The sequence below is a fragment of the Bacteroides cutis genome (assembly GCF_900241005.1).
Classification (GTDB): Bacteria; Bacteroidota; Bacteroidia; order Bacteroidales; family Bacteroidaceae; genus Bacteroides; species Bacteroides cutis.
In genome coordinates this window covers 57,672-115,342 of record NZ_OEST01000004.1, presented here as the reverse complement: position 1 = coordinate 115,342, position 57,671 = coordinate 57,672, and the positions used below count along the sequence as shown (strand labels likewise).

The following is a 57,671-nucleotide window of genomic DNA, read 5'->3' as shown; positions in this document are numbered from 1 at the left end:
GCAATCTGCTTACTATCAGGACTCCATACCGGTGCTGTATCGTATGCCGGATTGGTAGTAATTTGCAGCGCTCGTCCGCCTGTGGTAGGGACGGTATAAATATCACCTTTATAAGTGAAAGCAATAGTAGTTCCATCAGGAGCAATGGCACAATTACGCAGCCAAAGTGGAGATTCTTGCGCATAAGTAGTAACAGTAAAAAAAAGAGCAGCAATAGATAATTGTATTTTCCTCATATTAATTTGATTTCGGTTTTCTTTTATAACAAGATAATGAAAAAACCTCACGACTTTCTATAAAGAAAGGTTCGTGAGGTCTACTTATTTTTCCAAGTTACCCTCAATTAGAGAGCACCTACTTCTTTCAATGCAGCATTTGTCTTATGAACGGCAGCGGCGCTGGCAGCAAATTTAGCTTTTTCATCAGCGGTCAGTTCCAATTCAACAATTTTCTCGATACCATTCTTACCAAGAATTACAGGTACACCGATACAGATATCTGATTCACCGTATTCCCCTTCCAAATATACAGAGCAAGGAATCATCTTCCTTTGGTTGTGAATGATAGATTCTACTACATATGCACCAGCAGCACCCGGAGCATACCAAGCAGATGTACCCAACAACTTAGTCAGAGTAGCCCCTCCCACCATAGTAGAAGCTACTACTTCGTTCAGTTTCTCTTCACCTAACAATGTGCTTACTGGTTGACCTTTGTAAGTAGCTAAACGAGCCAACGGAATCATAGTAGTATCACCATGACCACCAATAACTATACCTTCCACTTCGTTGGCGTTGCAGCCCAAAGCCTGAGACAAGAAATATTTGAAACGGGAGCTATCCAAAGCACCACCCATACCGATGATGCGATTCTTAGGAACACCCAAAGATTTCAGTGACAAATAAGTCATAGTATCCATCGGGTTAGAAATAACTACAAGAATAGCATTGGGAGAATATTTCAAAATGTTCTGCGCAACCGATTTAACGATACCTGCATTTACACCAATTAATTCTTCACGAGTCATACCCGGCTTACGGGGAATACCTGAAGTAATAACAACAACATCGGAGTTAGCAGTCTTTTCATAATCGTTGGTACAACCTACAATAGTGGTGTCGAAGCCCAACAGTTGAGCAGTCTGCATCATATCCATTGCTTTACCTTCCGAAACGCCTTCTTTCACATCCAGCATTACCACTTCGTCAGCCACTTCATTAAAGGCCAACACATTAGCGCATGTAGCACCTACGTTACCTGCACCTACTACGGTTACTTTTGACATAATTTCTAAAGTTTTTTTGTTTAATAAGTGTTCTTTTAAAGATGCTACAAAAGTACAACGACATTCCTAATTAAAGAAATTTTTCCGTAATAATTTTAGTTAAATGCACATTTAGTTACTGATTAGTGATTAATGATTAATGATTAATGATTAATTTTGCCAACGATTAGGATGGTGACCAATTATCTCCCATCATTAATTATTAAACATTAATCATTAAAAAAGATGGCGACTAATAAAAATACGCTCCAAATTGTTGTCGGGAGTCTTTTGATACTATTATTGATAGTAGTAACTGTACTATTTGTTTTCGAGAAACAGTCCAAGAATGAACTCGTTCAGGAATTCGAGTTAGAAAAGGAAGACTTGGAAAATCAATATACAGACTTTGCAAAACAATATGATGAATTGAAACTAACCGTTTCCAATGACTCTCTTTCCGCACTACTGGAACAAGAACAGTTGAAGACACAACGCTTGCTGGAAGAGTTGCGTACAGTAAAAAGCAGTAATGCAACCGAAATACGCCGCCTAAAAAAAGAATTGGCAACGTTACGTAAGGTTATGATTGGTTATATCAACCAGATAGACTCTCTGAGCCGCCTGACCACTCACCAAAAAGAAGTTATCGCAGACGTTACGCGGAAGTATAATGACGCTTCCCGGCAAATCAACAATCTTTCCGAAGAGAAAAACACCTTAAATAAGAAGGTAACTCTTGCCGCCCAATTAGATGCAACGAATATCAATATTCAAGCTATCAACAAGCGGGGCAAGATTGCCAAGAAGGTGAAAGATATCGTGAAATTCAAAATCAACTTTACCATCGTAAAGAATATTACTGCAGAAACCGGTGAACGCACGCTTTATATCCGTATCACAAAGCCCGATAACGATGTATTGACCAAAAGCGCTTCCAACACTTTCCAATACGAAAACCGGCATTTGGTATATTCCATTAAGAAATACATTGAATATAACGGTGAAGAACAAGATGTTACAGTCTATTGGGATGTAGAAGAATATCTATATGCAGGTGTCTACCGTGCAGATATTTTTGCCGATGGAACGCTTATCGGATCACAATCATTCAATTTAGATTAAAAAAGGTCTAAATTATTTTGCAATATCATTGAAAGCCTATACATTTGCATCGTTGTTTATGCAATTATTGTTGCTATACCAATAACAATTTTATCACCTTATTATAATGTATAGACCCAATGAAAAAGTTCTTCTGTTTCATCTGGTTGACTTGCCTGACGCTTCCCATGGTCGCACAGGAGGTTTTGAGTTTGGATAGTTGCCGTGCATTGGCAATTGCCAACAACAAAGAATTGTTGATTAGCCAGGAAAAAATCAATGCGGCACACTATCAGAAAAAAGCGGCATTCACCAATTATCTGCCCAATATTTCTGCATCGGGCGGATATATGCGTAATCAGAAAGAATTTTCTTTACTGAGCGATGCACAAAAAAGTGCACTCGGTTCTGTGGGGACACAGGTCGGTGGTGCTTTACAAAATGGTATCCAAGAAATGTTGACCCAACATCCTGAATTGATACAAAATCCTCAACTCATGGCAATCCTCCAGTCATTAGGAAGTACAGATATCGCTACGCCGCTCAATGGTTTGGGGCAATCTCTCGTTGATGCTTTTCGTACAGACACGCGCAATATATATACTGGAGCATTGACCCTGACACAACCTTTGTATATGGGTGGTAAAATACGGGCTTACAACAAAATCACCAAATATGCAGAGGAACTGGCACAGCAACAGCATAACACCGGTATACAGGAAGTCATTTTGAGTACAGACCAGGCATACTGGCAAGTGGTATCCCTCGCCAGCAAAAAAAAGTTGGCGGAAGGTTACCTCGAATTATTACAAAAGTTGGAAAGTGATATCGACAAGATGATTGTTGAGGGAGTAGCCACCAAAGCCGACGGCTTATCTGTCAAGGTAAAGGTGAATGAGGCTGAAATGACTTTGACTAAAGTTAACGATGGTTTGAGCCTTGCCAAAATGTTGCTTTGCCAACTGTGCGGACTTGATCTTAGTTCTTCCATTACGCTGGCTGATGAAAAGAAAAATGACTTGGGCATTGTTCCGGTAGTAGAAAAAAATATTGATATCAATAATGTTTATGCTACCCGCCCGGAAGTACGCAGTCTGAAACTTGCTACTCAAATTTACAAGCAGAAAGTCAACGTTACCCGTGCGGAATTTCTTCCGTCCGTTGCTTTGATAGGCAACTATATGGTAACCAATCCCTCCGTCTTCAACAGCTTTGAAAAGAAATTCAAAGGAATGTGGAATGTAGGCGTCATGGTTTCCCTTCCTATCTGGCATTGGGGTGAAGGTATTTATAAAGTAAAAGCCGCTAAATCGGAAGCGCGTATCACGCAATACCAATTGGACAATGCCAAAGAAAAGATAGAATTACAAGTTAACCAATCTGCTTTCAAAGTGAACGAAGCTGCCAAAACGCTCATCATGGCCGAAAAAAATCTGGAGAAAGCCAATGAGAACCTACGCTATGCTACCCTTGGATTTGAAGAGGGGGTAATACCGGCAAGCAATGTGCTTGAAGCGCATACTGCCTGGCTTTCTGCTCAATCGGAAAAGATAGATGCACAGATTGATGTGAAGTTGACGGAAATCTATCTGAAGAAGGCTACAGGGAATTTACAATTCGACAATTTACGATCAGGCGATTAATAAACGTCAGTTAATCGTGAGTTGGAAATTGTAAATAGTAAATCAACGTAGTTTCAATCGGAGCTATATATTCATAAAGAATGAAGTGATTTTTGAACGAAGCGAAATTGTAAATTGTAAAATCGTAAATAAAATGTTGGATACAAAATCACAAAACAGTAACATGCTACTGGCATTTCTCACACTGACGGGAGTGATTGCCATAGTTGCTCTTGTGGGCTTCTTCATGCTCCGCAAAGGGCCGGAGATTGTACAGGGACAAGCAGAAGTAACGGAGTATCGCGTATCAAGCAAAGTACCGGGACGTATTCTGGAATTTCGAGTGAAAGAAGGGCAGAATGTGCAAGCTGGAGATACCCTTGCCATTCTGGAGGCACCCGATGTGCAAGCCAAGCTTGAACAGGCACGTGCCGCCGAAGCTGCCGCACAGGCACAGAATGAAAAAGCTCTGAAAGGTGTCCGTCGGGAACAGATACAGGCTGCCTACGAAATGTGGCAGAAAGCACAGGCAGGACTTGTCATTGCAGAAAAATCTTATAAACGGATAAGAAATTTGCACGATCAAGGAGTGATGTCTGCACAAAAACTGGATGAAGTTACTGCCCAACGTGATGCAGCCATAGCTACCGAAAAAGCAGCTAAAGCACAATATAACATGGCCAAGAACGGTGCCGAACGTGAAGACAAAGCCGCCGCTGCCGCATTGGTGGAACGTGCTAAAGGAGTTGTTGCTGAAGTAGCATCGTATATCAAGGAAACTTACTTGATAGCACAAACCGCCGGAGAGGTATCCGAGATATTCCCCAAAGTAGGTGAATTGGTTGGGACAGGCGCCCCCATCATGAATATTGCTACATTGGATGATATATGGGTAACTTTCAATGTACGCGAAGATTTGTTGCAAGGACTAGGCATGGATACTGAATTTGAAGCATTCATCCCCGCCCTCGACAAGAGCATACGCTTGAAGGTATATTATATGAAAGACCTCGGCACATACGCTGCCTGGAAAGCAACTAAAACGACCGGGCAGTTCGACCTAAAAACATTTGAGGTAAAAGCTTCCCCGCTGGAAAAAATAGAGGGATTAAGACCGGGAATGAGTGTGATTTTGAAAAAGTGATAAAGTAGCAAAGTGGTAAAGTGGTAATGGAAAGAGATAAAAAACATATAGCCTTATGGAACGTGGCGAAACGTGAATGCCGCCGTCTCGTCTCCCGCCCACTCTACCTGTTCTGTATGGTTATTGCACCATTGTTCTGTTATATATTCTTCACTACACTTATGGACTCCGGTCTACCTACCGATATGCCTGTAGGTGTGGTAGATCAGGATATGACATCTACCACCCGCCAACTGGTGCGCAACCTGGACGCTTTTGAGCAGACAGCCGTCATAGCTCATTATCCTAATGTCAACGATGCACGTACCGCCATGCAACGAGGAGAAATCTACGGTTTTTTCTATATCCCCCAAGGTACTACCGCCCAAGTACAGGCACAACGCCAACCTAAGGTTTCTTTTTATACCAACAACACCTTGCTTATTGCCGGTTCACTCTTGTTTAAGGATATGAAGATGATGAGCGAGTTGGCATCAGGAGCAGCTGCACGCACCGCTTTGTACGCCAAAGGCGCCACCGAAGACCAAGCTATGGCATTTCTCCAACCCATCGTCATAGATACACACCCACTCAACAACCCGTGGTTGAATTATTCTGTATATCTGTGCAACACCTTTGCCCCCGGTGTGTTAATGTTACTTATTTTTATGATTACAGTTTACTCCATCGGTGTAGAGATTAAGCATCGTAGCGCCCGCGAGTGGCTGCGCATGGGTAACAATTCCATCTGGATTTCCCTTGCCGGAAAGTTGTTACCGCATACAGCGATATTCTTTTTAATGGGTATATTATATAATGTATATTTATATGGATATCTGCATTTCCCCTGCAACAGTGGCATCCTTCCGATGTTACTTGCTACGCTTTGCCTGGTATTGGCATCGCAAGGCATGGGCGTATTGATGATTGGTACTTTGCCTACCTTGAGATTGGGACTTAGTTTTGCCTCACTCTGGGGAGTACTTTCTTTTTCGATGTGCGGACTGTCATTCCCTGCCATGGCGATGCACCCCGTACTGCAAGGATTGGCAAATCTGTTCCCGTTGCGTCATTATTTCCTCATCTATGTAGACCAAGCACTCAATGGTTACCCGATGATTTACTCATGGGTGAACTATGTAGCTTTACTTATATTCATGATGCTTCCATTCCTTATAGCTCATCGGCTGAAAGAAGCATTAATTTACTATAAATACGTACCGTAATGAAGCATCTGACGTTCAAACAGAAAGTTGTTCAAGGTATCTATGATATGTTCTATATCTGGAAACAGGAATTTCGTACGACCTTTCGTGACCAGGGTGTGCTTATCTTCTTTGTACTTGTCCCTATAGTGTATCCGTTGATATACGCATTTATCTATACCAACGAAACCATCCGTGAAGTACCTGCTGTGGTAGTGGACAACTCACGTAGTGCATTAAGCCGCGAATACCTGCGAAAAGTGGATGCCAGTCCCGAAGTGAATATCGTGACTTATTGCGCCGACATGGAGGAAGCCAGACTGATGCTGAAAGATCGGAAGGCGTATGGCATCATCTATATTCCGACTCATTTTAGTGACGATATAGCGCGTGGTAAGCAGACTCAGGTCAGTCTTTTCTGTGATATGAGCGGATTGCTTTACTATAAAGCTTTACTGAACACTAATACAAACGTATCTTTAGAGATGAATGCGGATATCAAGATTGAACGTGCCGGAAACACTACCGACCGCCAGGATGAGATAACTGCCTATCCGATAGAATATGAGGATGTCACGCTATTCAATCCTACCAATGGCTTTGCCGCTTTCCTGATACCTGCCGTACTGGTATTGATTATCCAGCAAACTTTACTGTTGGGTATCGGATTGTCTGTAGGAACCGCCCGTGAACATAACCGTTTCAAAGATTTAGTACCTATCAACCGACATTACAACGGTACTCTACGAATTGTAATGGGAAAAGGCCTGAGCTACTTCATGGTATATTCACTTGTGGCAGTATACATCTTATGTGTAGTACCTCGCCTATTCAGCCTCAACCAAATACCTATCCCCGGAGTGCTGACTTTATTTACCTTACCCTATTTGGGTGCTTGTATTTTCTTTGCAATGACGGCCTCCATCGCCATCCGTAACCGGGAAACGTGTATGTTGTTATTTGTATTTACATCCGTACCTTTGCTTTTCCTTTCCGGTATTTCATGGCCAGAGACAGCCATGCCCGCATTCTGGAGATATTTTTCATATATCTTCCCTTCGACATTCGGAATCAACGGATATGTACGCATTAACAGTATGGGGACTACACTCAATGAAGTAGCTTTCGAATATCAAGCCTTGTGGCTACAAACAGGTTTCTATTTCATTACAACCTGTCTGGTTTATCGATGGCAGATACTCCGAAGCAGAAAACACGTGATTGAAGAGTATAAAAAATACAAAAGCGAAGAAAAAGCCGTTTCACTGTAAGTTCCTTTTTGATTTTGCATCAATTAACGTTGAAAGAAGCATGTTCATACGAAACTTTCGTACTTTTGAGAAAAAATCAAAATAGTATGAGACAAACACTTTCAATTATCATCGGCTTGTTGTTATGCTGTACTCTCCAAGCCAAAAACAGGGTTATAGAGCAACCCCCGTTCTGCGTAAGAAACAACACTTCTATCGAAGTTAGTAAGATTGTATTGAGCGACACCGCTACTATTCTTCATATTTATGCCAATTATCGGCCTAAATACTGGATAAAAATAGCTTCGAGCAGTTATTTGAAAGACAATAATGGAGAAACTTATCTCTTGCGTTCAGGGATAGGTATCACACCGGACAAAGAATTCTGGATGCCAGAATCGGGCGAAGCTGAATTTCAGTTGGTATTTCCTCCCTTACCTGATACAATTACCAGCATTGATTTCACGGAAGGCGAAAAGGTAGACAACGGATACAGTATTTGGGGTATACAACTTAAAGGTAAGAAGTTACCAACATTGGTATTACCCAAGAATGCGGTAGTACACAAAATCGACAAAAATCTCGGACTACCCGAACCTGTCATCCAATATGGGAAAGGAACTTTAAAAGGTAAGTTGCTGGAGTATCATACCGGAATGTTCTCACGTCCTATAAACATAATGTTGTTTGAAAGCGTCAAAGGAGATGTATCCCAAGTACCATTGACTATAGATGCTGAAGGCAACTTTAATCAGGAGATTATTTTAGCAGCAACCACTCAATGTAATATGTATCTGCCCGGTAGTAATAATAAGCTCGTATTCTTTATGGAACCCGGCAAGGAAACCGAAGTATACATCAACCTACGTGAACTTTCGCGCCAACAGTCCAAATTCCACAAACTGGAGAAAAACCGTGATAAGCTATTTTATATTAACGGTCCATTGGCTGCCACAGCACAAGAAATGAGTGAAAAGGTATATACTCCTGACCTACGGGAACTGAATTTCCGTAATTTAAAGGCTATAAACGGTATGAGTTTCACCGATTTTAAAGCATACACTCTACAACAAGTGGATAGCATTCAGCGGAAAACAGACAATTTACCTGTAAGTAAAGCCACTCACGAGTTACTGAGTATCAACAATAAAATGTCTATAGTAGCTGCACTACGAGGTGCTGCAAGTACAATGACTTCTGCTGCCATAGCCTCCGGAAACATTAAACGCGAAGAAGCAGAAATTTTTTTTCAGGAACTTATGAAGAAATATCCGGCAGACTATCTTGCAAACATCGACATAAACTATTTGAATGAACCGCAATCTATTTTGGCGGATATGTATTACTATCTGGTTATAATCTATTCTCGCGATATTGAAAAAATCGCCAAAGAATGCGGAACAGACAAAGGCATTTTCTTCGATGTAGCCCAAGTAACTCCCCTCTACCGTAAAATCAAAGAGTATAACCCTCTCACAGAAGAAGATAAAATAAGTATTTCCGCTTTACCACAAACTTATCAGGAAATGTTGACTGTAGCCAATGACAAACTGCTCGCCAAAATCGAAGCCAACAAGAAAAAGACCGGATTTACCATAAACGAAGCAGGTGAAGTGAGTAATGAAGATTTGTTTGCTTCTATCATCAGCAAGTTCAGAGGTAAAGTTCTTCTGGTAGATTTCTGGGCCACCTGGTGCGGTCCATGCCGTATGGCAAATAAAGCGATGATTCCCATGAAAGAGGAATTGAAAGACAAGGATATTGTTTACCTGTATATCACCGGCGAAACTTCCCCATTAGGAACATGGAACAATATGATTACTGACATCCACGGCGAACACTACCGCCTGACACAAACCCAATGGGACTATCTGAGCAAGAGTTTTGAGGTAAGAGGTGTGCCCACTTACCTGATTGTTGACCGTGAAGGAAACATCAAATACAAGCAAACAGGTTTTCCAGGAGTTGAAACAATGAAAAAAGAATTACTGAAAATAGTCAAATGATTGGAATTAATAAACAACTCATATTCTACGCTTTCTTATGCATTCTTCCATTAACGGGGAATGCACAAGAAGGTTCCAAAGAATATCTGAAAGAAGTACTTGCCAATTTAAATAAGATAAAATCGGCAATTTATCTCTGCCAATCCGAAAATTGGCAACCGGGAGATACACTTCCACTCTCTGTCTATCAAATACTTTGTCAGGAGATCGACAACCCAGAAGACACAACAGTAGGTTGTGTATATACATATGGCAATCCGGTACAATCTGGACAGATAGAGTTTGCATACGACGGTAATCAAAAGTTTGATTTCTTCCACGAGAATAAAGGGGTAATCGTAGACGATTTTACATTCAGACCTCTACCCTTCCGGCTTGTGAACCCTCCCTTTTTCAATTTCTGTAAAAATATACTAATATATACATTTAATACTACAGATCATATCCGATATGAACTGAAAGAAAAAAAAGATTACTACTATTTCAAGTTGACGATTGATGAAGAAGAACAAGTAGAGTTTTTTGGAAAGGCTTATCATATTCCTCCCCCCCCCCTTCTATGTTGACCCGCTTTCTATTTATGAACTTTGGATAAGTAAAAGTAATAACCTACCCTATAAACTCCGGCGATACATGTCGCATGACATTTCAGTCAAAGAATGTATAGAAGCAGAATTCAACACATTTTCTTTGAAAGATTTTGACGTAATGAAGTATATACCCAAAGATTACGAAATAAGAACAGTTGAAGAGAATAAGAATCAAAGTAAGGAAAAAATAAAGCAAGGTGATTTAACGGGAAAACCTGCACCGACATGGACATTGAACAATCCGGACTGCCAACCCGTATCACTGGACGATTTTAAAAGTGAAGTTCTTATCATTTGTTTTACAGGCATAGGTTGTGGACCTTGTCAAGCGGCAGTTCCTTTCTTGAAAGAAATAAAGACTCATTATTATGATGAGAAAGTAGATATTGTGGCTATTGAGAGCTGGAGCCGTCGAGAAAGTGCCGTCAAGGCTTATGCTGAAAGAAAGCAATTAAATTATACCATACTGACTGCCACTGATCAAATTATTCAAGATTATCAAACCGGTGGTAGCGCTCCCCAATTTTTTATACTGGATAAACAACGGATCATCCGGAAAACAATCAAAGGCTATGGAGGAGACCGGACTAATAAAGAAATCATAAGCACTATCGCTACATTGCTTGAGACAAAATAAAAAACAAGAAAAAAAAGGCTGAGCTCCAAAAAGTCTTTTGGGTTCAGCCTTTTTCTATTTATTTAAGTCTCGACTGCTTGTTACTTCTCAAGCATCCGTTTATTACTTCTTTGCTTCCTGTGCCCATTCCTTAGCACCTTGTTCCTTCAGTTTAGCAGTAAATGCTTTTGCCTTCTCCATGGAAGCTGCTTCATCTTCAGGACTTGCATATGCATGCTTATAGCCTTTCACTACATTCCATTCACCACGAGTAAAATCAGGGAATGCAACAGCAGCACAATTATTATCCATAGAAAGTTCACCAAGTTCAGCCAAGCAACACCATTCAGCCAAATCGTATACATCCATATCCAAAGGCAAACCGTTTTGCAAACAATACACCAAACGGCTATCCATGATGAAGTCCATACCACCATGACCTCCTACTTCTTTAGCCATTTCACCATATTTCTTTAAAATAGGATGTTGATATTTCGCTACCAAAGCTTCCATATCAGCCTTAGACATAAAGCTATGTGAATTCAAATCATCCACCTTAGGTTCTACTCCCGAAGCTGACATCTGATCAGCGTCCAAAGCATATCCTTGAATAGGATACTTGTTAGCAAACCCCTTGCTACCAGTCAACTGATACAAACGATTATAAGGTTGAGGAGTCATTACATTATGTTGAATTTCAATAACCTTACCATTAGCAGTACGGATCAAAGTAGTAGTATGATCACCATTACGGAAATTATTACAAGCAGTATCTGCTCTTTCTTCTACCAAAGCCTTACCTACTACAGATTTAGTATCCATTGCTACCAAAGTCTGCATACGGTCGCCACGGTGAATATCCAAAGCTTGTGCCACAGGACCAAGACCGTGAGTAGCATATACATCTCCACGATGTCTCATATTGAAGTCCAGACGCCAGCCTAATTTATCATTCTCACCATTCTTCCAATAATGATCCCAAAACGGACTCAGATTATGAATATAAGCTCCTTGCGCACGGATAACTTCACCGAATACACCTTGTTGTGCCATGTTCAAAGTATTCATTTCGAACCAGTCATAACAACAGTTTTCAAGGATCATACAGTGTTTACGGGTCTTTTCGCTCATGTTAACCAAATCCCAACACTCTTTGAGGTTCATGGCAGAAGGAACTTCAATAGCCACATTCTTACCATTTTCCATAGCACACATAGCTACCGGGAAGTGATGTAACCAATCTGTAGCAATATAAACTAAATCTATATCGTCACGCTTACACAACTCTTCATATCCTTTTTCGCCTGAATAAACAGCAGCCTTAGGAAGAGATGCCTTTTCCAAAAATTTCTGGCATCTTTCAGCACGAGCTTGTTCATAGTCACAAAGAGCAACAATCTGAGTTCCGGGGATATGAGTGAAACGTTCCACTGCTCCAGGGCCACGCATACCAAGACCAACAAATCCCACACGGACAACTTCCATTTTCGGAAGAGCCATTCCGATTACACTTTTTTGATCAGCAGGACGTTCAGGAGTCTGGACTACAATTGTTCCTTTGTCCCAAGTCCACTGAGTACCCTTGTCGTTTGTTTGCACAGTAGAGGTCTGAGCAGAACATGCGCACAGAGTAATGACGCACATACCTAACAGCAATGACTTAATACTTTTCATGCTTTTTTAAATTTAAAGTTAGAAATAAAATTAATAATAAAACTATTCATATTCAAAAGAGTATTACCAACCGGCGTGTTCCTTTTTGTTTTCAAAGGAATCCGTCTCCCGTTTGTGTTCCTCATTGTATACCCACTCTATTTCATCCGTATACTCCTTACCTTGATAAGAAACGGTTGTTTTCAGAATATTCTTCCCCTGGTTCAAAATTACTTTATCAAATATATAATGCACATCCGTATAACCTTTACGCACGCCAGTCAATTCTTTTCCATTGAGATAAACCGTAGGTGTACCAATATTGGAATACACTGTTACAGAGGTTTCCTTCTTCTCACGATTTACATTACGACGTTGTGTTAGATAAAGTACAGGGTCTTTACTCCAGTTCGCTTTGTACCAAAAATAAGAGTCTTTCTTTATTTTGCGGTCAAAGGTAACTAATCCTTTTAAATTTCGTGCAGGAACTCCCCCTCTTTCCCACATTGGAACTGCAAAATCGAACGTATTCCACAAATATGAGGCAATAATATAGGGATGTTGGGCTATAATACTCCATTGATATTCGTGCGTTTTAGTCTGGAAAGTTTCCGGATAGAACGGTTTTCCCCAGTTCAGCGCATCACCCAGATATTCTGTTTGATGCTCAATGTTTGCATCTGCACCATATTCCGTCAGCATCAGTTTTTGCCACGGATAGTCTTTCTCCATTTTTTCCACCCAAGGCTTGATGTCCTGAATTTTCTTCTCATACCAACCAAAATATCGATTCATCCCCTGTACATCGGTATTTTGATTAACCGGATGGTCAGCATGTCCATATCCATTAACCGATACCGTATAACGGTCAGGATCTTCCGTTTTGCAAAGGTCATGGAGAGACTGCGTCAAAGCGGCAGTATAGCCATGAGGATGATATACCTCGTTATGAGTACCCCAAATATAAATAGAAGGATGGTTAAAACTTTGTCTCACCAATTCACGCATTTGCTGATGGGCATTCTCCCATTCTTGTCCCGACACACGATTTACAAAAGGAATTTCCGCCCAAATAATCAAGCCCAACGTATCACAACGTGAGTAAAGATACTCTGACTGTTGATAATGAGCAAAACGTACAGTAGTGGCACCTACATCCATAATAGTTGCCAAATCAAAATCGTGGTTCTCATTCTTCAAAGCGCTACCAAGCCCCCACCAATCCTGATGGCGAGTGACGCCATACATCGGATATTTTTTACCATTTAGGAAGAAACCTTTTCCAGCTACTATCTCATAGTTACGTAACCCCAACGGCTGTACCACTTCATCGATCACCCGGTCATTCTGCAACAAACGCGATACCACCTTATACAGATAAGGATCTTCACGCCCCTGCCACAAATGCGGATTACTCATTTTAAATGTAGAGAAATAGGCCTGCATACCTTGCGGAGTCAATTCAAAAGCTTGTTTATGTGTTTTCACCAGCTTTCCTTTGGCATCATAAATAGTATTTTCCAATATTAACGGAACAGGAACCAATGCAGCATTGTCCAACTTAACCTTCACCGTCACCTCAGCAGATTTCCTTGAAACATTCTTCTGGGTTATATATACACCGCTGGAAGCATAATCAGTAACCGCAATATTACAAGGTTCAGTCACTATCAGCCACACAGGACGATAAATACCACCATAAACACCGAACAGACTATGATTGACCGGGATCACATCGGGACGTGCAGTGTTATCGGCTTTTACAATGATTTCATTCTCTTGGCCAAACTTCACCTGCCCCCCAATTTCGCATACAAAAGCCGAATAGCCACCCTTATGTGTACCTACCAGATAACCATTGACATAAACTTCTGAACAAGAGCCTACACCTTCAAAACGCAAGAAAACACGTTTCCCCTTCATGTCCTCGGGAAACAGATACTTTTTACGATAGTAGGCTTCACCTGCATAGAAGGCATTTGTTCGTATCTGCATATCTTTAGCATTCCAGGTATGGGGAATTTGTACCTTCTCCCATTTACTTTCCCATTGACGGGTAGCTTGCATAGTTTCTTTACTAAACGGTCCTTTCTTGAACTCCCAACCGTTATTAAAAGTTGTCACTTCACGTGCAGAAATGTTTGTACTACCTGATAACAAACAAACAATCAGACAAATCCAATAAATAACTCTCATAGTATTGTCAGTTTACCATTTTATAAATCTGGCAGCCTGCCAGCAAGAATGCACCCACTCCATAAACTTCCGTCATATCACGCGTCACTTTACGTGGATCTGCGCCAATAGGCTGTACATATCCCAGTTTGCCATCCGGTTCTACCGCATCGACCAATGCATTCCATCCTTTCTGAATGACGGGAAGGAATGTTGCTTTATCCAATAATCCCTCATTCACTCCGTACGCAAGTGCATAGACAATAAAACCTGTCGCACTGGTTTCCGGAGAAGGATAAGATACAGGATCAAGCAAACTGGCATGCCAATATCCATCCGGACTTTGCAAACCTGCAACACGGGTAGCCAAAGAGACAAACAGATTTTTATAAAACTCACGGGAAGGTTCATTTTCAGGAAGTACTTGCAAAATCTCCGACAATCCACCAAGTACCCAGCCGTTACCACGTCCCCAGAATACCTTCTTACCATTTGCTTCCTTCTTACCAAAATAGCGGCGGTCGCGATAGAACAATTGTTCTTCTTTATCGTATAAATACTCGTAAGTAGCTTTATATTCTTTGTTCAAGAAATCCAGATACTTTTTATCTTTGGTCAACGCATACAGTTTAGCATACACAGGGGGAGCCATAAACAATGCATCACACCAAGACCAGCGATCCAAAGTTTCCAATTTACTATAGTCCAGTTCCAAAGTTGTTTCAGCGGGATTTTCTACTACCCAGTTGGCGCGAGCCATCACAGGGGCTACCATCTTCTTATTGCCATATTTAATATAAAGGTCTATAAAAGGCTGTCCAACGGCAATAAAATCAGCATGATACATCCACTTTCCTACTTGAAAATGGTTACGTTGCCCTATCTTGAGCAACCACTTGTAATACGAATTATCATTATCTTCCTTCTCGGTGAGCTCAGCCCAATCTACCATGCCCATATACAGAGCGGCATGTGTCCAATCCAAATCGTCGTGTTCTGCACCTTTGTTAGGATTTGCGATTTGCCAGTCGGCAACGCGTTTCATTATTGCTTTTACCTCAGGTTTGCTAAAGTTTTGTTGTGCAAAAGCCCAAGCTGTAACCAAAAGGAAAAGAATCAGTAAAAAATTTTTCTTCATTATTATTATAATTACTTTAAGGTTAGTAATAGTTTCATCTCTGAACAAAGAACCCCAAATTAAGGAATTACCCTCATCTAATCAATCTTTTTTATATATTTTTTAGAATTAAGTCAGGGCATCTTTGTATTTATTCCCCTTATCTGCCTTTTCCGTTACTTTGAGTTTGACAACAAACGGCTCTCCGGGTTTCTGTGAGGGCAGGGAAACATTGTACTCGTTATTGGTAGTCTCTGCGACTTCCAACTCCCTGCCACCATCCATCATGATAGCATTCAGAAGCTGTAGTCCCTTCGTAGTTCGCACAACCAGTTTGCCTGAATAAGGAACATTGAATACAATCATATAGATTTCATCACCTTTACGGGTATAGTACCCCCAATCTTGTTTGGGTAGACCGGAATAACCGCAACCATAGATACTTTCACCATATTTCTTCATCCAGCTACCGACAGTTTCTGCCAATTCTTTCTCTTCCGGGCGGAAATCACCATCAGCTTGTGGCCCGAAGTTCACAACCATGTTTCCTCCCATAGATACTGCATGCACAATACGTTCCAGTACTTCCAAAGGAGTCTTGACATAACTTATGGACCAATCTTTATGATATCCCCACTGATTTTCGGGAATCGTCATACAAGCTTCCCAGTCCCAGCGAGTCACTTTCAAATCTTTCACCGGATCAGGTAAACGACGTTCGTAGGCCGACTCGTAATCTCCCATCAGATGTCCATTACTATCAAAGTGACGTTGACCATAATCATCGGCACGCAAACGGCTATTAATAGTAACACCAGGAAGCATTTCCTTCAACATTCGTTCCACATGGGCCGTCCACCAACCATTTTTCTTGATACTGGTATCCCAAGTACCATCGAACCAAAAGTCCTTTACTGTCGGATAACGGATAGCAAGTTCTTTCAACTGGTTATCGGTAAATGTGAGGAAACGATTGAAAGCTACACTGTCCTCCTCAGACCTTATATCATAACGATAATCAGGATTACTCCAGTCCATTACCGAGAAATAGAAATGTACATCTATCCCTTCATCATTATAAGCCTTTACCAGTTCACCTAATATATCTTTCTTATATGGAGTCTGTGCCACTGTGTATTGACTATATTTACTTGGCCATAGGCAAAATCCTTCGTGATGTTTCGTTGTAATTTTCACATACTTCACTCCCATTTTCTTTGCCATCTTAGCCCACTCTTTGGCATTAAATTTTGTCGGGTTCCACTGATCCATCAGTTTCAACCATTCATCTGCCGGAACTTTCGCCCATGCCTTCAACCATTCGGCAGCTCCGGAATATATCTTTCCATTCCACTCTCCACCGGGAATGGCATAGAGCCCCCAATGGATAAATGCTCCGAAACGGTTATCACGGAATTTCCGCATAGCTGCATCCTGACGTTTCCCAAGACGTTCAGCTCCATACCTCAAAGGAATTTCCAGATCAGCAGGTAATACCTGAGACTGTTTCTGAGCAACAACCCCTGTTGCACAAAGAGTCAAAAAAAAGAAAATACTCAAGAATTTGTTTTTCATGTTCAATATAAAAATTAATCCATAGCTACTTTTTTGATGATGCAAAGATAGTTACCTATAAAAATATTTAGTGGGTACTTTTATCCGTTATTACCTACACAAATCATCCGAACTTTACTCATAAATCATTTTCTAATAGTAAAATCAAGAAATTTGCATAGAATTCACACTTAAAATAACTATAAAATACAAATCTGTAGAGGTACAAATCACTAAAGATTTGAAATATATAAAGAAGGATATTCTTATTTAAACCATTTTATATTAATTAACTCACTGCACAATGTTTAATTACGAATATTTCGTAACTTTGTATTGGATTTAATTAAATACTTTATTCCATGGAAAAGTTAACATTACAAGAAGAAGAGGCAATGATTTACATTTGGGAACTGGGCAGTTGCTTCGTTAAAGACATTGTTGCCAAATATCCCAAGCCGACCCCGCCCTACACCACCGTAGCATCTATTGTGAAAAACTTGGAACGAAAACAATATGTCAGTTCCACACGTGTAGGAAATACATATCAATATACACCTGCTATTCGTGAAAGTGAATATAAACGAACTTTCATGAGTGGATTCGTGCGTAACTACTTTGAAAACTCTTATAAAGAGATGGTTTCTTTTTTCGCCAAAGAGCAAAAGGTTTCAACCAACGACCTGAAAGATATTATAGATATGATTGAAAAAGGAAAAGAATAAAGATTGATATACTATGTTAGCCTATTTTCTAAAAGTCAATGTAGCGATAGCGTTATTCTATGCGTTTTATCGGCTGTTCTTCTATAAAGATACATTCTTTGGATGGCGTAGAATGGCATTACTATGTTTCTTTGTACTCTCAGCTGCTGTACCTTTACTGAATATACAAACATGGATTGTTGCTCAGGAGCCTATGGTAGCCATAGCTGATCTTTACGCCAATACAGTCTTACCGGAATTTACAATCGCTCCCGAAATAGGTATCAACTGGACAAGTACAATGCTGAACAGTATCAGTATTCTCTATTGGGGAGGGGTAGGAATTCTGTTTATACATTTTCTCTCGCAGTTGATAGGTATTATCCGTCTGTCATGTCAATGCCGTACTTTGAAAATAGGAAATATAAATGTACATTTGTTACCCAACGCACAAGGACCATTCTCTTTCTTCCAATGGATTTTTATTAATCCCAGTATACATAACGAACAAGAATTGGACGAGATATTAACCCATGAATTTACACATGCTTCGCAATGGCATTCCTTGGATATCATTGTCAGCGAAATAGCTTGTATTTTATGTTGGTTCAACCCGTTTGCCTGGCTCATGAAACGGGAAATCCGTACTAATCTGGAATATATGGCAGATGCCAGTGTATTGGCAAACGGTTACGATTCCAAAGCCTACCAGTATCATCTGTTAGGCCTCTCACATCATAAGGCTGCAGCAACTATCTATAATAATTTCAATGTTTTACCATTAAAAAAGCGCATTAAAATGATGAATAAGAAAAGAACCAGAGAAATAGGAAGAACCAAGTATCTAATGTTTCTTCCTTTAGCAGCTTTACTTATGATTATCAGTAACATCGAAGCTGTGGCACGTACCACTAAAGAAATCGCCCTGGAAGTCATAGAAGCAGTAGATACCCCAATCGCAAAGTCCACTGTAGCAACAGAAACACTGGACATTCAGTCAGCGGAACTTTCCCTCACGATTACCAATCCTAAAGATACTATTATCCCAACCCCCGAAGATGTAGTCTTTGAAGTAGTGGAGGTGATGCCGGAATTTCCCAACGGAGGCATGCCGGGACTTATGAAGTACTTGGGTAAAAACGTCAAGTATCCGATAGAGGCCCATGCCAACAATATAGAAGGTAGAGTAGTCGTTCACTTTATTGTCAATAAAGACGGAAGTATTAGTAATGTCGGCTTGACCCGCAGTGTAGACCCTCTTCTGGACAAAGAAGCTATTCGCGTAATCAGTTCCATGCCTAAATGGAAACCGGGCATGCAACGTGGCAAGGCTGTACGAGTAAAATATACGGTACCCGTTATGTTCAGACTGCAGGGACCAAAGAACGCAGAACCATATCAAGCAGTAGTCGGAACAGCTAAAGACGGAAATCTGGAAGAAGTAGTTGCCGTAGCTAAAGCTACTACCCCTATCTCCAGAACTGAAGGAAAGGTATATGAAAAGGTAGAAAATATGCCAGAGTTTCCAGGTGGCGTACAAGGATTAATGCAATATATTTCCAGTAACTTGAAATATCCGGCAGCCGCTCAGAAAGCCGGAGTACAAGGGAAAGTCATAGTATCAATGATTGTAGACAAAGAAGGGAATATCACTGATCCTAAGATTATAAAAGGAATAACTCCGTTATTGGATGCCGAAGCTATCAGAATAATCAGTGACATGCCTCAATGGAAACCCGGAACCGACAAAGGGGAAAAAGTGAATGTACAATATACAATCCCATTGGTGTTCAAGTTACAATAGAAGAAAAATAAAGTGACAGGATGGTAGCCAACCGTATGATATCTATTTAATCATACCAAAGAGGATACTACCATCCTATCACTTTATCCATATCATCCTATTATTTATGCACTTCTACAATCCGTGTAGGAGCCATTTCTATATTACGGCGATCTACTTGACGAACCACTGCAGCAGCCAATTGCAAGAAAGCACGTCCTGTCACAGTATTCTCATCAAGTGCAACAGGAGTACCTTTATCTCCTCCTTCACAAATACTTTGAACAATAGGTATCTGTCCTAATAAAGGCACATTCAAATTTTCCGCCAACTGTTTACATCCTTCCTTTCCAAAAAGATAATATTTATTTTCAGGCAATTCAGCCGGTGTAAACCAAGCCATATTTTCTACTAAACCAAGTATAGGAACATTCACTTTATCATTGGTATACATATCCACACCCTTACGTGCATCTGCCAAAGCAACTTGTTGTGGAGTACTCACAATGACAGCCCCGGTTATGGCAAGAGTTTGCAATAAAGTAAGATGAATATCACTGGTACCCGGAGGCGTATCCAAAATAAAGTAATCCAGTTCTCCCCAATCCGCATCACCAACCAACTGCTTCAGAGCATTACTCGCCATGCCGCCACGCCACAGGGTAGCTTGTTCCGGATTTACAAAAAAGCCGATGGACAGCAATTTAATACCATATTTCTCAATTGGGACAATAAGATCACGACCGCCAACATTTTCAGCATATGGTTTGGCATCTTCCACCTGAAACATTTTCGGTACGGAAGGGCCAAAAATATCGGCATCAAGCAATCCCACTTTATAACCCAACTTTGCCAACGACACAGCCAGGTTGGCAGCCACAGTAGATTTTCCCACTCCACCTTTACCAGAAGACACAGCAATTACATTCTTCACCTGCGGCAATAACTTACCCACCTCAGGGCGTGCAGCCTGACGGCTTTCCGTAGTAATTTCTACTTCTACTTCTGGAGAGACATAAGTATGTATAGCCGTCTCAGCAGCCTTTATCATAGACTTCATAAACGGATCAGTCGGCTTCTCGAATGTCAGTGAGAAACTGACTTTCATTCCATCAATACGCATATTATCAGCAACCATCTCCGCTTCAACGAGATTTCTTCCGTTACCGGGATAACGCACCGTTGCCAGTGCATCAAGAATTAATTTCGGATATAATGTCATGATATTTATTTACAATTTAATAATTTACGATTTAAATTAGTTCTATTTGCTGGTTTTCAACCCGCTACGTTTACTACGGTTATAACTGCGATACTCATCTAATTCTATTTCCACATCAGGTTCCTGCAAATTTCCTGATTGTGGCAGCATGAACTTGATATACTTAATATTCAAACCACGATCCAACCATTGTTGTTCGTAATAAGTGCGGATACCAAGAATATCGTCCACCAAATCAGAATGATAAAGATCATCGGTAATGAACTCCAACGGTAACTGATTTTTTTCAATCATGTGCCTGGTATAAGTAAACATAAAATTACTATCTGTTTTCAGATGAACCAAACCGTTATCTTTCAGAAATCTACGGTATCGCTCCATAAAATAAGTCGAAGTGAGCCGCTTGGTAGCCTTCTTCATTTGCGGATCAGAAAAAGTAAGCCATATTTCGCTGACCTCACCGGATGCAAAAAAGCGATCAATGATTTCAATATTCGTACGCAAGAAAGCGACATTCTTCATACCCGCTTCCAAAGACTCCGTGGCTCCTGTCCACATACGGGCACCTTTAATATCTACACCGATAAAATTCTTATCCGGAAACATACGCCCCAAACCTACAGTATATTCTCCACGACCGCAACCAAGCTCCAATACAATCGGATTGTCATTTTTGAAGAACTGCTTATTCCAGTTTCCCTTCATCTCAAACGGCACATCATCCACTACAGAATACGGATATTCAAAAACGTGCGGATAACCTGCCATATCGGCAAACTTCTCTAATTTATTTTTTCCCATCTATATACGTTGAAATATAAAGCAACTACATTTAGGCACGGATTACACGGATTTCACAGAATATAATCCGTGTTTTCCGCACAATCCGTGCCTAACTAAAGTATAAACTGCTGATTATTATTCTACGATAGTCACCCAACCGTGTGTATCAGGCTCATCACCGTACTGAATAGCACGCAATTTGTTATATAGTTTCGTGCAGACAGGTCCCGGCTTACCATCCTTAGCAATAACGTAAGACTTACCATTTTCCACATCATCAATACGTTCAATCGGGCTGATTACAGCTGCCGTACCACAAGCACCGGCTTCTTCAAATGTCAACAACTCCTCTTCTGGAACCGGACGGCGTTCAACTTTCATACCCATATCTTCTGCCAACTGCATCAAACTCTTATTGGTGATAGACGGTAAGATAGAAGTAGATTTTGGAGTAATATAGGTATTATCCTTGATACCGAAGAAATTGGCTGCACCACATTCATCAATATATTTCTTTTCCTTAGCATCCAGATAAAACTCACAAGCATAACCCAAATCATGTGCTTTCTTGTTGGCACGCAGACTGGCAGCATAGTTACCACCTACCTTATAAATACCTGTACCCAATGGTGCCGCACGATCATATTCGCGGATGATAACATACGGATTAGTTGAAAAGCCACCTTTAAAGTAAGGACCCACCGGAGTCACAAATACTACAAACAGATACTCACTGGCAGGATGTACACCTACTTGAGCACCGGTACCCACCAGTAATGGACGGATATATAAGGATGCACCAGATTCGTATGGCGGAATAAAACGTTCGTTCAACTTAACCACCTTCAAAATAGCCTCTCTGAAACGTTCGGTAGGAAGTTCAGCCATCAGGATACCGCGACAAGTAGACTGCAAACGTGCCGCATTCTCTTCCAGACGGAAGATACGCACCTTACCGTCTTTTCCACGGAAAGCCTTCAAACCTTCAAATGCCTCTTGACCATAATGCAAACAAGTGGCTGCCATGTGCATCGGAATAGTTTCCTCACTGCAAACTTCCAATTCCCCCCACTGTCCATTACGATTATAAATTCTCACATTGTAATCTGTCTTCATATATCCGAATGGCAGATTAGCCCAATCAAGTTCTTTCATATCTCAAAGTATTAGTTACTTCATTACGTACAATTTGCAACAAAAATAGCTTTTATTCTTCACATTCTTGCTTCTCCGACAGTAATTTTTCAATTTCACGGTCGGCTTTAGTCAATTTATCACTGCAAAACGCAATAATCTCATTCGCTTCTTTTATCTTTTCCGCAAGTATGTCAATCTCCAACTCATTGTTGTCTATTTGATTGACAATCTTCTCCAAACGCTCCATGGCTTGGGAATAAGTCTCTTTTTTCTTTGTAACCGGCATAGGAATATTTATAATTTACGATTTACGATTGAAGTTAGTTCACCTTGATAAAGACGGGTGGTTATCTCATCCCCTTCGTTCAACCAAGAAGCATCTTTCACTATTTTCCCATCTTTCAAAGTGATACTGTAACCGCGAGCCAGCTGCTTCTCCGGTGCAGCATCGGCAATCCGCTGATGTAACAACTCCAAACGATGACGATGACGGGATAAAGAGGAGAACACGGCTTGTGAAATATCTTTCTTCGTCGTGAGCAAGGTGAGTTTCGCACCGGATATCTGCCGATAGGCAACAGAGGGTATACGGTTCTTATAATTTACAAGTTTACGATGTTCCTGCGACAGCAAGTTCCGGACACTTTCCTGCAAACGGCCTGCAAGTAACTCCAGTCCGTCGGCAGCGGCGTTCATGCAGTCGATCAAATACTCGGCGGCAGCGGTAGGAGTTTTAACACGAGTATGCGCCACAGAATCAAGTACTGTGTCATCCCGTTCATGCCCTATACCGGTAATGATAGGTAGAGGAAATTGTGCACAGGCAGCAGCAAGCAGATAAGTATCAAAACCCGAAAGGTCGGATGTGGCTCCCCCTCCCCGGATGATAACCACTACATCAAATTCCGGCAAACGGACATTCACTTTGTCGAGAGCTGCCAATACGGAGTCTTCTACCCGGTCACCCTGCATCAAAGCAGGAAACAACTCTGTATAGAAATAAAATCTCCGTGAATTGTTTTGCAATTGATGACAAAAGTCGCCATACCCAGCTGCAGTAGGTGAAGAGATGATAGCGACACGTTGGGGTAAACGAGGCATATCCAACTCCTTATTCAGCGTCAGCACCCCTTCTTCCTCCAACTGTTTCAATATCTCCCTGCGACGCTTTGCCATATCACCCAATGTATAAGTAGGGTCAATATCCTGTACCGTAAGACTATATCCGTAAAGTTCATGGAAACTAACCGTCACTTGTACCAATACTTTGATACCCGAGACAAAGGCTTGTCCCGTAGCCTCTTCAAAATAGGGCTTCAGCAGACGATACACATTCGCCCAGATCGTACCGCGCGCTTTTGCTATCAGGTTGTTACTACGAGGATCTTTCTGAATGAATTCCAGATAACAATGCCCCGTACTGTTAGTACGCACATCACTTAACTCTGCCTGTACCCAGAATTCGTCGGGCAGGCACTGCTCTATGCTGCGGCGCACTAAGGCATTCAAATCATATAAAGAGATTGCTTCTGTCATTTATTACTATTATATGCCTTCCACATATCCGGTATCCCGTATCCATAAATATTATCCGGAAAATCAGCCCGGTCGCCCGACCGGCGTACCAGTTCAATCACCTCTTTGGCCGTAAGTTCAGGACGTGCTTGCCACAGACAAGTCACCATTCCGCACATAATAGGTGAAGAAAATGAAGTCCCGTTCGCCTTTCCTTGAGTTCCATCCGTACGCATCACGTCGGAACCTTCACCAACGGCCACCACATCGGGTTTTATCCGGTTATCCGCTGTATTACCGATAGATGAGAAGGGAGCAAGAAGCGCATTCTTATTAACAGCACCTACCGTCAACACATTATCGGCATCCCCCGGAGGGGTAATCTTCTTCCAAGACCCCATGCCCGAATTACCCGCACTGCACACCAGTATCATCCCTTTATCTGCAATACGGGAAGCCTGACGAGACATCAATGCATGGCGCCCATCCAAATCGCGGTATTTATAATCTTTCGACTTGTCATCAAAAGTATAATATCCCAAAGAAGTATTCAGTACATCAGCTCCCACACTGTCTGCAAATTCCACAGCCGCCGCCCAATAATCCTGCTCCACCAGATGTTCCGTATATTCGTCTTCACTACGAAGCAACCAGAAAGATGCTTCCGGAGCCGTACCTGTCATCACATCCGGTTGGTTCATTCCGATACAGGAAAGCACCATCATGCCGTGACTACTTTCCGCAAAAATATCTGCTTGAGGATTAACAAAGTCTTTCACACCCAATATACAGATATTCTGCATAGCCGTTATCTTATCCGTATTGTGAAAACCGGCATCAATAACAGCAATCGTCATGCCTTGCCCCTTAAATCCGGCTGCATGTAACTTGTCACCATTACTCAATTTTATCTGTTCGATAGCCGGACCATATATACTATCGGGATGTATTTTCGGTATATTTATTACCGAGTCACGCATAGTTGCCATGGTCGGAAGACCGGCTTTCGGAGCTGTCCATACCTTTTCAACAGTGAGGACAAAAGGTAATGCGGCAATACGGTCTATCAATGTAGAGTCATTACAGGATACCGTTACAAAGTTCTCCCATTTTCCCGTAACCACAATATTCACTCCCTGCCGACGTATTTCATCAATATATTGGCGACACACCGGAAGATCGGTAGAATCTATCGCCAAATGTTGTTTCTGACGACGGGTTATCGCCTTTTCCGAAAGAAATGCCTCCGGATGTTCCAGCGAATAGGTAGTGACAGCTTTATCTTTCAAGCTGATACGATATTTCAAAGAGTCTTGTTGTGCCGATGCGCCTGTCGCAAGTAAAGCAAAGATCGCAACAGCAATTAAATTCTTCATCATCTGTTTCGTTATCTTTATGTTTAAATTATATTTTAAAGATACATTCCAATACCCCTTTGGGAAGCAATAAACGAACCTCCCACTACCCTTCTGCCTATATAAAACACAGCAGACTGCCCCGGAGCAATAGCAGACGCTTCCTCTAGAAAATGCACCAACAACCGTCCATCTTCCAGGCGTTTCACTGTGCACGGAATAGGTTTGCTGCGATAACGTATTCTCACCGTCAAATCCCGGCTCTCAAATACTTCCGCTTCATCTGTCAGCTTTTCCTGTTCCGCCAACATATACTCCGTCTTCAACTGCTCTGCATCCCCTAACATAACGGTATTCTTCTGCGGATTAATCTTCAATACGTATGCCGGTTTACCAAGCGCAATCTCCAGCCCCTTCCGTTGTCCGACAGTATAATAAGGGAAGCCCTTATGTTCGCCCAATTTCACCCCTTCGGCATTAACAAACCATCCCGGACCCACTTCCTTATCCATTTCAGGAGAATACATCTTCAGAAAATCACGATAATCTCCTTTAATAAAGCAAACTTCCATACTCTCGCCTTCTTCCGCTTTCAGTACATAACCCTTCTTGCGGAGATACTCACGTACCTGCAATTTTGTGTAAGCCCCCAGCGGAAATATACAACGTTTCAATACATCCTGTTCCAATCTCCACAGGAAATAAGACTGATCCTTTTTATCATCGTCTCCGGCAAGAATATAAATCTTGCCATTCCGTATTTCCAGACGGGTATAATGTCCGGTAGCGATATATCTGCAGTCCAGCTTATCCGCCCATTCCGTCAGGATACGGAATTTAAACAAAGGATTGCACATCACACAAGGGTTCGGTGTTCTCCCCTGCCTATATTCATCAATAAAATTCTGAACAATCACTTTCCGGAATTCTTCCCTTTCATCAGCCACGTAGTGTTCAATCCCCATATTTCCGGCAAGTTGACGCGCCTCCACCGGCTCGTCTCCCCATACCCACATGGTGAGTCCTACTATCTCATAGCCTTGTTCTTTCAGCATCAAGCAAGTAGCAGTACTGTCTATACCGCCACTCATGCCAACCAATACTCGCTTTTCGGGTCTGTTCATTCCTCGGATATTCATTAAATGTTCATTACTCAACTGCAAAAGTACACGATTTCAAGGAGAAGAAACAAAAAAGGTTACCTTTTTTATATGCCTTCGCAACGTAGAACATAAATACTGGGATTGAATGTAGTATCACAACACTATTCAAAACAGTAAATACAAGTATCGATATAGAGTGGCAACCATTTAATTATCAACGTCGTAAAGTTTCCATAGGTAGGGAACGATCGTTTCCTCCTATAGAAACGGTAGTTTCCCCTTAATAGAAATTGCCGTTTCTCTATATGGGAACGACAGTTTCTCTATATGGGAACGACGGTTTCCTTTAAAGGGAACGGAAATAACTCACTGGAGAAACAAGGTAACAAGCGATTGTATCTTATATTTGATGTAATTATGTAAACATCAAGTGTTGTATAACGCCGAAAATCACTACCTTTGCAATCCTGAACGCTAAATTCATTGACACCATGATATCTGTAGAAGGACTGAAAGTAGAATTTAATGCCACCCCTCTATTCGAAGACGTTTCATACGTTATAAATAAGAAAGACCGTATAGCTCTCGTCGGCAAGAATGGTGCCGGCAAGTCTACCATGCTCAAGATATTGGCAGGCATCCAACAGCCCACTTCCGGCGTTGTTGCCGTTCCCCGCGAATGTACCATCGGATATTTACCCCAGGTGATGATACTCAGCGACGAGCGTACTGTGATGCAGGAGGCAGAACTTGCCTTTGAGCATATTTTTGAGATGCAAGCCGACATAGAGCGTATGAATCAACAACTCGCCGAACGTACCGACTATGACAGCGAAGATTATCAGAAACTGATCGACCGCTTCACCCACGAGAATGAACGTTTCTTGATGATGGGCGGTACAAACTATCATGCAGAGATAGAACGTACTCTCCAAGGACTGGGTTTCAGTCGGGAAGACTTTAACCGTGCCACGAGCGAATTTTCCGGTGGATGGCGCATGCGTATCGAGCTTGCCAAATTGTTGCTCCGTCGCCCGGATGTATTATTACTCGATGAGCCTACAAACCACCTCGACATAGAAAGCATCCAGTGGTTGGAGAATTTCCTTTCTACCCGTGCCAACGCAGTGGTACTCGTCAGCCATGACCGTGCTTTCCTGAACAACGTCACCACTCGTACCATTGAGATTACCTGTGGACGTATCTATGATTATAAGGTAAAGTACGACGAGTTTGTAAAGCTCCGTAAAGAACGCCGCGAACAGCAGCTCCGCGCTTACGAAAATCAGCAGAAACAGATACAGGATACCGAAGATTTCATTGAACGTTTCCGTTACAAAGCCACCAAGGCGGTACAGGTACAGAGCCGCATCAAACAACTCGAAAAAATAGAACGTATCGAAGTGGACGAGGAAGATAACTCTTCTTTACGATTGAAATTTGTTTGCAGTAGCCGCAGTGGCAATTATCCCGTTATCTGCGAGGATGTGGGCAAGGCATACGGAGAACATGTCATCTTCCACGATGTCAACCTCACAATTAACCGGGGCGAAAAGATTGCCTTTGTCGGAAAGAACGGTGAGGGAAAGTCCACACTCGTGAAGTGTATCATGGACGAAGTTACGGACTATACCGGAAAACTCACATTGGGACATAATGTACAGATCGGATATTTCGCCCAAAATCAGGCGCAACTACTGGATGAAAATCTGACCGTATTCGATACGATTGACCGTGTGGCGGTAGGGGATATCCGCCTCAAAATCCGTGATATCCTCGGTGCTTTCATGTTTGGCGGTGAAGCTTCGGACAAGAAGGTAAAAGTGCTCTCCGGTGGAGAGCGTACCCGTCTTGCCATGATAAAGTTGTTGCTGGAACCGGTGAACTTCCTTATTCTCGACGAACCGACCAATCATTTGGATATGCGTTCCAAAGATGTGTTGAAGGAAGCCATCCGTGATTTTGACGGTACGGTGATAATTGTCAGCCACGACCGTGATTTTCTGGACGGTCTTGCGACTAAAGTGTATGAATTTGGTGGAGGATTAGTAAAAGAGCATCTCGGTGGTATCTATGATTTCCTGCAAAAGAAGCAGATAGAGAACTTGAATGAGTTACAGAAATCTCCTTCACTGTCCACTTCACCTTCCGGTGGGAAAGCGGCATCGGGCAATAGTTCCGAAACGGAAACAACGCAACCATCTGCTGCAAAACTCTCTTATGAGGAACAAAAGGAACTCAACAAAAAACTTAAGAAACTGGAACGCCGTGTGGCGGACTGTGAAGCGGAGATAGAACAGACCGAAGCGGCCATCGCCATCCTTGAAACGAAAATAGCTACACCGGAAGGTGCTTCGGATAGAACGCTTTATGAACAACACCAGAAGCTGAAAGACCAACTGGACCGTGTAATGGAGGAATGGGACGCAGCTTCCAGTGAATTAGAGAATACCCCTCGACTCTCTTAGAGAAGCAAGAGGAGTATTCCCATAAAACGAATTACTAACTATTCTTCGTGCCCTTAGAGGAACGAAGGGGTAAATTTTATAAGTATGAGAGCATTTCATTTTTTACCTATCGCAGCATTCTGCCTGATGGCAGGAGCTTGCAACACAGGCAAGAAGCAAGCCGAACTTACAGCCGGTATCCAACTTGCCAATCTTGACACAACGGCTCTGCCGGGAACAGACTTCTACCAGTACGCTTGTGGCGGTTGGATGAAGAATAATCCGATACCTGCCGAGTACTCACAGTATGGTTCATTCACCATCCTTGCGGAAAATAACCGTAAGCAAATTCAGGGACTTATCGAAGAATTAGCTGCCACTCAGCACGAAAGCGGTAGTGTGGCACAGAAAATAGGTGACCTGTACAAAATTGTGATGGATAGCGTGAAACTGAACAAGGACGGTGTGACTCCTATCCAACCGGAACTCGAGCAGTTGGCTGCCTTGAAAGACAAAAAAGAACTTTATGCATTGCTGGGCGAAATGCAGAAAAAGGGTATCGTTGCCTACAATGTGATATATGTAGGTGCCGATGAGATGAATAGTAGCATGAATGCTGTACAGTCCTATCAGACAGGCTTGAGCATGGGCGAGCGTGAATATTACCTGGAAAACGATGAAACGACCGCTAAAATCCGTGATGCTTTCCGTAACCATGTACAAAAGATGTACCAACTGGCAGGCTTTGATGAAGCGACCGCCAAGAAAGGTATGGAGATAGTGATGGATGTGGAAACCCGTCTTGCCAAAGCTTTCCGTTCTCGAACGGAATTGCGTAACCCGCATGCCAACTACAATAAGATGACCCTCGAAGAATTGAAGAAGAATTATCCGACTTTCGACTGGGACGCTTATCTGTCTGCTTTGGGCTTGAAGGATGTGGAAGAAATCATCATAGGCCAGCCTGCCTCCCTGAAAGCCGCTGCCGAAATTCTGGATACCCTGCCCATCGAGCAACAAAGTCTCTATCTGCAATGGAAGTTGATTGATGCTGCCGCAAGTACATTGAACGACGCCATGGCTGAGCAAAACTTTGACTTTTACAGCCGTACCATGAGTGGTACACAGGAAATGCAACCTCGCTGGAAGAGAGCGGTAAGCACCGTAAGCTCTGCCCTGGGTGAAGCGGTAGGTCAGATGTATGTAGAAAAATACTTCCCCGCTGCTGCCAAAGAGCGTATGGTGACTTTAGTAAAGAACTTGCAGGAAAGTTTGGGAGAACGTATCCAAAACCTTGAATGGATGGGTGACTCTACAAAGGTAAAAGCTTTAGAAAAGCTGGCCACTTTCCATGTAAAAATCGGGTATCCCGACAAGTGGAAAGATTATTCTACTTTGGAAATCAAGGATGATTCTTACTGGGCAAACATGGAACGTGCCAACGAGTGGAATCATGCCGAAATGATAGCTAAAGCCGGTAAACCGGTGGATAAAGACGAATGGTTGATGACTCCGCAAACCGTAAACGCTTATTACAACCCGACCACTAATGAAATCTGTTTCCCTGCCGGCATCCTGCAATATCCGTTCTTCGATATGAATGCGGATGATGCTTTCAACTATGGTGCTATCGGCGTGGTAATCGGCCATGAGATGACTCACGGTTTCGACGATCAAGGTCGCCAATACGACAAGGACGGTAACCTGAAAGATTGGTGGACTGCCGAAGACTCCAAACGTTTCGACGAACGTGCACAGGTCATGGTGAATGTATTCGACAGCATTGAAGTAGCTCCGGATGTATATGGTAATGGACGCATGACTTTGGGTGAGAATATCGCCGACCATGGTGGCTTGCAGGTTTCTTTCCAAGCATTCAAGAAAGCTACAGCAGCCAATCCGCTTCCCGTAATGGACGGTTTCACTCCTGAGCAACGCTTCTTCCTGGCTTATGCAGGTGTATGGGGCAACAATATCCGCCCTGAAGAAGTATTGAACCGTACCAAGAGTGATGTGCATTCATTGGGTAAGTGGCGCGTAGATGGTGCTTTGCCACAAATCGGTGCATGGTACGAAGCTTTCAATATTACAGAGAGTGATCCGATGTTTGTACCGGTAGAAAAACGTGTTTCTATCTGGTAAACGAATGAGGTTATATCCGGAAAATCCCTTTCCGGATATAACCTATTCTCATTTCAAATAGTCTGTAACGGCAAAGTTATGGTGAAGCAACTCCCCTTGCCTTCCTTGGAAACCGCGTTTATCTTTCCGTGGAAACGTTCGACGATGGTGCGGCAAATGGCAAGCCCCAAGCCTGTGCCCTGTACAAAAGCATCTCCTTTAAAGAAGCGTTCAAAAATATGGGAGAGTACTTCTCCGGACATGCCCGTTCCTGTGTCCCTCACGTAGATTTCCACCTTTCCATCATCCAGCAGGTTGCATCCCAAGGAGATAGAGCCTTTCTGGGTGAACTTCACAGCATTGTTTATCAAGTTATTAACCACTTGCCCCAGGCGTGCCGGGTCCGTATATATCGAGATGTCCCGCTCCGGCAGTTCCAGAAGCATCTTCACTCCTTCCCGCATATTCATTTCCTGCGCCTTGGCTATCTCGGACAGGATGGCACAAAGCGAATCCTCCCTAAACATTCATCCAGTACCTATCCGCCTCGGAAGACCTGCAACTACAGATTGTGGTTTTCTCCCAGAAGCTCATCCAGGAAACCAGGATGGGCAAGGAGATGATTGACAAGTTCCACCTCCTCGGCAAGTACTATGTGCTCCCGCTGTCCAAGATTACCTTTCCGCTCTATGAGGAAATGTTCGCACTTCTGGCACATCTCTACCGGCAAGCCGGGCATCTGTTGAGCCAACCCATCTTGCAGACATTGCTCACTCTGATTGTACAGGGAACCTGCGAGCTCTGTCCGGAACAAGCCGCCATCAAAGAGGTTCCCGGCAGCAGGCATTTCCAGCAATACCGGCGCTTCATCCGGTTGGTGCACGCCTTCTATCCGCAGCAGCACCAAGTGGCGTTCTATGCCGGGGAGATGAATATCAAGTCCGCCGCCCTGTGCCGGCTGGTGAAGAAAGAGTCAGAACAGACGGCGATGGAGATTATCAACAATGCCCTCATCATGGATGCCAAGACGCAACTGTACACCTGCGAAGCTCCGGTAAAGGACATTGCGCTAAGCCTGGGGTTCAATAATGCGGCGTTCTTCAACAAGTTCTTCAAGAAGCATGTGGGGATGACGCCGCAGATGTTCCGAAAGTGGAAGGAATAAGAAGAAACGCATCCCGCATCAACTTTCCCCCCTCTCCCGTTGTTACTATCCTAAACCTAACAAATATCGGTATGAAAACTTTTTTTATAACCCTAATCCTTACAATTATGGTAACAACTGTACAAGCCCAGCAAAAGAGTTTCTATGACTTCACAGTAAAAACCATCGACGGCAAAGACCTGCCGCTCTCCACGTTCAAGGGGAAGAAGGTTCTGGTGGTGAACGTTGCCTCCAAATGCGGTTTCACACCACAGTATGCCAAGCTTGAAGAACTTTACAAAACCTACGGGAAAAACAATTTCGTAGTTATCGGCTTCCCCGCCAACAACTTCCTGCACCAGGAACCGGGCAGCAATGAAGAAATCAAGGCATTCTGCACCACCAACTACGGCGTCACCTTCCCCATGATGGCAAAGATTTCAGTAAAGGGAAAAGACGTGGCGCCCTTGTACCAATGGCTCACGCAGAAGAGTGAGAATGGGGTGGAGGACGCCAAAGTGGGATGGAACTTCCATAAGTTCCTGATTGACGAAAACGGGAAATGGGTGGCTTCCTACGGCTCTACCACCGACCCGATGTCCGAGGAAATCGTCGGTTGGATTACGAAATAGCCTCGCGCTTCATCAGCCGGCGTATCGCCTTATAGGTGGGGTGGATGGCATTCTGCGGACGCACCTTGCTTTCGTTCACCAGGAACAGGAGCAGGCAGAATAATCCTAACAGCGTGAGCCACCCGAATATCTCTTTCATCGACACCATGAGAGCCTGTTGCTGCACGGCGCCGTAGAGTTGCCCCAAGGGAAGACGCGAGGCAAGGGGGTTGACGTGGTCGAGGTTTGCACCGAGGAGCATGGCATTGCGTTTCAGCGTGAACTTCAGCAGTTCGGTCAGCACAGCCGCACCCAGTACCCCACCGAAGGTTGCGCTAACAAACGCCTGCACGCCTACTGCCTGGAAGAAGTGCTCGAACGGCACACGGGACAGGGCGGTAAGGAAACAAATCGCAATAATGACATAGCCGAAGCCGCGCAGGAAGATGGGCAGCACCAGTGTCGACTTGGGCAGATTGTAGTCGATAGTGAAATAGAATATCGCCAGATAGCCCACGATAGCGGAAAAAGCAATGACCGTCATCACTTTATAGCTCCACTTGCGCAAGGCGAACGTCCGCCAGGTGAACAGCGCCCCCGTCACGATGCCGAGCAGTACCACCCAATTCAGTGAAACCGTGTTCAGCGAATCGTACCCCAAGACACCTTCCAGATAGATGTGTTCCAGCAGGTGCGAGGGGGACAGCAGGAAATCTATCAGTATATAAAGAAGGAAGGGCAGCCACACCATGCGGTAGCCGAATGTCCGGAGCGCAATGAACGGATGGCGGATGAAGGATGCCCGCCAGATGTTGAGCAGCAGCATCGCCAGTCCCGCAAGCGTGGCCATGCGGATGCAGTCGGACTCGAACCAGTCGTAATGGTTGCCGTAAAGACAGACAAAGACGATACATAGCAACGTCAGTCCCCACAGCAACGCGCCCAGCCAGTCGATACCGTAGAGCGGCAAGCGGCGCAGCACGCGGATATTACGGAAAAGCAGCATGACAAGCAGCATCACGAAGCCCAGCAGCCCGATGATGAACCAATGCATATACTCCCACTTCGAGAAGTAGGAAACGTAAATCGTGGCAAGCCCCGAAAGCTGTATACAACTGTTCACCAACAGGTAGATGAAGCAGAAGAAGATGGAAAGGTCGCGCTTCGGGGTGAGCCAGAGCTGTATCGTGGAGTTGCATTCAAAGGTAGCCCACATGCGGAAGAAGCCCGAAATGAAGCTGACTCCCACAAGCAGGGGCACGCAATCCGTATGGACGCAAACCAGATTACAGACGATGAGCGCCGTGCAGCAGGTGAGGAACGCCACCTTCGAGGTGAACTGGAACTTGAGCCGGAACATGACGGCAAACGTCAGCGCCATGCCAGCCATTGAGGCGTAGCCCGCCATCATGATATCCTCCTGCATCAATGCCAGCGAGCCCACCATCTCGCCCGCCGCCGCCATATAGACGCCGCCGGACAGTTGGAAGATGATGACCATGAAGATGATGATCCACGGCTTCCACCGCTCCGGGACGAAGCTGCGGATAGCGGGGATGGAAAAAGGTCCTGTTTCGTGCATGGGATTAATAGTTTACTTCACATTCTACGTTCATACCGGCGCAGAGGCGGCTCATGTCTTCGGGGCGATTGTCCGGCGCAAACTCGATGCGGACGGGGATACGCTGTTCTATCTTTACGAAGTTTCCGGCGGAGTTGTCCTGCGGAAGCAGGGAGAAACTGGCACCCGTGGCACGCGACAGTGACTTCACCACTCCACGGAAGGTTACGCCGGGAATGGCATCGACTTCTATCTCGACCGGATTCCCTTCCTTGATATTCGCGGTCTGCGTCTCCTTGTAGTTGGCGATAATCCAACGGTCGTTGGCATCGACCACATCGACAATGGTTTGTCCGGGCTGTATCAACTGCCCTTCCTGGATGTTCTTGCGTCCGGTGGTTCCGTCGCAAGGGGCAAGGATGACGGTATAGGACAGGTTCAGCTTCGCCAAGGCAAGGGCTGCCTCGGCAAGTTGTATGCCGGCTACGGTCTGGTCGAGGCGCTGCGTCTGCTCCTGCTTCACGAGCGTGGTGGATTGCTTCTGGCGCAGCAGCACTTCATAGCGTGCTTTCAGCGCATCATAGTTCGTCTTCACCCCGTCGTATTGCTGTCGGGTGACGGCTTCCTGCTCAAAAAGGTTCTTGTAGCGGTTGTACTCGCGCTCGGCATTCTCCATACGGATGCGGGCTTCCTGGATGGTGGCATCGGATACGGAGATATTGTTCTGCGTAGTGTTTATCGTGGTCGTCATGGCCGACTTGCCGGACAAGGCGTTCTGATAGTCCGCCTCTGCCTGTGCCAGACGGAAACGGTATTCGGTATCTTCTATCAGAGCCAAGGTATCGCCCTTGCGCACCGTCTGGTTCTCTGCAAAGCGGATTTCCTTGATAAAGCCCTGTACGCGGGAGTTCACGGGGACGATGAGTTGCTTCACTTGTGCGTTGTCGGTGAACTCCACATTGCCCAGGTGGATGAAACGGGAACTTACCCAACAGATGCCTGCCAGGATAAGGAGGATTACTACGATGTTGTAGATTAACTTTTTAGTCTTGTGCTTCATTGCTATTTATTTTTCATCCCCCCCAGACCCCCTAAAGGGGAAGGGGGATAGTGTTACTTAATATATTTTGTTATTGGAGTATCCCCCTTCAGAGGACCCGAGGGGTCATAAACTTCCCACCGCCTTCTTCAACTTGAAGTAATTAAACAGAATATTAATCCGTGCGTTCGCCACCTGCAACTCCGCGCTCAGTTTGGAGTTGCTGGCATCGAGCATATCCGTAATCAGCGCCAGTTCGTGCAGATAGCGATTGCGGATGATATCATAATTCTGGTTGGCCAGTTCGAGGCTCTTTATCTGTGTGTCGTAAATGGTGAAGGCTTCACCGAAGCGGATATATGCAGCCTTGATATCGGTCTGCACGTTCTCTTGCAGCAGATTTTTGCTCTCCACGGCACGCTGTGTGGCAATCTTCGCCTTGCGGATGTTCTTGCCGGACTGATAGATGGAGGCGATATTGAACTTCACCCCTACCCCGAGGTACCAATAATTCAAGTTCTTGTTGATGGGCGGCACTTCAATGGTAATCGGACCATCAAGCAGGTTTGCGGCAAACAAGGCGACGGACGGCAGACGTTCGGACTTCGCCAGTTTCTCGCCCTGCCGGGATTGTCGGATGCCCAGTTCCGCTTGCTTCAAGGCAGGGAGCCAGTCGGCAGCCATATTCTGCCATTCCGTTTCGGGGAAGACGGGAGGAAGTTTATCAAGGAGGCAGGTGTCAATGCCAATGACCGTCTCCTGCGGCAACCCCACAATGGTGACAAGCTGGTTGTTGATGATAATCCGGCTGTTCTCAATCTGCGTCAGCGCCAGTTCCAGGGACTTCAGTTGCAATTCATAGCGGGTGATATCGTTCTTCAAGGCAAGACCTTCCCGTTCCTTTGCCGTGATATCGGCCAGCAGGCGCCTGGTCTGTTCGATATTCTGCTGATAGACTTCCGCCTGGTTGCGCAGCTTGTACAGCTCCAGATAGTTACCCACCAGGAGGAAGCGGATGTCCTGCCGGTTCTTGTCCTTATCCAACTGCGCTACTTGTTGGCGGAGTTTTGCCAATGTGATGTTGCTCGTGATAGCTCCGCCAGCATACAGCACTTGCGAGGCTTCGATAGCTAAGTTATTCCCGAAGTGCGGCATAGGGGCATTTACGCCGCCGGAAAAGTCACGGTCGATGATGCAGGCATCGCCCAGATAACTGGCGGAAAGTGACACGTCAATCGAAGGGAGCAGGGCATTCTTCGCCACCTTTATCGCTTGGGCGGCTTCCTGTTCTGCCAAATCAAAAGTCCGGATACTACGGCTGTTCCTATCAGCCAGTTCGAACATCCTCTCTATACTCAAAACACAGTTCGAAGGGGTTTGAGCCGAAATACAAATGTCACTGCCCATTCCTAAAAAAAGGAATAGGACTTTGAATGTTTTAGTCATACCAATACCTATATAATGTTCTTATTGTAACGAAAACCGGCGACAAAGTTCGACAAAAGGCCTTATTCCTTGAAATTCCAAATTACACAAAATTGGTTTTATTTGTACCAATTCGCAGTTTTTGAGTACCTTTGCACGGAAATAAACAAGAATAAAAAGGAAGGATTGAATCATGAAGCGTACCGTTCATATCAAAAGTATTAACGACTTTGTGCAGGGATATACAGAAATCATGCGCAGGAAAATCAACTGCTTTGAATTGGACGCCAACGGTATCCGGCAACATCTGTCTTCTCCGGTATTCTTCAAAGCATCCGTCTGCATATTGGTTTTATCTGGAACATCCCGTGCAAATATCAACCACAAGCCTCATCCGGTTGCCACCCATACAATACTTGTCCTTTCAGCCTCGCACCTGTTCAACTTCGAGAACTGGAGTCCCGATTTCAGCTGTCTTTGCCTCATGGTCAGCAAGGATTTTATGGAGGAAATGGACTCTACCGATATGATTTACAAACGAATCAGATATGGCGTAAAGCTATACAACGACCCCATACTCATGATGAGCAATCCGGATTTCTCTCTTCTGTCTACACGATTATCCACCATCAACCGGGCAATCGGCAACACCACCCACCGACACTACAAGGAGGTGATACTAAATACGCTATTCGCCTTCTATCTCGACTTGAGCGACATCATTGATCGGCAGGTTATCCAAAACGACGACGTCAACCTGACCCGCCAAGAGGGAATTATCCGCTCTTTTATCGAACTATTGGTACAGCACTATCACAGGGAACATAAAGTAGATTTCTACGCGTCACGCCTCAACCTCTCACCCCACTACCTTACGTTAATAGTGAAACGCGTCACAGGACAGAGTGCCAGTGACTTTATCTTTGAAATGCTCTTCAGCGAAGCGCGCAACCTGCTTACCTGCTCCAAACTGTCCGTGCAGGAAATAGCCAGTGCCCTGAACTTTGCCGACCAGTCCTCTTTTGGTAAGTTCTTCAAACGCCGGGCGGGAATGTCACCGATAGATTACCGGAATGCCGGACCGGCATAAACCATGACATGACAAACAGTCCGTAGCTCACCATCGTCATGTAAGTTAACTTCAGTTGCAATGGGAATTCGGTTCCAGTACCGAAAGGAGTAGCGGAACTACATGCTATTGATTATAATCTGGCATAATAAACTGTTCATATATTACTACTGGACGCAACTTCCCCCCCTTTAATCTTGATGCAGAACGACTGTTAATAAAAAACCTGCGCAGAAACTGCGCAGGCAAAATATTTATCTTCACCACACACCACCGTAGCAGGAGCATGTGAAACGATTATACAGCTTTAGAAAAGTTTAGCAGGATATTCTCCGGCATCCACCAACGCCTGGATTTTATCGACCACACTTTGACGATCTTCAGGATAAGTTACACCGAACCACTTACTGTTCGTATCAAGAACTTCCACTGTGGCAGTACCATCGTTAATCAACTTATCAACCATCAATGGAATAAAGAATTCACTCTTGAGATTTTCCATATTCTTCGGGTCACTGAGGAATGTCTTAAAAAATTCCTGACTGTAAGCGAAATAGTCGGGAGTAAAGCCCCAGAAGTTCATGCTGACCGGAGTAGTGTCAGGAGTAGATGTCCACTCACCGTTATCATCAATATACTTCACCTCTCCATCCATACGTTGAATTTTGGTACGTTCTACAACAGAGGTCAAGAGATTATTGGCATCTGTTCCACAAAGGCCACGAGATACAGTACCGCTCTCACTCAATGTATTTCCAATACGGAAACCTACCATAGAATATACATTCTTTGAACCTTCGGGAAGTGCGGAAAGGAATTTACCCATTACCTGAAAAGAATCACGGCCATAGAAATCATCGCAGTTGATAACGGCAAACGGTTCTTTAATTACATCAGCCCCCATCATTACAGCATGGTTGGTTCCCCAAGGTTTGGTACGGTCTGCCGGACAAGTAAAACCTTCAGGGAGAGCATCCAACCCTTGGAACACCATTTCACACGGAATATGACCTTCGTATTTAGAAATAATCTTATCACGGAAATCTTGTTCAAAATCTTTACGGATCACAAAAACGAGCTTACCGAATCCGGCATTGATCGCATCGTAAATGGAATAATCCATAATAGTTTCACCGTTAGGACCCAGACCGTCCAACTGTTTCAAGCCACCATAACGGCTACCCATACCGGCAGCCAATAAGAATAAAGTTGGTTTCATATTAGTTATTATTTAAAAAGGTTAGTTCATCATAGTTGATTACGTTGGCAAATGTACAAAAATTAAAATCAGAAGAAGGGAATTTTAGTTCATTCTTTGCTACAATCGTACAAAAATAGATATTATCACTTCCACTTTTAACCCATCAGAACGGATAACCGATAGCGAAGTGTAGCGCCAAGCTATCCTTGAACTTTGGAATATTGTAATATCCCGACTTACCGGTATCATACGGATCATGCAGACCGATACCTAAATCCAGACGGAAAACGAGAAAATCCAAATCATATCGTAATCCCGTACCCGTGCCCAGAGCTATCTGTTTCGGGAAATTCTTTAGAGTCAGTTCACCACCGGGCCGCGCTTCATCCTTACGCATCAGCCAGACATTGCCCGCATCCAGGAATACCGCTCCATGCAGGTCACCGAGAATACGGAAACGATATTCTATATTGGCCTCCATGCGGATATCACCCACATGGTTAATAAAGGAATACTTACTCTCTTTATCCGGCACATATCCACCGGGACCTACACTACGCGCCGAGAACGCACGAATACTATTGGCACCTCCGATATAGAACTGCTCGGTATAAGGGGCAGCCAACGCATTTCCATACGACCATATCACCCCACCCGCAATACGGGAAGCTATCATTTGGTTCTTGTCAATCTTATAATGATAACGGAACTCACTGTTCAACTTCAGGAATTGCGCAAAAGGTACCCCCATCAATTTTTTATCTCTCTCGCTGAAAGGTTTACCGAATATACGATAAATACATGAAGTCAGATTACCTGCCGAAGCAAGCGTAGTCTGCCACCAGATAGGATTACGCACTTTACGCAAAGAGGCATTGTCATATGTATAAGTATACTCCATGGCAGGAATAAACTGATTACGCAAACTTACATAGAGCGCAGGATTATCATCCTGTAACTCCTTAAAAGCCTCGGTTGGATTACGTAGTACATTGAAAGTCAGCTTAAAGGGTGTAAAGCTATGTTTACTCGTAGGCTTCGGCTGAAAATCGTATGTAGCATTTCCACCGAACGCCAGTAATTTATAATACTTTGCACGGTTCAACTGGTCGACATACAACTTGAAGGTCGTAGTAGCCGGGAAGTCATACTCCTTATCTCCAAAACGGGGAAAGACGACACGAGGGAACATCAATGAGGTAGAAAGTCCCAACTCATAGCTGTTCATCAAAGAAGAACGGTCTTTACCCGTCTGCCACTCATACGAACCGTCCAGTTTTACATTCCACGACTCACCACCTCCAAAGACATTGTTCTTGGTTACAGTAAACGAAGCTCCCGGTCCAGTCTGATTATTACTTTTCATCGTCACGTTGAAGTCCAGTTCGGCATCGTATGGCTTATCCAGTGCAGCACGGATATTCAAATCGAGCGTATCGGAAGCGAAAGTCGTGTCGCGCGGTGTATATTGCATTTCAAGATAACGGAAGATACCTACATTGGCTAAACGTTCCTGTACACGGGTCTGGCGATACAGACTATATAAATGTTCCATGGAACGGCGGCGAGACATACCTGTACTATCCTGTACCTGGCGTTTCGACCGATAAGCCTGATAATCCAGCCAACGGTAGAGCATATTGGGACGGACACGCAACTTATCATGATAGTAAATGCGCAGTCCCTTATAATCCAAACTGTCATTAGGTTCTTGTCCCTGCTTTCCATAAAGATAAAAAGCCCTGTTACCTACATAAAACGGTTTTTCCGCCACAGCAGGCATACCAGCAACGGGTACCATCCGCATAGTGACATGACCGCCCGGCACCATAGTGGTATCAGCCTGATAAGTCAGGTAATCGGGACGGAAATAATAACAACCTACGTTACGCAACAATGTACTGATACGAGTACGTTCACCATCCAAATCCGTCACGTTAAACTGTTCCCCCGGACTGATAAGCGAACGGCGCCGGCTCATCTCCATGATACGCAGGGTACGCTCTGTAAAACCGCGATAATAGACGGTATCAATAAAATAAGGGTTTCGCATATCTACCGTATATTGCAGCTTCGCTTTCAATGAATCCTTTGGATCGATAAAGGTCTTATAACTCACGGTTCCATTAAAGTAACCGTAATCACGCAACAAGTTTGTAGCCGCCTTCTCACGGATATCGGGGTTCACTGTCGACATGAGTACCGGCTTGGCAGCAAAACGGTTGAATATCCATTTACCGAAACCTTTCTTGTATTTCACAAAACCGTTATACACCCACAATCCGAGAGGGAATGGATAACGTATGGTCGAACTACCCAGTAAAGCGTTGTTCGGTGCTGTAGCCAACGCAGCTTCCACTTCCTCCATAGCCGTTTCACCTACCGGCGTCTCACTGCGGTTTTCCACTATCATCGGTTTCTGCCCGATATAAAGTATTTCTCCTTCCGGCAGATGCTTGGTAGTGGAACAACCTGCCAGAAATATCAATCCTATAATATATAGTATCAGTCGTTTCATATCGTTTTTTCGCTTTATCACTCTGTCACCTTATCACTTTTCATCTTCCGCCACCGTCACCTTATTACTCTTCTTTTTCCTGAAGATGAAAAGTTCTCCCAAACGATCCGTCTTACGGCGTAGCACAATACCCACACCCGTCTCGGTAATTTCCCCGTCGAGCACACTTTCGTAATTCTTGTTGTGGAACACACGTACATAGCGAGTACCTGAAGCATCCAGCCTGTATTCCAATGAAATATTATCAATGAACGATTCGGCATCGTTCGTGGCATTGGCACCCGTAGACACTTTACCACCGATAACTATTTGTACACGATCATTGAACAGGCGTTGCGAATAGCGGAAACTATAATCGGTCTGTTTGTCGCCCGTTTCGGCAGAAGTACGGTCTTCCACCCCCATCGTGAAGTTGGCATTCACACTCTCCAGAGCAGACCCTGCCAAAGAGTTAATCTGGCTTTGCAGTACACTATTCAGCGCACTACCCATACTCAGGCCACCACCTTTCACGCCACTGTTCAGATAAATTCCCGTAGCCAGCATAGCAATAGCCTGCTTACTACGCTCTTCGGCTCCCATCGCCTGCAACTCATTTTCAATGGTAGCATCGTCCGGAGCAGCGATATCGAATACCAGTTCAGGCGCTTCCAGACGATTTTTGATGGCAATGGACACATCAAAGTTCACCATGCGCGATCCTCCGTCTCCATCAGACACAGAAGAACGCATGCGTTCCGTCGCTTTCAGGTTAATCGTAGGATTCATCGGATTACCCCGCCAATCTACATAACTGCCACTATTAATCTGGAACTCCTTCAAAGGGATGATAGGCAATGAATACTTCATGACACCTCCCGAAAGCGTATAGCGCCCGGTAAGGCTCAAGTCTCCCTGTGGAGTATATTGCATATTCAGGTCACCGCCACCCTCCAGTTCCACAAACTTGCTCCGGTCGGGACTAAGGTCGGCACGCAAACGTACGGCATTGTCTATATGTACGGACATAATCATATCCATACCTCCCAAGGACATGGCAGGAGTATCATCAGCATGTACCGATGTAGTATCCGTGAAAGAAGTAAAAGTTACCAGTCCGCTTAAACGGTCTTCCACTGTCAACGGAGAGTCCGTCAAGACATATGTCACATCCGTATTACCCAGTAAGTTCATGTTTCCACGCATATTCAGGGCATCCAGCGGACCACGTATCGCAGCGTTCAAGTCTACAAAGACCTTACCGTAAATCAGACTTTCACGCGTACGCGGTGCATCAAGCAAAGTATAGTTTTCCGCCAGTAGTTTCAAGTTCGCCGTGGGGCGTTCCATATTACGGAAATCGATCTTACCGTCAATCGTGAACGGATTTTTACTGGTAGTATAAATAGCAAACTTATCAAATACCAGTTGATTATCCTTGACACGAACCGGACGGTTGTCGAATAAATAGCGGGCTCCTGCCTGACGGGCATACACAGATACGCTATCGAATGTTATATCACCGTTCACCACCGGTTTTTCCAACGGTCCGTAGATGTACATCCCGCCATCGATATCTCCCGAAAGCGAAACCATCTGGTCGGGAATAAAGGCATTGGCTATTCGCATCGGGAAGTGTTCAAAGTTAGTGGTAACTTCCAGTGTATCCTTACCATTGGTTTGTGTCAGTATACCATCGGCGGTCATCACTTCCTGGTTATCAAAGCTAAAATAAGTATTCAGATAATGCGCTCCCTTATCACCGGGCAACCAGGTAGCACCCAATCCGATGTCCCCGATAGGCTGGCGCTCATACGTCAGTTTCTCTACATTGGCTTCGGTAGATACCTGCAAGGAAGTAGCCGTCTGTATATATTGGGCTTCCACCGTAAACAATCCTGTCAAGCGAGGCATATAGGGCAATACATCACTCAACTCTCCCAGTTGCAAGCGGCTCAGCTCCACATTCATATTCTGCAAAGAGATGCTATCGTTCTTATCGGACTGCATCCGGAAACACAATCCGTTGTCGCTATCCATATCCACATTGGCATAAACCCGCATATTCTTATGTAGATATATCCAGTTGCTGTTGTCTACAAAATGGAACTTACGGAAAGCGATAATAGGTTCGGCAGGCGTCAAGCTGAGCAACACACCGTTGCCCTGTCCATTCCCTTCGGTCAATGGGCGGGCATTGACTCCGAAAAGTACACCGGTCTCCCCCTGTCCGTCTACATAATTCACGGTCAACTCGGCATCTTCACTGCGGATTTCTCCTGTGAGCGTACTGCGAAATACAAATTGCGGATTTTTCGGTCCATTAATCACCCCCCCTTGCAAAGCCATACGAGTGGTGTCTTGCTTGATAGCCAAGAAAACAGTATCAAGTTGCAGCGAGTCCATACGCAAACCGTGAATAGCAGTCCGTCCATTGATACCTCTCGTCGGGGTAGATCCAAAGCGGAGCGTGAAATCATTGAATGAAATGTCTTTAGTCTTCAAAAAATAACTCACCGGATTTTGCTGCTTTGCCGTCAACTGCATACCTGCCGATGGAAGCACACGACGCAAGGCGGCATGATCAAGCCGTTTCTCGTCCCACTGTTTCATCAGTATGGTTACAAACTCATCCGATTGTTCCAGTAACTTCTTCAGAGTACTACGAGCACGGAATTGAAAATCCATATCACCTGCATCCATCTTCAACTTAATGGAATCATGACGTGCCTCCGCCCCCAGACGAAAACCGAACGGATGTTCCAAAGGTTTCGGTGCTATGCCCAGTTTATGCAAATTCAGGTTTTCTACATTCATGTCCAGCTTACCATCCATGTACTTTCTGTCAAGACGCATATCTGCATCCGTCTGCATTTTCAACAGGACATTATCACTCGTTAAATGTATCGTTGCCACAGAAGCCTTTAATCCGGCAGTCAAATCTACGCCCGATACGTTCCAACGGGCATATTGCAGTTCATCAAGCTTGGCTTTCAGGTCTGCAAACGTCCGGCGGGAAGTTATATCTACCCCCTGCCCTTTGGCAGCGATATTTGCCGAAAGTGTATAAATAGAATCTTTGGGCAGGAAATTATGAAGTTGCAAGGAATTGATATTGAGATTGGCATGATAAGCTTCGGTAGACAAATGGTAGGCGGCATCCAAATCCAGAGAGCCTTCACCCTCCTTTATCTTCAAAAGAGCTTTGCATTGCGAGCCTTCCACTCCCAAACGTGCCACCAGCCTCATACTGTCCGGCACCACGATAGAACCGTCAGGAGTCAGCCCCGTCAGTCCGGTAAGGAAATTCAGATCTTGCGTCTGCATTTCCAAGTCCAGTGAGCCACTACGTGTCAGACTATCCGTCAGGTTCCAAAACTCGCCACCACCTTTCAATGAGAAAGCGCCGGGTAGATCGGCCGAAATACGGGATATCTGCATCTGCTTCAGGTTTCCTTCCGTACCGGCACGAATTACCAACGGACGGAAAGGATAGGCATCTTTAAAAGTTTCGGGTAGTCCACCGGCAAAGAGCATTACGTCCTGTTTGCCAATATTGGCATTGAAACGTGCAGTCAAACGTCCGGTTGTGGGTATATCCACCAATTTCCAATAGGTCTGCGCAGTCAAGTCCATGTCACTGTGAGGAGTTTTGAGTTGCAGATAAGGAACACGTATAATGGTTGAATCGGCAAATAGACGTCCGGTCAATGAGGTTACGGTCAACCCGGAACGGTCGTACATGGAAAATTCCCGAATGACAGCATTCATGTTACGTCCGTAAGTCATCACAGAGTCTATACCGATACGGATATCCCGCAATGCAATGTGCGAGGCATCAAAGCCTTCGGCAGGAACAGCCGTGCCCGAATCGTAATTGACAGTAGAACCTGAAAGCGTAAACTTTCTCCACCCATAGAATTGACGTTTGAGGTCGGCATTCGCATCTTCAATATTCGCATTTCCAATATGAGCCGCCAAAGCCATGGAGTCAAGCGGCATCTGTAAATCTACTGAAACATTCTTCAACTTTAAGTTATGCAGGGCTATCCGCCAGTTCATGGCGGTTTCAGTGGTATCCTTCGGAGTTTCGGTAGTATCGGCAAGCATCACTTGCATGTGGGTATCACTTAGTTCCACACTATTCAATACAGCATCTTCGTTTTTCAAATCGACACCATGGCTCTCAAGGAAGAAACGTCCAAGTGTACCTTTAATATGCATACCTTCCAACAGGGTGGAAGAATTAACGGCAACTTGTTGCAGAGTAACGTCATCGATCTCTACCCTTCCTTTCAATAAAGGCCATGCTTGTACACGTACATTCAGTCTTTCCAGACTCAGTAACGTATCGGGATGTTGCACATCCACCGCACTGTCTGCCCGCTGTACCACCTGTACGCCTCTTACAAGCAAGTTCAAAGGGAAACGAAGATCTATACGCTCTACGGAAATATTCATACCCGTAGCATCGGATGCTATTGCCGTGGCCTGTTTCCGTATAAAATTCTGTACGGGAGGCACGTAAAGCAATATCATCAATATTACAAACAGGATAATAGGAGTGAGCAACACCCAAAGTGCTCCCTTTAACCATTTTCTTCTCATTGGAACGTTAAACTGTCATCTATTAAAAGTTGTACAAAGTAAACAATTTATTTCGACATAAAGTTCCTAAAGAATAAAAATACTGTGATATCGGATGGACGATACTACATCCGGCGGCGGAACATACGTATTTCTTAAATACAACACCATTGTTTCTTCACATTAACCTCGCAGTTCTCTCTGTTTATTCCCTTATGTTTGTTGTGTTAATGTTCTATATTTATAAAGGGACCACGACCGTGAATCGATATGTTCACATCTGTAGACAGATCGATCCACAATAGTGAACAGATCGATCCACTATTGTGGATCGATCATAAATATAGGACATTAACACAACGAACCTAAAGAGTTAACCAAAGAAATCAACAGGGTCAACAAAAGAAATGCAAGGGACTACCGCCATTAGACATCGGATAAAAAAGAAAGCGTGCCGAAATAGAAATACTTTTATTATTCTATTTCGACACGCCTTCTGCGTATCTAAACCAGCCGGCTGATTACATCGGCACTATCGTAAATCCCCATTTATATTCCCGGTTGGCAGGAATCAAATATTGAGGATCGGGTTTTGCCCCCCAACTGTCATATCCACCGAGCCCCATCTGCTTCATATCAACACAGACTTCGACGAAATCCCTGGGAGTGATATCATTGATATGCGTTTGGCGTGGCTTGATGTTTTTAGCGGTCGAGATATCATGTTTCAGTTCTTCCGCATTGCGGTTGTTCCACTGGTAATCTCTGTTTACGGCATTCTCACTGTCGAAGTCTTCAACAGAATTGCGCAAGGCATTGAACCCTACCGTGTTATCGGCATAAATAGTAAGCCCCTTACCGCTCTTCTTACCTACAGACAACCAGCGGGTATCGGTATGATGGCCGTTTTCCTGCGGACGTACATACGGGAAATACATCTGATCTGCCGTATTCTTGTAAAGATCTACAGTGACACCGGAATTGCGGTCAATATAATTCTCCTCAGGACCACGTCCGAAGTAAGTAACCTGGTTCATTTCTGCCGGCAGGCGGAAACGGATACCGATACGGGGGACAACCAAGTCAGAAGATGTCTTATGCATGTCTTCATTGCCCGGAGTGTAAGTAGCGGTTACCGCTGCTTCCGAAGCTTCTGTTTTAGCAGCTTCAAGACCGGTAGGAGTAAACGTATAATCAGCTTTCACTACTCCGGAAGGATGGATGCGATAAGTCACGATGTAGTGATTGCCGGCAGGCAAAGCGTACTTAACTGTCAGCACGGCATCTTTATCATCCTTTCTGACATCAGCTTCCGCCACCTTGAAGTCTTTACTCGACTCTTTCCAGATTTGCAAGCGCTTGGGTGCCTGATTACCATAATCGTTATCAGTCGGTGCACGCCAAAAATTAGGCTGAAGACCAAAACCATCCTTGAAGTACTCCGTGCCGTTCACTTTATAAGAAGTAACCATCCCGGTAGCCTTATTAAACACAAATTGTACTTTGGAGGAGTTAACTTCCAAAAGATTATCTTTATCGCTGCAATTCAAAGCGGCACCCTCAACTTTGTAGGTACGTGCCAAAGGTTCTATGGGCAGACGGAACTGCTCTTTCGCAATCTCATAGCCTACAGGTATAAGCGCTTCCGGCTCGGTAGTCGTCACCCTGAATTCAACAAAATACTCGGTCCCAACTTTGGGCTTCAATCCACTGACATTTACATTCAGTGTTTTACTTCCCTGTGGCTCGATATCCAAAGAGATTTTACCGCCACGGATAGTTTTGGCATTCTCTTTCACCTCGTAATGTATCTGATATTTCTTCAGGTTCGTAAAATAGAAACGGTTCTTAACGGTAAACTTACCATTCATCAGATCGTCAGCTTCAAAAGCAATGTTCTGATGCGCATATTTCACTTCGTTGTAACCTGGATGCGGGGTACGGTCGGGACCAACAACCCCATTGCAAAGGAAGTTACCGTCGCTCGGCATATTTTTTCCGAAGTCCCCTCCATAAGCCCAATAAGGACGACCGTTTTCATCTTTCACTGCAATACCCTGATCTACCCAATCCCAGATATATCCGCCTTGCAGGTTGGGATATTTGTAAATTGCTTTCCACTGATCCCAAAGGCTACCGGTGGAATTACCCATAGCATGTGCATATTCAGACGGAACCACCGGACGGTCGCTACCCTTCTTACCAATGCTTTCCAACCAGCCGGCCGACGGATATTGCGGAACATACATATCGGAGTTCCACTCCCATTGCGCACGCTCGTAATTTACCGGACGGTTCATAATGTCCTTATCCGCATTTTTCACCCATAAATAAGTCTGGTAGAAGTTATAACCGTTTCCGGCTTCATTGCCCAACGACCAAAAAGTAACGGAAGGATAGTTCTTATTACGTTCAAACATATTAGTGGTGCGATATATATGGGGTTTCAGCCATTCGGGATTGTTGCCCAACGAACCACCCTTACGCAAATCATAGTACATACCATGACTTTCAATATTAGCCTCATCATAAACATACAAACCGTATTCATCGCAAAGCTCGTAAAAACGACGGTCTTGCGGATAGTGACACAAACGGACCGTATTGATATTGGCACGTTTCATCAATTCAAAGTCTTTACGCATCAAGTCTTCGGTCATATAATGTCCCGTTTCCGGATTGTGCTCATGGATATTAACCCCTTTCAGCTTCAACGGTTGCCCGTTAATCAAAAGGACAACATAGTTCTTTCCATTTGCCGATTTTTGGTCTATTTCCTTAATCTCTATCCGACGGAAACCTACATTATAAGGCACTACTTCATTAACTTTTCCATCTTCTCTGACAGTCATCACCAGTTTGTAGAGATTGGGAGCTTCTGAAGTCCAGGTCTGTACATCCGGCAACTGCTGGTCAAAGTTCACCGTTTCCTTTTTACCCGATTGAACGGCAACATTCTTTTCTGCCGTAGCAACAACTTTACCCGAACGGTCAATCAGCTCATAGCCAACAGTCAGCTCCGCATTATTATTCTTGTGGTTCTTCAGGTCAATAGCCAAACGGAAAATACCATTCTTGTAGCTGTCATCCAAAGTAGAAGTTACCCGAAAGTCGTTTATAGATGCTTTGGGTTGAGAATAAAGAAATACATCACGCTCGATACCACTCATGCGCCAGAAGTCCTGGCACTCCAGATAGGAACCGGTACTCCAGCGGAAAATCTTCAGAGTAAGCACGTTCTCACCCGGTTGCAGATATGGGTTGATTAAGTACTCTGCCGGATTTTTGGAATCCTCGTTATAGCCTACCTCTTTCCCATTGACATATACGTAGCAACCGGATTTAGCTCCGGCAATATGCAAATAAACATCACGTCCGTCCCAATCAGCAGGCACAGTAAAGTTTCTGCGGTAAACACCTACCGGAGTTTGTTCCGGCAATAAAGGAGGTTGTGGCTTATAAGGCATAAACTCATAGCCATGGTTGGTATAAATGGCAGTTCCAAACCCTTGTACTTCCCAGTTTCCCGGTACTTTAATGTCGTGCCAGCCAGAAGTACTTACCGAAGGATCGGTAATGTTCGCAGGAAGGTCTTTGTAACCATCTACAAAATAGAATTTCCAGGTTCCGTTCAATAATTGGTAGTACGGGCTGTTCTCAAACCGCCCAGTCATTGCCTGAGAACGGTCTGCATAGGTCATAAAAGAAGTACGAGGATATTCAGTATTTACTGAAGTGGTCTGAATGTCCTTCCAGTAGGGCAATTCACTGTTTTCCGCCGATACCTTCTGAGAGATACCCATCGTAGTTGCCACACAGAGCAGGCAACTCACTAAGCTTGCGGGAATGTCCAAAAATCTGTTTCTCATAAAAATCTATACTATTGGTTATTAGAATATTTAAACGAACGGGATGGAACTCTTCCGTAACCTCTCACCAGAATAGAATCCCGGGTTATCTCTACAATGGAATAGGCATTCTGATTCTCCGTTTCAACCATTCCTTCCTGCGTAATCATAGGAATACCCTTATAGTAACCAAATGCTCCGGCATGATGATGTCCCGAGATAACGGCCTTTACGCATGAATAACGGGATATGGTTTCCAGTATTTCCACATTGTTCAAAGCCGTAAATTCACTGAACGGATAAAAAGGATGATGTGAAAACAGCAGCACGTTATTCTTATTCCCTTCACACTCTGCCAGCAGGTGATCCAGCCATTCCATCTGTTTACGGCTGGCACCTCCGTTCCACCTATAACCTTGTTTTCCTCCTGTCTGTTTTATCTTATCCAGCATTTCGGTCAACTCTTGTTCTTTCTCTGTTCCATTCACATTAGCGTAAGCAGCAACTTCATTGGTATTCAGCATAATGAAAACCCAGTTTCCTTTCTTAAACCAATAATATTCAGAAGGCATGTCCAATTGCCGATAAAGCACGGAATTATCAGTTACTTCTTTATAGTCGTGATTCCCCGTAATGTGATAAACCTCATTATTCAAGCGACAAAGATAAGATTTTATTATATTCAAATCATTATTCTTTCTATCAATTATATCGCCCAAATTGATAGTGAACTGTACATTTTCTTTATTGAAACAATTTATACAAGTATCAAGCTTCTGTAACGCCTCTCTATAAAACCGCATATTCTCTGAAGGACAATCCGCATATTGCGTATCGGCAAATATGCCGAATTTTAAGATCGGCGTGTCATCTCGTACCGATGTACAACTCCACAGTAAACTTATACATATAAACAATCCAAAAATATTCCTCATGATACTTTATTACTTAATATATATTCAAGAAAAGTTACAATAACCCCGTGTTGCAGACTCAAATTACGGAAATTTCCGGCATTTGCCAGAAACATAGAGAACAGGAGAAGAAATAAAAAGAGTATTTTATGTTTCATCAGCATTCTTTTTTATACAGATGCAAAAATACGAAAAAAGAATATCGTTTTAATATAAAAGAAATGTATATTATAAGTCTTGAAAGGAATTCTACAACATGTGTAACAAAAATGAAACATATATGACATAAAATTCTAATACCTGCTTCCGACCTTTGCGTCCTAAATTTACCGACAACAACAAATTATGAGAAAAAGCACATGGATACTGCTCATCGCTCTGCTGCCACTCGCTGCGGAAGCCCAAAGTTCCTACAACAACGAGGATGGAAAGAAAATCGAAAAAGGGAAATTGGAAAATAAAGATTACTGGCCGGAAATACACGGAACAATCCGTTCCAAGTACGAATACCAAACTACCATGAAGGCCGGACGCTTCGAAGTGCGCAACGCCCGTATCAGCGTAACAGGAAATGTACTGCCGATTGTAGCCTACAAAGCCGAGATTGACCTTTCGGACGAAGGGAATATCAAAATGCTGGATGCATACACAAGATTATTCCCTGTCAAAGGTATGACAGTTACCGCTGGACAGATGCGCGTACCTTTTACTATCGATGCTCATCGCTCCCCGCATCAACAATATTTTGCCAACCGTTCATTTATTGCCAAGCAAGTGGGTAATGTACGCGATGTGGGAGTTACTTTAGGATATACTTTTCCTACCGATATACCTATCACCGTAGAAGGTGGACTTTATAACGGTTCGGGACTAACCAATCAAAAGGAATGGCATAAGGAAGTGAACTATTCCGCCAAAGCGCAATTTTTTCCCGTTAAAGGGTTGAACCTTACCATGAGTGTACAGAGTATTCAACCGCAAGAGGTACGTGTACAATCCTACGACATCGGAGCTTACTATGAGTTCGGTCATTTCCACGTTGAAGGCGAGTATCTTTATAAACAATATTCCGATAATGCATTCAGAGATGTACAGGCAGTAAATACTTTTATCAATTACGATTTGCCGTTGAAGAAGGTGTTCAATAAAATGTCTTTCTTGCTTCGTTATGATATGATGACAGATCAAAGTGATGCAAAAACCACCGATAAAGAAACCGGCGCATTAATCGTCACAGATTATAAACGTCAACGGTTGACAGGCGGAATTACATTCAGTCTCAGTAAAGCATTCTGTACTGACTTACGATTGAATTATGAGAAATATTTTTATGCTAAAAACAGCATTGCCAAGGAGTCTGAAAGAGACAAAGTGGTGGTAGAGTTGATGATGAGATTTTGATTTTTTAAATATATTCAATCTGTCAAAATCATATTGGCATTTGTACATACTGGGAAAATACCCCCAAATAAAAACAGGCAGCAGAAAGTGCCACGTAAACTTGGTGGATTGGAACAGATTTCCTATATTTGGTATATATAAACCGAGGTATGGCAAATCCGATTCTTCCAGGTATATCCATTGTCGAGCAAGAGTTGTTGTATCAAAAGTTAAATGAATACAACCTTAAAAAGGCCTCTTTCAAAGAGGCGGGTGCCTATCTTGTGGTATTACCCCGACCTGAACGGCCCAAATACTCACTTTGGATTTATTTTCCTTTACACGGACGGCAATCCATATTCTATATCTTCGACCTCAGTGTAGATATACACGAAACATTGCGAATGGCAAGCAGTCTATGTTACTATTCTTCACGTCCACTATTGTTAGTAGAGTATAATGCCAAACGAATGCAAAACAAAGGAGATGATATAATCTCTTTTGGGAAATATCATGGACACTACCTCCATGAGATTATGCAGATTGACCCGTCCTACCTATCATGGATAGCCTTCAAGTTTACTCCACGAATTCCCAAACAGGAACGTTTTGCAGAAATCGCTAAAATATATTATTCAGTGTATCTCGACATTCTACAACGGCAAACCCAAAAACCTGTTTCCAGTCGTTTCCTGGGCAAGGAGGGAGAAAAAGTGGAAAATTTGACCCTGACTGTTCTTAGCGTACGGCTAGAGGACGATCCATATAAAACACAAGTCAAGGGAACAATTCCCTATTTCTACGTACGACAAATATTGAAATTGAAAGATGTTTCCGGGAATATCGTCACTTTACGGATAAATGCACATACAGCCAGTCAAAAGTCGTGCCAGCTACCTGCCGTCGAGCATGCCTATCAAGCGGGAGATACGATACATATAACTTCTGCGCGAATTGCACGCACGTATGTAGTAGGAAACATCAAGTACACTCGCTTGAATTATGTTAAGTTCTAACCGCAGTAACATTAAGAGACCAACAGTATCAATGTACAAATAAGGCTTTATGACAAGAAACCATATTTGTACATTGATGTAGCCTTCTTTCTTAAGACAGAAGTAAAAAGTTTTATTCGGTAACCAAAGGACGTTTACGCCAATCGTCTTTTATGTAAGTATCCGGATATACAGTTTTATCTTTAATCTCGCCACCTTTCAAACGAATCCATGTCTGAAATGTGCGGGCACCTTCTTTCATCAGGATAACACGGGCACCATTGGACAGATGATTATACACTGTATTACCACCTGTATAACGTCCGTATGCAAGAAGTATACCATGCCACATGACAGAATAATCATTATCATGATCATGCCCGACAAAAGTAGCCATAACATCACCGGATTCTTTCATGGCAGTAAACATACCGGTGTTCAATGCCGGAGCACAGGCTTTCTCCATACGTGTACCTATCAGGGTAGCGTTTTCGTCGGAAGCGGCCCGATTATATTCGGGTAAGGGGATATGGAAAAATGCCAAAGCAGGCAGAGGTTTTCCACCGTTCTTTGCCGTATAAGCAGCACTATGATTACGATACCAGTTTATCTGGTCGAAGGTCAGCCAATCATATCCCTTCACATCAGGTTGTTTGGAATAAGAGTGAGAGTCCAGACAATAAAGCAAAGCAGCGTCTTTTGTACCGTCGGATGACCTCACGGCAAACAGATAGTCAGGAGATATTGTTGTTCCACGATCAGGCTGAATATTAAACGGTATGGAACGAATGATATCATAAAGTTCGGCACGCGTCATACCCTGCTCGTCATCATGATTACCAAAAGTTACCACAAAAGGTATCTTACGATCGGAAACACAGGTAAGCACCGAACGCATTCCCTTATCGGCAGGTGCGGCATAAATCACATCGCCGGTAAAAACGACCAAATCGGGATGTTCGGCATCAAGTACTTCATTGATACGTTTCAAGGCAATATCCGAGGCCGGATTACCATATTTGAAGTGTACATCCGTAAACTGAACGATTTTAAATTCCCCGTTCTTATTAAACTTTAAAGGGAGAACTTGTGCCCGACAGAACAAGACAGAAAGGAATATCAGACAAAGGGTTAAAGAGATTTTTTTCATTTCGGTTTTAAAGATTGATTATTGATCGATTTATTATTCTTTTTGAATCAGTACAGTGGCATACGCAGAAATACCTTCTTCCCTTCCCGTAAAGCCCAACTTTTCCGTAGTAGTCGCTTTAATAGAGATATCATCCGCATCAATTCCCATAACAACAGACAATGTATGCTGCATATCGGGAATATGGGCTTTTAACTTAGGACGTTCGACACAGATGGTAGCGTCAACATTACCGACAGAATAACCTTTTGTTTGAATTAACTTCACGGTCTTTTTCAGTAGAATTTTGCTGTCGATATTCTTAAACTCACCTGCAGTATCGGGAAAATGATAACCTATATCACGCATATTAGCCGCACCAAGCAGAGCATCACAAATAGCATGTATCAATACATCGGCATCTGAATGTCCCAATAATCCCTTATCATGTTCCAGATGAATACCACCCAACCACAATTCCCGGTCTTCCACCAGCCGATGCACATCAAAACCAAAGCCTACACGTATTTTCATATCTTCTAAATAGATGTAAATAGTTAATCACCCCATAAAATCTCAGCGGATATAAAAATCGAGCAATTTTTCTTCTCCGATATATCCCTGCAAATGTTGGCCTACACTGACAGGCCCTACTCCTACTGGAGTTCCGGTAAATAATAAATCCCCTATTTTCAATGTCATAAAACGGCTGACGTAAGCGATGATATCATCCACCTTGAAAAGCATGTCTGCAGTATTTCCATATTGAACCTTTTTCCCATCAATATCCAAATGAAAATCCAACCGCTGCAAGTCTCCACCAACTTGTTCCAATGGAATAAACTTACCAAGAGCCGCTGAATTATCAAAACTTTTACAAAGTTCCCATGGGTTCCCAGATTCTCGGAACTGACGCTGTAAATCCCTTGCCGTAAAATCAATACCTACCGTAACGGCATCATAATATCGATACGCAAAACGAGGAGCGATATTCTTACCCAAACGACAGATGCGTACTACTACCTCTGTCTCATAATGAACCTCATTGGAAAAATCGGGAATAAAAAAAGGCTTACCATCTTTTAGGATAGCCGAATCGGGCTTCATAAAAATAACAGGCTCTTTATTTACTTGAGTATGCCCCAATTCTTTATTATGTTGGGCATAATTCATCCCTACAGCAATAATCTTCATTACTTGATTTCGTTAAAGTTCAAACGATTAAACATTACCGCCAAATGAGCGTATAGAGAAGTATTCTGTACTACAATATTTTCCGGCACACGGATACGGAATGGAGTAAAGTTCCAGACAGCTTTAATACCACCGGCCACCATTGTGTCCGTAATTTTCTGTGCAATCTCGATAGGTACTGTCAAAACACCGATATTGACGTCGTATTCACGCATCTTCTTCTCAAATTCATTGGAATGGAAGATAGGTATACCGTTCAATGTAGTACCTACTAAATCGGGATTTACATCGAACGCCGCCACAATCTCCAAACCGAAATGGCTCAACCCGGAGTCACGCAACAATGCCCCTCCCAAGCTTCCTACTCCGAAGAGAAAAGCTTTGTGTATGTTGGTAAACCCGAGAAAATCCTCCAATACAGCAATCAATGTATCCACTTCATACCCCACACGTGTACGGCCTGAGATATTGACATACGACAAATCTTTGGCTATCTGAGAAGCATCTATATTGATCTCTTTAGAAATCTGGGTAGAGGAAACGAAACGTTCACCCTTTTGTTTCAGCAACTTAACATTAGACAAATACCATGGCAACCTGCGCAAAGTAGGCTCCGGCACTTTCATGCTTTCCTTATGTTGAATTGCTTGGTTCGCTGTCATTTTCTTCATCTATTTAGGTTACGGACTGACAAAAATACGTTTTTTTCTTATAAAAAAGGATGAGACATAAGAAAGTTAACATAATTTCCACAAAAGTGTTAGTCTAAAATGTTACTTTTGATTTCGATAAATTAAATGAATATGAAAAATAACGATTGGAAAGAACGGTTAAATGTAGTTTATTCTACCAACCCGAACTATAATTATGAGATGGACGATGACGAGGAACAGACAACCCTCCAACCTTCACAACAACGTCTGCGAGTACAATTAGATCGTAAGAACCGTGGAGGTAAAGTCGTAACTCTCGTAACAGGATTTGTAGGGACAGAAGATGATTTAAAAGAGTTGGGTAAATTGTTGAAAAACAAATGCGGTGTAGGCGGAAGCGCCAAAAATGGAGAAATCATTGTACAGGGAGACTTCAAACAGAAAGTACTGGAACTACTGAAAAAAGAAGGTTTTACACAAACCAAACCGGTGGGATAGATATATCTACAAATACATTTCTTGTTTCGGCTAAAATAACAACAAATATGTGTTGAAACTATAATCTCCTGTCATAGTTCCAACACATATTTATCTTCTCAATAAGTAGTCCTAATCTTCAATAATCACGCGGAAACCTACATTAAATATACGCTGATAAGGCAAGAAACCTTTACGCGAATAAGAAGTCGAGAATTTGGGTCTTTCTATAAACGAACCTCCTCTCACAACTTTATATTCTGCATTTTTCTCCTCATTCTTCACATTATAAGGATAGGGCACATAATTAGAACGCGTCCATTCTCCTACATTACCATGCATATTATACAACCCAAACGGATTAGCTTCATACTGCTTACCCCCAACCTGTACCAGATTTCCATCATCTACACCTTCTTCCTTCGGAAGGAAAGTATAATGTTTGTACATCGCATGGGTAGGCGACATCGGCTTGGGATCCACACCCGCTACAGCAAA

General features: G+C 43.5%; 45 protein-coding genes (2 of these 45 cut by a window edge). 18 read left to right on the top strand and 27 right to left on the bottom strand.

The window, feature by feature from the left end; genetic code table 11:
* Positions 1–236, bottom strand: partial view of a S41 family peptidase gene (locus tag C1A09_RS10125; RefSeq protein WP_101543658.1) — the beginning only. The gene continues 3,037 nt to the left of window position 1, outside the view; 236 of the gene's 3,273 nt are visible here — the first part of the coding sequence; the start codon lies at positions 234–236; its stop codon lies beyond the left edge, outside the window.
* A 107-nt stretch (positions 237–343) separates the two neighbouring features.
* Positions 344–1,285: a malate dehydrogenase gene (gene mdh / locus C1A09_RS10120; protein ID WP_101543655.1), complete on the bottom strand. Its 942-nt coding sequence runs from the start codon at positions 1,283–1,285 to the stop codon at positions 344–346.
* A 225-nt stretch (positions 1,286–1,510) separates the two neighbouring features.
* Here mdh and C1A09_RS10115 point away from each other — a divergent pair, with 225 nt between their 5' ends.
* The 8 genes from C1A09_RS10115 to C1A09_RS16535 all read left to right on the top strand — a co-directional run bounded on the left by C1A09_RS10115 (position 1,511) and on the right by C1A09_RS16535 (position 10,801).
* Positions 1,511–2,389: a DUF8429 coiled-coil domain-containing protein gene (locus C1A09_RS10115; protein ID WP_101543653.1), complete on the top strand. Its 879-nt coding sequence runs from the start codon at positions 1,511–1,513 to the stop codon at positions 2,387–2,389.
* A 119-nt stretch (positions 2,390–2,508) separates the two neighbouring features.
* Positions 2,509–4,011 (top strand): TolC family protein, encoded by a 1,503-nt coding sequence (locus C1A09_RS10110; protein WP_101543650.1) that lies wholly within the window; start codon positions 2,509–2,511, stop codon positions 4,009–4,011.
* A gap of 133 nt (positions 4,012–4,144) precedes the next feature.
* Positions 4,145–5,134 (top strand): HlyD family secretion protein, encoded by a 990-nt coding sequence (locus C1A09_RS10105; RefSeq protein ID WP_180949208.1) that lies wholly within the window; start codon positions 4,145–4,147, stop codon positions 5,132–5,134.
* A gap of 26 nt (positions 5,135–5,160) precedes the next feature.
* Positions 5,161–6,339, top strand: a complete 1,179-nt coding sequence (locus C1A09_RS10100) for an ABC transporter permease (protein ID WP_101543647.1) — start codon at positions 5,161–5,163, stop codon at positions 6,337–6,339.
* On the top strand, positions 6,339–7,589 hold the full coding sequence (locus C1A09_RS10095; protein WP_101543645.1) for an ABC transporter permease: 1,251 nt from the start codon (positions 6,339–6,341) through the stop codon (positions 7,587–7,589). Before C1A09_RS10100 ends, C1A09_RS10095 begins: the two co-directional genes overlap by 1 nt.
* Positions 7,590–7,675: 86 nt before the next feature.
* Positions 7,676–9,574 (top strand): TlpA family protein disulfide reductase, encoded by a 1,899-nt coding sequence (locus C1A09_RS10090; RefSeq protein ID WP_101544210.1) that lies wholly within the window; start codon positions 7,676–7,678, stop codon positions 9,572–9,574.
* Positions 9,571–10,140, top strand: coding sequence for a hypothetical protein (locus tag C1A09_RS16540; protein WP_245875006.1), 570 nt, complete (start codon positions 9,571–9,573; stop codon positions 10,138–10,140). The genes C1A09_RS10090 and C1A09_RS16540 overlap by 4 nt, the downstream gene beginning before the upstream one ends.
* Before the next feature lie 67 nt (positions 10,141–10,207).
* A complete protein-coding gene (locus C1A09_RS16535) occupies positions 10,208–10,801 on the top strand; it encodes a TlpA family protein disulfide reductase (RefSeq protein WP_245875004.1) in 594 nt (197 codons plus the stop codon).
* A gap of 102 nt (positions 10,802–10,903) precedes the next feature.
* Here the strand turns inward: C1A09_RS16535 and C1A09_RS10080 are convergent, their stop codons facing one another.
* The 4 genes from C1A09_RS10080 to C1A09_RS10065 form a co-directional block, all read right to left on the bottom strand.
* A complete protein-coding gene (locus tag C1A09_RS10080) occupies positions 10,904–12,454 on the bottom strand; it encodes a Gfo/Idh/MocA family protein (RefSeq protein ID WP_101543642.1) in 1,551 nt (516 codons plus the stop codon).
* A 63-nt stretch (positions 12,455–12,517) separates the two neighbouring features.
* Positions 12,518–14,629, bottom strand: coding sequence for a glycoside hydrolase family 2 protein (locus tag C1A09_RS10075; RefSeq protein WP_101543639.1), 2,112 nt, complete (start codon positions 14,627–14,629; stop codon positions 12,518–12,520).
* Between the two features lie 7 nt (positions 14,630–14,636).
* Positions 14,637–15,746: a glycoside hydrolase family 88/105 protein gene (locus C1A09_RS10070; protein ID WP_101543637.1), complete on the bottom strand. Its 1,110-nt coding sequence runs from the start codon at positions 15,744–15,746 to the stop codon at positions 14,637–14,639.
* 108 nt (positions 15,747–15,854) lie between these two features.
* Entirely contained in the window at positions 15,855–17,300 is a 1,446-nt protein-coding gene (locus C1A09_RS10065; protein ID WP_101543634.1) for an alpha-L-fucosidase, read from the bottom strand.
* A 341-nt stretch (positions 17,301–17,641) separates the two neighbouring features.
* Between C1A09_RS10065 and C1A09_RS10060 the strand changes: the two genes are divergently transcribed.
* Both C1A09_RS10060 and C1A09_RS10055 read left to right on the top strand, forming a co-directional pair.
* A complete protein-coding gene (locus C1A09_RS10060; protein WP_101543631.1) occupies positions 17,642–18,004 on the top strand; it encodes a BlaI/MecI/CopY family transcriptional regulator in 363 nt (120 codons plus the stop codon).
* 13 nt (positions 18,005–18,017) lie between these two features.
* Entirely contained in the window at positions 18,018–19,787 is a 1,770-nt protein-coding gene (locus C1A09_RS10055) for a M56 family metallopeptidase (RefSeq protein ID WP_101543628.1), read from the top strand.
* Positions 19,788–19,887: 100 nt separating this feature from the next.
* Here C1A09_RS10055 and C1A09_RS10050 read toward each other — a convergent pair whose 3' ends face one another.
* The 7 genes from C1A09_RS10050 to mnmA all read right to left on the bottom strand — a co-directional run bounded on the left by C1A09_RS10050 (position 19,888) and on the right by mnmA (position 26,917).
* Positions 19,888–20,988 carry an Mrp/NBP35 family ATP-binding protein gene (locus C1A09_RS10050; RefSeq protein ID WP_101543625.1) on the bottom strand — a complete coding sequence of 367 codons (1,101 nt, stop codon included), beginning with the start codon at positions 20,986–20,988 and terminating at the stop codon, positions 19,888–19,890.
* 42 nt (positions 20,989–21,030) lie between these two features.
* Positions 21,031–21,789, bottom strand: coding sequence for a tRNA (guanosine(46)-N7)-methyltransferase TrmB (trmB, locus tag C1A09_RS10045; protein WP_101543623.1), 759 nt, complete (start codon positions 21,787–21,789; stop codon positions 21,031–21,033).
* Between the two features lie 117 nt (positions 21,790–21,906).
* Positions 21,907–22,926: a branched-chain amino acid aminotransferase gene (locus C1A09_RS10040; RefSeq protein WP_101543621.1), complete on the bottom strand. Its 1,020-nt coding sequence runs from the start codon at positions 22,924–22,926 to the stop codon at positions 21,907–21,909.
* 52 nt (positions 22,927–22,978) lie between these two features.
* Entirely contained in the window at positions 22,979–23,194 is a 216-nt protein-coding gene (xseB, locus tag C1A09_RS10035; protein WP_101543619.1) for an exodeoxyribonuclease VII small subunit, read from the bottom strand.
* An 8-nt stretch (positions 23,195–23,202) separates the two neighbouring features.
* Positions 23,203–24,444, bottom strand: coding sequence for an exodeoxyribonuclease VII large subunit (gene xseA, locus C1A09_RS10030; protein ID WP_101543617.1), 1,242 nt, complete (start codon positions 24,442–24,444; stop codon positions 23,203–23,205).
* Entirely contained in the window at positions 24,441–25,799 is a 1,359-nt protein-coding gene (locus C1A09_RS10025; RefSeq protein WP_101544208.1) for a S8 family peptidase, read from the bottom strand. The genes xseA and C1A09_RS10025 overlap by 4 nt, the downstream gene beginning before the upstream one ends.
* 35 nt (positions 25,800–25,834) lie before the next feature.
* Positions 25,835–26,917, bottom strand: coding sequence for a tRNA 2-thiouridine(34) synthase MnmA (mnmA, locus tag C1A09_RS10020; RefSeq protein ID WP_101543615.1), 1,083 nt, complete (start codon positions 26,915–26,917; stop codon positions 25,835–25,837).
* A gap of 455 nt (positions 26,918–27,372) precedes the next feature.
* Between mnmA and C1A09_RS10015 the strand changes: the two genes are divergently transcribed.
* Positions 27,373–29,349, top strand: a complete 1,977-nt coding sequence (locus C1A09_RS10015; protein WP_101543613.1) for an ABC-F family ATP-binding cassette domain-containing protein — start codon at positions 27,373–27,375, stop codon at positions 29,347–29,349.
* A gap of 84 nt (positions 29,350–29,433) precedes the next feature.
* On the top strand, positions 29,434–31,470 hold the full coding sequence (locus C1A09_RS10010; RefSeq protein WP_101543611.1) for a M13 family metallopeptidase: 2,037 nt from the start codon (positions 29,434–29,436) through the stop codon (positions 31,468–31,470).
* Between the two features lie 53 nt (positions 31,471–31,523).
* Here the strand turns inward: C1A09_RS10010 and C1A09_RS10005 are convergent, their stop codons facing one another.
* Positions 31,524–31,976 (bottom strand): sensor histidine kinase, encoded by a 453-nt coding sequence (locus tag C1A09_RS10005; protein ID WP_101543609.1) that lies wholly within the window; start codon positions 31,974–31,976, stop codon positions 31,524–31,526.
* A gap of 80 nt (positions 31,977–32,056) precedes the next feature.
* Between C1A09_RS10005 and C1A09_RS10000 the strand changes: the two genes are divergently transcribed.
* Both C1A09_RS10000 and C1A09_RS09995 read left to right on the top strand, forming a co-directional pair.
* Positions 32,057–32,614, top strand: coding sequence for a helix-turn-helix domain-containing protein (locus C1A09_RS10000; RefSeq protein ID WP_145998982.1), 558 nt, complete (start codon positions 32,057–32,059; stop codon positions 32,612–32,614).
* 71 nt (positions 32,615–32,685) lie between these two features.
* Positions 32,686–33,225, top strand: coding sequence for a glutathione peroxidase (locus C1A09_RS09995; protein ID WP_101543605.1), 540 nt, complete (start codon positions 32,686–32,688; stop codon positions 33,223–33,225).
* On the opposite strand, the gene C1A09_RS09990 is transcribed toward C1A09_RS09995, so the two are convergent.
* The 3 genes from C1A09_RS09990 to C1A09_RS09980 form a co-directional block, all read right to left on the bottom strand.
* On the bottom strand, positions 33,215–34,786 hold the full coding sequence (locus C1A09_RS09990) for an efflux MFS transporter permease (protein ID WP_101543602.1): 1,572 nt from the start codon (positions 34,784–34,786) through the stop codon (positions 33,215–33,217). The two genes, C1A09_RS09995 and C1A09_RS09990, sit on opposite strands and share 11 nt — an antisense overlap.
* Positions 34,787–34,790: 4 nt before the next feature.
* Entirely contained in the window at positions 34,791–35,825 is a 1,035-nt protein-coding gene (locus C1A09_RS09985; protein ID WP_101543600.1) for an HlyD family secretion protein, read from the bottom strand.
* Between the two features lie 105 nt (positions 35,826–35,930).
* Complete coding sequence (locus C1A09_RS09980; RefSeq protein ID WP_101543597.1) at positions 35,931–37,250, bottom strand: TolC family protein; 1,320 nt, start codon at positions 37,248–37,250, stop codon at positions 35,931–35,933.
* Positions 37,251–37,422: 172 nt separating this feature from the next.
* Between C1A09_RS09980 and C1A09_RS09975 the strand changes: the two genes are divergently transcribed.
* Complete coding sequence (locus C1A09_RS09975; RefSeq protein ID WP_101543594.1) at positions 37,423–38,319, top strand: helix-turn-helix domain-containing protein; 897 nt, start codon at positions 37,423–37,425, stop codon at positions 38,317–38,319.
* 286 nt (positions 38,320–38,605) lie between these two features.
* Here C1A09_RS09975 and C1A09_RS09970 read toward each other — a convergent pair whose 3' ends face one another.
* The 5 genes from C1A09_RS09970 to C1A09_RS09950 form a co-directional block, all read right to left on the bottom strand.
* Positions 38,606–39,517, bottom strand: a complete 912-nt coding sequence (locus tag C1A09_RS09970; RefSeq protein ID WP_101543591.1) for a nucleotidyltransferase family protein — start codon at positions 39,515–39,517, stop codon at positions 38,606–38,608.
* A gap of 145 nt (positions 39,518–39,662) precedes the next feature.
* Entirely contained in the window at positions 39,663–42,017 is a 2,355-nt protein-coding gene (tamL, locus tag C1A09_RS09965) for a translocation and assembly module lipoprotein TamL (RefSeq protein ID WP_101543589.1), read from the bottom strand.
* A gap of 33 nt (positions 42,018–42,050) precedes the next feature.
* A complete protein-coding gene (locus C1A09_RS09960; RefSeq protein ID WP_101543587.1) occupies positions 42,051–46,604 on the bottom strand; it encodes a translocation/assembly module TamB domain-containing protein in 4,554 nt (1,517 codons plus the stop codon).
* A gap of 500 nt (positions 46,605–47,104) precedes the next feature.
* Complete coding sequence (locus tag C1A09_RS09955) at positions 47,105–50,452, bottom strand: glycoside hydrolase family 2 TIM barrel-domain containing protein (protein ID WP_180949207.1); 3,348 nt, start codon at positions 50,450–50,452, stop codon at positions 47,105–47,107.
* An 11-nt stretch (positions 50,453–50,463) separates the two neighbouring features.
* Positions 50,464–51,366, bottom strand: coding sequence for a metallophosphoesterase (locus C1A09_RS09950; RefSeq protein WP_101543583.1), 903 nt, complete (start codon positions 51,364–51,366; stop codon positions 50,464–50,466).
* Positions 51,367–51,690: 324 nt separating this feature from the next.
* Here C1A09_RS09950 and C1A09_RS09945 point away from each other — a divergent pair, with 324 nt between their 5' ends.
* On the top strand, positions 51,691–52,746 hold the full coding sequence (locus C1A09_RS09945) for a porin (RefSeq protein WP_101543581.1): 1,056 nt from the start codon (positions 51,691–51,693) through the stop codon (positions 52,744–52,746).
* Between the two features lie 149 nt (positions 52,747–52,895).
* Positions 52,896–53,741, top strand: coding sequence for an exodeoxyribonuclease X C-terminal domain-containing protein (locus C1A09_RS09940; RefSeq protein WP_101543579.1), 846 nt, complete (start codon positions 52,896–52,898; stop codon positions 53,739–53,741).
* 112 nt (positions 53,742–53,853) lie between these two features.
* On the opposite strand, the gene C1A09_RS09935 is transcribed toward C1A09_RS09940, so the two are convergent.
* Genes C1A09_RS09935 through C1A09_RS09920 form a run of 4 tightly spaced genes read right to left on the bottom strand, consistent with a single transcriptional unit; the run spans position 53,854 to position 56,705 of the window.
* The gene (locus C1A09_RS09935) at positions 53,854–54,870 is read right to left on the bottom strand and encodes a metallophosphoesterase family protein (RefSeq protein ID WP_101543577.1); all 1,017 of its coding nucleotides are present in this window, start codon (positions 54,868–54,870) and stop codon (positions 53,854–53,856) included.
* 33 nt (positions 54,871–54,903) lie between these two features.
* Entirely contained in the window at positions 54,904–55,383 is a 480-nt protein-coding gene (gene ispF / locus C1A09_RS09930; protein WP_101543575.1) for a 2-C-methyl-D-erythritol 2,4-cyclodiphosphate synthase, read from the bottom strand.
* A gap of 42 nt (positions 55,384–55,425) precedes the next feature.
* A complete protein-coding gene (locus tag C1A09_RS09925) occupies positions 55,426–56,043 on the bottom strand; it encodes a fumarylacetoacetate hydrolase family protein (protein ID WP_101543573.1) in 618 nt (205 codons plus the stop codon).
* Positions 56,043–56,705, bottom strand: coding sequence for a redox-sensing transcriptional repressor Rex (locus C1A09_RS09920; RefSeq protein ID WP_180949206.1), 663 nt, complete (start codon positions 56,703–56,705; stop codon positions 56,043–56,045). Before C1A09_RS09920 ends, C1A09_RS09925 begins: the two co-directional genes overlap by 1 nt.
* Positions 56,706–56,846: 141 nt before the next feature.
* Between C1A09_RS09920 and C1A09_RS09915 the strand changes: the two genes are divergently transcribed.
* A complete protein-coding gene (locus C1A09_RS09915; protein ID WP_101544205.1) occupies positions 56,847–57,194 on the top strand; it encodes a translation initiation factor in 348 nt (115 codons plus the stop codon).
* Positions 57,195–57,305: 111 nt separating this feature from the next.
* Here the strand turns inward: C1A09_RS09915 and C1A09_RS09910 are convergent, their stop codons facing one another.
* Positions 57,306–57,671: the 3' portion of an SUMF1/EgtB/PvdO family nonheme iron enzyme gene (locus C1A09_RS09910; RefSeq protein WP_101543569.1), read on the bottom strand. It continues 3,063 nt past the right edge of the window; the window shows 366 of its 3,429 coding nt (coding positions 3,064–3,429); its start codon lies off the right edge, out of view — the gene reads right to left on this strand; its stop codon occupies positions 57,306–57,308.

What these genes read in the sequence shown, in the direction of transcription:
- C1A09_RS10095 (WP_101543645.1), top strand. Translation starts at nt 6,339, where the DNA reads ATGAAGCATCTGACGTTCAAACAGAAAGTTGTTCAAGGTATCTATGAT.
- C1A09_RS09935 (WP_101543577.1), bottom strand. Translation starts at nt 54,870, where the DNA reads ATGAAAAAAATCTCTTTAACCCTTTGTCTGATATTCCTTTCTGTCTTG.
- C1A09_RS10065 (WP_101543634.1), bottom strand. Translation starts at nt 17,300, where the DNA reads ATGAAAAACAAATTCTTGAGTATTTTCTTTTTTTTGACTCTTTGTGCA.
- C1A09_RS10000 (WP_145998982.1), top strand. Translation starts at nt 32,057, where the DNA reads ATGGGCAAGGAGATGATTGACAAGTTCCACCTCCTCGGCAAGTACTAT.
- mnmA (WP_101543615.1), bottom strand. Translation starts at nt 26,917, where the DNA reads ATGAATATCCGAGGAATGAACAGACCCGAAAAGCGAGTATTGGTTGGC.
- C1A09_RS10070 (WP_101543637.1), bottom strand. Translation starts at nt 15,746, where the DNA reads ATGAAGAAAAATTTTTTACTGATTCTTTTCCTTTTGGTTACAGCTTGG.
- C1A09_RS10015 (WP_101543613.1), top strand. Translation starts at nt 27,373, where the DNA reads ATGATATCTGTAGAAGGACTGAAAGTAGAATTTAATGCCACCCCTCTA.
- C1A09_RS09950 (WP_101543583.1), bottom strand. Translation starts at nt 51,366, where the DNA reads ATGAGGAATATTTTTGGATTGTTTATATGTATAAGTTTACTGTGGAGT.
- C1A09_RS10025 (WP_101544208.1), bottom strand. Translation starts at nt 25,799, where the DNA reads ATGAAGAATTTAATTGCTGTTGCGATCTTTGCTTTACTTGCGACAGGC.
- xseA (WP_101543617.1), bottom strand. Translation starts at nt 24,444, where the DNA reads ATGACAGAAGCAATCTCTTTATATGATTTGAATGCCTTAGTGCGCCGC.
- C1A09_RS10100 (WP_101543647.1), top strand. Translation starts at nt 5,161, where the DNA reads ATGGAAAGAGATAAAAAACATATAGCCTTATGGAACGTGGCGAAACGT.
- C1A09_RS10055 (WP_101543628.1), top strand. Translation starts at nt 18,018, where the DNA reads ATGTTAGCCTATTTTCTAAAAGTCAATGTAGCGATAGCGTTATTCTAT.
- C1A09_RS16535 (WP_245875004.1), top strand. Translation starts at nt 10,208, where the DNA reads ATGTCGCATGACATTTCAGTCAAAGAATGTATAGAAGCAGAATTCAAC.
- mdh (WP_101543655.1), bottom strand. Translation starts at nt 1,285, where the DNA reads ATGTCAAAAGTAACCGTAGTAGGTGCAGGTAACGTAGGTGCTACATGC.
- C1A09_RS10075 (WP_101543639.1), bottom strand. Translation starts at nt 14,629, where the DNA reads ATGAGAGTTATTTATTGGATTTGTCTGATTGTTTGTTTGTTATCAGGT.
- C1A09_RS09980 (WP_101543597.1), bottom strand. Translation starts at nt 37,250, where the DNA reads ATGACTAAAACATTCAAAGTCCTATTCCTTTTTTTAGGAATGGGCAGT.
- C1A09_RS09940 (WP_101543579.1), top strand. Translation starts at nt 52,896, where the DNA reads ATGGCAAATCCGATTCTTCCAGGTATATCCATTGTCGAGCAAGAGTTG.
- trmB (WP_101543623.1), bottom strand. Translation starts at nt 21,789, where the DNA reads ATGGGAAAAAATAAATTAGAGAAGTTTGCCGATATGGCAGGTTATCCG.
- C1A09_RS09960 (WP_101543587.1), bottom strand. Translation starts at nt 46,604, where the DNA reads ATGAGAAGAAAATGGTTAAAGGGAGCACTTTGGGTGTTGCTCACTCCT.
- C1A09_RS10005 (WP_101543609.1), bottom strand. Translation starts at nt 31,976, where the DNA reads ATGTTTAGGGAGGATTCGCTTTGTGCCATCCTGTCCGAGATAGCCAAG.
- C1A09_RS09975 (WP_101543594.1), top strand. Translation starts at nt 37,423, where the DNA reads ATGAAGCGTACCGTTCATATCAAAAGTATTAACGACTTTGTGCAGGGA.
- C1A09_RS10060 (WP_101543631.1), top strand. Translation starts at nt 17,642, where the DNA reads ATGGAAAAGTTAACATTACAAGAAGAAGAGGCAATGATTTACATTTGG.
- C1A09_RS09925 (WP_101543573.1), bottom strand. Translation starts at nt 56,043, where the DNA reads ATGAAGATTATTGCTGTAGGGATGAATTATGCCCAACATAATAAAGAA.
- C1A09_RS10090 (WP_101544210.1), top strand. Translation starts at nt 7,676, where the DNA reads ATGAGACAAACACTTTCAATTATCATCGGCTTGTTGTTATGCTGTACT.
- tamL (WP_101543589.1), bottom strand. Translation starts at nt 42,017, where the DNA reads ATGAAACGACTGATACTATATATTATAGGATTGATATTTCTGGCAGGT.
- C1A09_RS10080 (WP_101543642.1), bottom strand. Translation starts at nt 12,454, where the DNA reads ATGAAAAGTATTAAGTCATTGCTGTTAGGTATGTGCGTCATTACTCTG.
- C1A09_RS10110 (WP_101543650.1), top strand. Translation starts at nt 2,509, where the DNA reads ATGAAAAAGTTCTTCTGTTTCATCTGGTTGACTTGCCTGACGCTTCCC.
- C1A09_RS09945 (WP_101543581.1), top strand. Translation starts at nt 51,691, where the DNA reads ATGAGAAAAAGCACATGGATACTGCTCATCGCTCTGCTGCCACTCGCT.
- C1A09_RS09995 (WP_101543605.1), top strand. Translation starts at nt 32,686, where the DNA reads ATGAAAACTTTTTTTATAACCCTAATCCTTACAATTATGGTAACAACT.
- C1A09_RS09920 (WP_180949206.1), bottom strand. Translation starts at nt 56,705, where the DNA reads ATGACAGCGAACCAAGCAATTCAACATAAGGAAAGCATGAAAGTGCCG.
- C1A09_RS10105 (WP_180949208.1), top strand. Translation starts at nt 4,145, where the DNA reads ATGTTGGATACAAAATCACAAAACAGTAACATGCTACTGGCATTTCTC.
- C1A09_RS09915 (WP_101544205.1), top strand. Translation starts at nt 56,847, where the DNA reads ATGAAAAATAACGATTGGAAAGAACGGTTAAATGTAGTTTATTCTACC.
- ispF (WP_101543575.1), bottom strand. Translation starts at nt 55,383, where the DNA reads ATGAAAATACGTGTAGGCTTTGGTTTTGATGTGCATCGGCTGGTGGAA.
- C1A09_RS09970 (WP_101543591.1), bottom strand. Translation starts at nt 39,517, where the DNA reads ATGAAACCAACTTTATTCTTATTGGCTGCCGGTATGGGTAGCCGTTAT.
- xseB (WP_101543619.1), bottom strand. Translation starts at nt 23,194, where the DNA reads ATGCCGGTTACAAAGAAAAAAGAGACTTATTCCCAAGCCATGGAGCGT.
- C1A09_RS10040 (WP_101543621.1), bottom strand. Translation starts at nt 22,926, where the DNA reads ATGAAAGAACTTGATTGGGCTAATCTGCCATTCGGATATATGAAGACA.
- C1A09_RS09985 (WP_101543600.1), bottom strand. Translation starts at nt 35,825, where the DNA reads ATGAAGCACAAGACTAAAAAGTTAATCTACAACATCGTAGTAATCCTC.
- C1A09_RS10010 (WP_101543611.1), top strand. Translation starts at nt 29,434, where the DNA reads ATGAGAGCATTTCATTTTTTACCTATCGCAGCATTCTGCCTGATGGCA.
- C1A09_RS16540 (WP_245875006.1), top strand. Translation starts at nt 9,571, where the DNA reads ATGATTGGAATTAATAAACAACTCATATTCTACGCTTTCTTATGCATT.
- C1A09_RS10115 (WP_101543653.1), top strand. Translation starts at nt 1,511, where the DNA reads ATGGCGACTAATAAAAATACGCTCCAAATTGTTGTCGGGAGTCTTTTG.
- C1A09_RS09990 (WP_101543602.1), bottom strand. Translation starts at nt 34,786, where the DNA reads ATGCACGAAACAGGACCTTTTTCCATCCCCGCTATCCGCAGCTTCGTC.
- C1A09_RS10050 (WP_101543625.1), bottom strand. Translation starts at nt 20,988, where the DNA reads ATGACATTATATCCGAAATTAATTCTTGATGCACTGGCAACGGTGCGT.
- C1A09_RS09955 (WP_180949207.1), bottom strand. Translation starts at nt 50,452, where the DNA reads ATGAGAAACAGATTTTTGGACATTCCCGCAAGCTTAGTGAGTTGCCTG.